The sequence below is a fragment of the Paenalicyclobacillus cellulosilyticus genome (assembly GCF_014647315.1).
Taxonomy (GTDB): domain Bacteria; phylum Bacillota; class Bacilli; order Alicyclobacillales; family Alicyclobacillaceae; genus Alicyclobacillus_J; species Alicyclobacillus_J cellulosilyticus.
On sequence record NZ_BMOY01000001.1, the window covers coordinates 67346 to 125016 of the forward strand.

General features: G+C 62.1%; 57 protein-coding genes, 1 rRNA gene and 1 other annotated feature (2 of these 59 running past the window's edge). Of the genes, 41 read left to right on the forward strand and 17 right to left on the reverse strand.

The window, feature by feature from the left end; all coding sequences use genetic code 11:
• A 16S ribosomal RNA gene (locus IEX97_RS00345) occupies positions 1-1142 on the reverse strand (it extends 417 nt beyond the left edge of the window).
• 843 nt (positions 1143-1985) lie between these two features.
• On the opposite strand from IEX97_RS00345, the gene IEX97_RS00350 reads away from it, so the two are divergent.
• Positions 1986-2567, forward strand: a complete 582-nt coding sequence (locus IEX97_RS00350; RefSeq protein WP_188880468.1) for a Gmad2 immunoglobulin-like domain-containing protein — start codon at positions 1986-1988, stop codon at positions 2565-2567.
• Between the two features lie 255 nt (positions 2568-2822).
• Here IEX97_RS00350 and gyrA read toward each other — a convergent pair whose 3' ends face one another.
• From gyrA to dnaA, 7 genes are all read right to left on the reverse strand, one after another.
• Positions 2823-5270 (reverse strand): DNA gyrase subunit A, encoded by a 2448-nt coding sequence (gene gyrA, locus IEX97_RS00355; protein WP_188880469.1) that lies wholly within the window; start codon positions 5268-5270, stop codon positions 2823-2825.
• A gap of 13 nt (positions 5271-5283) precedes the next feature.
• A complete protein-coding gene (gyrB, locus tag IEX97_RS00360; RefSeq protein ID WP_188880471.1) occupies positions 5284-7188 on the reverse strand; it encodes a DNA topoisomerase (ATP-hydrolyzing) subunit B in 1905 nt (634 codons plus the stop codon).
• Between the two features lie 69 nt (positions 7189-7257).
• Positions 7258-7521, reverse strand: a complete 264-nt coding sequence (gene remB, locus IEX97_RS00365; protein ID WP_188880472.1) for an extracellular matrix regulator RemB — start codon at positions 7519-7521, stop codon at positions 7258-7260.
• Between the two features lie 4 nt (positions 7522-7525).
• Positions 7526-8638: a DNA replication/repair protein RecF gene (gene recF, locus IEX97_RS00370; RefSeq protein ID WP_188880473.1), complete on the reverse strand. Its 1113-nt coding sequence runs from the start codon at positions 8636-8638 to the stop codon at positions 7526-7528.
• Positions 8639-8641: 3 nt separating this feature from the next.
• On the reverse strand, positions 8642-8854 hold the full coding sequence (gene yaaA, locus IEX97_RS00375) for a S4 domain-containing protein YaaA (protein ID WP_188880475.1): 213 nt from the start codon (positions 8852-8854) through the stop codon (positions 8642-8644).
• Between the two features lie 2 nt (positions 8855-8856).
• Positions 8857-9987, reverse strand: a complete 1131-nt coding sequence (dnaN, locus tag IEX97_RS00380) for a DNA polymerase III subunit beta (RefSeq protein WP_188880476.1) — start codon at positions 9985-9987, stop codon at positions 8857-8859.
• A gap of 260 nt (positions 9988-10247) precedes the next feature.
• A complete protein-coding gene (dnaA, locus tag IEX97_RS00385; protein ID WP_188880477.1) occupies positions 10248-11675 on the reverse strand; it encodes a chromosomal replication initiator protein DnaA in 1428 nt (475 codons plus the stop codon).
• Between the two features lie 486 nt (positions 11676-12161).
• On the opposite strand from dnaA, the gene rpmH reads away from it, so the two are divergent.
• The 12 genes from rpmH (at position 12162) to IEX97_RS00445 (ending at position 22310) form a co-directional block, all read left to right on the forward strand.
• Positions 12162-12296: a 50S ribosomal protein L34 gene (gene rpmH / locus IEX97_RS00390; RefSeq protein ID WP_188880478.1), complete on the forward strand. Its 135-nt coding sequence runs from the start codon at positions 12162-12164 to the stop codon at positions 12294-12296.
• A 94-nt stretch (positions 12297-12390) separates the two neighbouring features.
• On the forward strand, positions 12391-12729 hold the full coding sequence (gene rnpA, locus IEX97_RS00395; RefSeq protein WP_188880479.1) for a ribonuclease P protein component: 339 nt from the start codon (positions 12391-12393) through the stop codon (positions 12727-12729).
• Between the two features lie 23 nt (positions 12730-12752).
• The gene (gene yidD, locus IEX97_RS00400) at positions 12753-12974 is read left to right on the forward strand and encodes a membrane protein insertion efficiency factor YidD (RefSeq protein ID WP_188880480.1); all 222 of its coding nucleotides are present in this window, start codon (positions 12753-12755) and stop codon (positions 12972-12974) included.
• Between the two features lie 13 nt (positions 12975-12987).
• The gene (locus tag IEX97_RS00405) at positions 12988-13896 is read left to right on the forward strand and encodes a YidC/Oxa1 family membrane protein insertase (protein ID WP_188880481.1); all 909 of its coding nucleotides are present in this window, start codon (positions 12988-12990) and stop codon (positions 13894-13896) included.
• Positions 13893-14600: an RNA-binding cell elongation regulator Jag/EloR gene (gene jag, locus IEX97_RS00410; RefSeq protein ID WP_188880482.1), complete on the forward strand. Its 708-nt coding sequence runs from the start codon at positions 13893-13895 to the stop codon at positions 14598-14600. The genes IEX97_RS00405 and jag overlap by 4 nt, the downstream gene beginning before the upstream one ends.
• A gap of 145 nt (positions 14601-14745) precedes the next feature.
• On the forward strand, positions 14746-16131 hold the full coding sequence (gene mnmE / locus IEX97_RS00415; RefSeq protein ID WP_188880483.1) for a tRNA uridine-5-carboxymethylaminomethyl(34) synthesis GTPase MnmE: 1386 nt from the start codon (positions 14746-14748) through the stop codon (positions 16129-16131).
• A 32-nt stretch (positions 16132-16163) separates the two neighbouring features.
• Positions 16164-18047, forward strand: coding sequence for a tRNA uridine-5-carboxymethylaminomethyl(34) synthesis enzyme MnmG (mnmG, locus tag IEX97_RS00420; RefSeq protein ID WP_188880536.1), 1884 nt, complete (start codon positions 16164-16166; stop codon positions 18045-18047).
• Positions 18040-18789 (forward strand): 16S rRNA (guanine(527)-N(7))-methyltransferase RsmG, encoded by a 750-nt coding sequence (rsmG, locus tag IEX97_RS00425; RefSeq protein ID WP_188880484.1) that lies wholly within the window; start codon positions 18040-18042, stop codon positions 18787-18789. Before mnmG ends, rsmG begins: the two co-directional genes overlap by 8 nt.
• Before the next feature lie 189 nt (positions 18790-18978).
• Positions 18979-19815 carry a nucleoid occlusion protein gene (noc, locus tag IEX97_RS00430; RefSeq protein WP_188880537.1) on the forward strand — a complete coding sequence of 279 codons (837 nt, stop codon included), beginning with the start codon at positions 18979-18981 and terminating at the stop codon, positions 19813-19815.
• Positions 19816-20107: 292 nt separating this feature from the next.
• The gene (locus IEX97_RS00435) at positions 20108-20875 is read left to right on the forward strand and encodes a ParA family protein (protein WP_188880486.1); all 768 of its coding nucleotides are present in this window, start codon (positions 20108-20110) and stop codon (positions 20873-20875) included.
• Positions 20868-21749 (forward strand): ParB/RepB/Spo0J family partition protein, encoded by an 882-nt coding sequence (locus tag IEX97_RS00440; RefSeq protein WP_229776159.1) that lies wholly within the window; start codon positions 20868-20870, stop codon positions 21747-21749. Before IEX97_RS00435 ends, IEX97_RS00440 begins: the two co-directional genes overlap by 8 nt.
• Positions 21750-21809: 60 nt before the next feature.
• The gene (locus tag IEX97_RS00445) at positions 21810-22310 is read left to right on the forward strand and encodes a DUF4446 family protein (protein ID WP_188880538.1); all 501 of its coding nucleotides are present in this window, start codon (positions 21810-21812) and stop codon (positions 22308-22310) included.
• A 59-nt stretch (positions 22311-22369) separates the two neighbouring features.
• On the opposite strand, the gene yyaC is transcribed toward IEX97_RS00445, so the two are convergent.
• Positions 22370-23017 carry a spore protease YyaC gene (gene yyaC / locus IEX97_RS00450; protein ID WP_229776161.1) on the reverse strand — a complete coding sequence of 216 codons (648 nt, stop codon included), beginning with the start codon at positions 23015-23017 and terminating at the stop codon, positions 22370-22372.
• Between the two features lie 154 nt (positions 23018-23171).
• On the opposite strand from yyaC, the gene IEX97_RS00455 reads away from it, so the two are divergent.
• From IEX97_RS00455 to IEX97_RS00510, 12 genes are all read left to right on the forward strand, one after another.
• Positions 23172-23762 carry a hypothetical protein gene (locus IEX97_RS00455; protein WP_188880488.1) on the forward strand — a complete coding sequence of 197 codons (591 nt, stop codon included), beginning with the start codon at positions 23172-23174 and terminating at the stop codon, positions 23760-23762.
• A gap of 202 nt (positions 23763-23964) precedes the next feature.
• Positions 23965-24936, forward strand: a complete 972-nt coding sequence (locus IEX97_RS00460) for a mechanosensitive ion channel family protein (protein WP_188880489.1) — start codon at positions 23965-23967, stop codon at positions 24934-24936.
• Between the two features lie 13 nt (positions 24937-24949).
• Complete coding sequence (locus IEX97_RS00465) at positions 24950-25159, forward strand: DUF951 domain-containing protein (RefSeq protein WP_188880491.1); 210 nt, start codon at positions 24950-24952, stop codon at positions 25157-25159.
• Positions 25160-25671: 512 nt separating this feature from the next.
• Positions 25672-26772, forward strand: a complete 1101-nt coding sequence (gene ychF, locus IEX97_RS00470; protein WP_188880492.1) for a redox-regulated ATPase YchF — start codon at positions 25672-25674, stop codon at positions 26770-26772.
• A 178-nt stretch (positions 26773-26950) separates the two neighbouring features.
• Positions 26951-27238, forward strand: coding sequence for a 30S ribosomal protein S6 (rpsF, locus tag IEX97_RS00475; protein ID WP_188880493.1), 288 nt, complete (start codon positions 26951-26953; stop codon positions 27236-27238).
• Positions 27239-27260: 22 nt separating this feature from the next.
• Positions 27261-27734: a single-stranded DNA-binding protein gene (locus tag IEX97_RS00480; RefSeq protein WP_188880494.1), complete on the forward strand. Its 474-nt coding sequence runs from the start codon at positions 27261-27263 to the stop codon at positions 27732-27734.
• A gap of 77 nt (positions 27735-27811) precedes the next feature.
• Positions 27812-28042 (forward strand): 30S ribosomal protein S18, encoded by a 231-nt coding sequence (rpsR, locus tag IEX97_RS00485; protein WP_188880496.1) that lies wholly within the window; start codon positions 27812-27814, stop codon positions 28040-28042.
• Positions 28043-28328: 286 nt separating this feature from the next.
• The gene (locus tag IEX97_RS00490; RefSeq protein ID WP_188880497.1) at positions 28329-28634 is read left to right on the forward strand and encodes a MazG-like family protein; all 306 of its coding nucleotides are present in this window, start codon (positions 28329-28331) and stop codon (positions 28632-28634) included.
• A 4-nt stretch (positions 28635-28638) separates the two neighbouring features.
• Positions 28639-29547: a DUF2232 domain-containing protein gene (locus tag IEX97_RS00495; RefSeq protein WP_188880498.1), complete on the forward strand. Its 909-nt coding sequence runs from the start codon at positions 28639-28641 to the stop codon at positions 29545-29547.
• A 38-nt stretch (positions 29548-29585) separates the two neighbouring features.
• Entirely contained in the window at positions 29586-30038 is a 453-nt protein-coding gene (gene rplI / locus IEX97_RS00500; RefSeq protein WP_188880499.1) for a 50S ribosomal protein L9, read from the forward strand.
• 103 nt (positions 30039-30141) lie between these two features.
• Positions 30142-31530, forward strand: a complete 1389-nt coding sequence (gene dnaB / locus IEX97_RS00505) for a replicative DNA helicase (RefSeq protein ID WP_188880500.1) — start codon at positions 30142-30144, stop codon at positions 31528-31530.
• Positions 31527-31976 (forward strand): hypothetical protein, encoded by a 450-nt coding sequence (locus tag IEX97_RS00510; RefSeq protein WP_188880501.1) that lies wholly within the window; start codon positions 31527-31529, stop codon positions 31974-31976. Before dnaB ends, IEX97_RS00510 begins: the two co-directional genes overlap by 4 nt.
• Positions 31977-31982: 6 nt before the next feature.
• Here IEX97_RS00510 and IEX97_RS00515 read toward each other — a convergent pair whose 3' ends face one another.
• Positions 31983-32351 carry a hypothetical protein gene (locus tag IEX97_RS00515; RefSeq protein ID WP_188880502.1) on the reverse strand — a complete coding sequence of 123 codons (369 nt, stop codon included), beginning with the start codon at positions 32349-32351 and terminating at the stop codon, positions 31983-31985.
• Between the two features lie 167 nt (positions 32352-32518).
• Here IEX97_RS00515 and IEX97_RS00520 point away from each other — a divergent pair, with 167 nt between their 5' ends.
• The 8 genes from IEX97_RS00520 to IEX97_RS00555 are packed head-to-tail and all read left to right on the forward strand — an operon-like array spanning position 32519 to position 40425.
• The gene (locus tag IEX97_RS00520; RefSeq protein ID WP_188880503.1) at positions 32519-33214 is read left to right on the forward strand and encodes a response regulator; all 696 of its coding nucleotides are present in this window, start codon (positions 32519-32521) and stop codon (positions 33212-33214) included.
• A 4-nt stretch (positions 33215-33218) separates the two neighbouring features.
• Positions 33219-34973: a sensor histidine kinase gene (locus tag IEX97_RS00525; RefSeq protein ID WP_188880504.1), complete on the forward strand. Its 1755-nt coding sequence runs from the start codon at positions 33219-33221 to the stop codon at positions 34971-34973.
• Positions 34970-36256, forward strand: a complete 1287-nt coding sequence (locus tag IEX97_RS00530) for a hypothetical protein (protein WP_188880505.1) — start codon at positions 34970-34972, stop codon at positions 36254-36256. The genes IEX97_RS00525 and IEX97_RS00530 overlap by 4 nt, the downstream gene beginning before the upstream one ends.
• Positions 36253-37077: a two-component system regulatory protein YycI gene (gene yycI, locus IEX97_RS00535; protein WP_188880506.1), complete on the forward strand. Its 825-nt coding sequence runs from the start codon at positions 36253-36255 to the stop codon at positions 37075-37077. The genes IEX97_RS00530 and yycI overlap by 4 nt, the downstream gene beginning before the upstream one ends.
• Before the next feature lie 21 nt (positions 37078-37098).
• Positions 37099-37986: an MBL fold metallo-hydrolase gene (locus IEX97_RS00540; RefSeq protein ID WP_229776164.1), complete on the forward strand. Its 888-nt coding sequence runs from the start codon at positions 37099-37101 to the stop codon at positions 37984-37986.
• Positions 37987-38016: 30 nt separating this feature from the next.
• Positions 38017-39279: a S1C family serine protease gene (locus tag IEX97_RS00545; protein ID WP_188880507.1), complete on the forward strand. Its 1263-nt coding sequence runs from the start codon at positions 38017-38019 to the stop codon at positions 39277-39279.
• Between the two features lie 24 nt (positions 39280-39303).
• A complete protein-coding gene (locus IEX97_RS00550; protein ID WP_188880508.1) occupies positions 39304-39783 on the forward strand; it encodes a 23S rRNA (pseudouridine(1915)-N(3))-methyltransferase RlmH in 480 nt (159 codons plus the stop codon).
• 18 nt (positions 39784-39801) lie between these two features.
• The gene (locus IEX97_RS00555; RefSeq protein WP_188880509.1) at positions 39802-40425 is read left to right on the forward strand and encodes a polysaccharide deacetylase family protein; all 624 of its coding nucleotides are present in this window, start codon (positions 39802-39804) and stop codon (positions 40423-40425) included.
• A 57-nt stretch (positions 40426-40482) separates the two neighbouring features.
• On the opposite strand, the gene IEX97_RS00560 is transcribed toward IEX97_RS00555, so the two are convergent.
• Positions 40483-42003: a cellulose-binding protein gene (locus tag IEX97_RS00560; RefSeq protein ID WP_188880510.1), complete on the reverse strand. Its 1521-nt coding sequence runs from the start codon at positions 42001-42003 to the stop codon at positions 40483-40485.
• A gap of 150 nt (positions 42004-42153) precedes the next feature.
• Here IEX97_RS00560 and IEX97_RS00565 point away from each other — a divergent pair, with 150 nt between their 5' ends.
• Together IEX97_RS00565 and IEX97_RS13875 are read left to right on the forward strand one after the other, a co-directional pair.
• Complete coding sequence (locus IEX97_RS00565) at positions 42154-43875, forward strand: copper resistance protein CopC (protein ID WP_229776173.1); 1722 nt, start codon at positions 42154-42156, stop codon at positions 43873-43875.
• Positions 43876-43918: 43 nt separating this feature from the next.
• Positions 43919-44050 (forward strand): hypothetical protein, encoded by a 132-nt coding sequence (locus tag IEX97_RS13875; protein ID WP_268238294.1) that lies wholly within the window; start codon positions 43919-43921, stop codon positions 44048-44050.
• Between the two features lie 43 nt (positions 44051-44093).
• Here the strand turns inward: IEX97_RS13875 and IEX97_RS00570 are convergent, their stop codons facing one another.
• From IEX97_RS00570 to IEX97_RS00590, 5 genes are all read right to left on the reverse strand, one after another.
• On the reverse strand, positions 44094-44984 hold the full coding sequence (locus IEX97_RS00570; RefSeq protein ID WP_188880512.1) for a DNA adenine methylase: 891 nt from the start codon (positions 44982-44984) through the stop codon (positions 44094-44096).
• Between the two features lie 78 nt (positions 44985-45062).
• Positions 45063-45902 (reverse strand): carbohydrate ABC transporter permease, encoded by an 840-nt coding sequence (locus IEX97_RS00575; protein ID WP_188880513.1) that lies wholly within the window; start codon positions 45900-45902, stop codon positions 45063-45065.
• Positions 45903-45908: 6 nt separating this feature from the next.
• Entirely contained in the window at positions 45909-46853 is a 945-nt protein-coding gene (locus tag IEX97_RS00580) for a carbohydrate ABC transporter permease (RefSeq protein WP_188880514.1), read from the reverse strand.
• A 55-nt stretch (positions 46854-46908) separates the two neighbouring features.
• A complete protein-coding gene (locus tag IEX97_RS00585; RefSeq protein WP_188880515.1) occupies positions 46909-48201 on the reverse strand; it encodes an ABC transporter substrate-binding protein in 1293 nt (430 codons plus the stop codon).
• 121 nt (positions 48202-48322) lie between these two features.
• On the reverse strand, positions 48323-49297 hold the full coding sequence (locus tag IEX97_RS00590; protein WP_188880516.1) for a LacI family DNA-binding transcriptional regulator: 975 nt from the start codon (positions 49295-49297) through the stop codon (positions 48323-48325).
• A gap of 281 nt (positions 49298-49578) precedes the next feature.
• On the opposite strand from IEX97_RS00590, the gene IEX97_RS00595 reads away from it, so the two are divergent.
• Complete coding sequence (locus IEX97_RS00595) at positions 49579-50214, forward strand: MerR family transcriptional regulator (RefSeq protein ID WP_188880517.1); 636 nt, start codon at positions 49579-49581, stop codon at positions 50212-50214.
• Positions 50215-50315: 101 nt separating this feature from the next.
• Here the strand turns inward: IEX97_RS00595 and mgrA are convergent, their stop codons facing one another.
• Positions 50316-51308: an L-glyceraldehyde 3-phosphate reductase gene (mgrA, locus tag IEX97_RS00600; RefSeq protein ID WP_188880519.1), complete on the reverse strand. Its 993-nt coding sequence runs from the start codon at positions 51306-51308 to the stop codon at positions 50316-50318.
• 221 nt (positions 51309-51529) lie between these two features.
• On the opposite strand from mgrA, the gene gndA reads away from it, so the two are divergent.
• The 5 genes from gndA to IEX97_RS00625 all read left to right on the forward strand — a co-directional run.
• Complete coding sequence (gndA, locus tag IEX97_RS00605; RefSeq protein ID WP_188880520.1) at positions 51530-52957, forward strand: NADP-dependent phosphogluconate dehydrogenase; 1428 nt, start codon at positions 51530-51532, stop codon at positions 52955-52957.
• Between the two features lie 178 nt (positions 52958-53135).
• Positions 53136-53391 (forward strand) — a binding site (T-box leader).
• 411 nt (positions 53392-53802) lie between these two features.
• Positions 53803-54819: a 3-deoxy-7-phosphoheptulonate synthase gene (gene aroF, locus IEX97_RS00610; protein ID WP_188880521.1), complete on the forward strand. Its 1017-nt coding sequence runs from the start codon at positions 53803-53805 to the stop codon at positions 54817-54819.
• Between the two features lie 133 nt (positions 54820-54952).
• The gene (locus tag IEX97_RS00615; protein WP_188880522.1) at positions 54953-55312 is read left to right on the forward strand and encodes a chorismate mutase; all 360 of its coding nucleotides are present in this window, start codon (positions 54953-54955) and stop codon (positions 55310-55312) included.
• A gap of 235 nt (positions 55313-55547) precedes the next feature.
• Positions 55548-56060, forward strand: a complete 513-nt coding sequence (gene cbpB / locus IEX97_RS00620; RefSeq protein WP_188880523.1) for a cyclic-di-AMP-binding protein CbpB — start codon at positions 55548-55550, stop codon at positions 56058-56060.
• An 87-nt stretch (positions 56061-56147) separates the two neighbouring features.
• Positions 56148-57671 carry the 5' portion of an alpha-galactosidase gene (locus IEX97_RS00625; RefSeq protein ID WP_188880524.1) on the forward strand. The gene runs 711 nt beyond the window's last position, so the window shows 1524 of its 2235 coding nt (coding positions 1-1524); its start codon is at positions 56148-56150; its stop codon lies beyond the right edge, outside the window.

Sequence of the window (57671 nt, forward strand, 5' to 3'; positions counted from 1 at the left end):
CGCGCTGGTAACACGGGTCAAGGGTTGCGCTCGTTGCGGGACTTAACCCAACATCTCACGACACGAGCTGACGACAACCATGCACCACCTGTCTCCTCTGCCCATAAGGGAACACCTGTCTCCAGGTGCGTCAGAGGGATGTCAAGCCCTGGTAAGGTTCTTCGCGTTGCTTCGAATTAAACCACATGCTCCACTGCTTGTGCGGGCCCCCGTCAATTCCTTTGAGTTTCAGTCTTGCGACCGTACTCCCCAGGCGGAGTGCTTATTGGGTTTCCTTCGGCACTGAGGGTCGCCCCCCAACACCTAGCACTCATCGTTTACAGCGTGGACTACCAGGGTATCTAATCCTGTTCGCTCCCCACGCTTTCGTGCCTCAGCGTCAGTCGCTGTCCAGCAAGGCGCCTTCGCCACCGGTATTCCTCCACATATCTACGCATTTCACCGCTACACGTGGAATTCCCCTTGCCTCTCCAGCACTCAAGCCCCGCAGTTTCCAAGGCATTGCCCGGGTTGAGCCCGGGCCTTTCACCTCGGACTTACAAGGCCGCCTACGCACCCTTTACGCCCAGTGATTCCGGACAACGCTCGCCCCCTACGTATTACCGCGGCTGCTGGCACGTAGTTTGCCGGGGCTTCCTCACCCGGTACCGTCAGGCTACAGAGCGTTCCACTCCCCATAGCCCTTCGCCCCGGGTGACAGAGCTTTACAACCCGAAGGCCTTCCTCGCTCACGCGGCGTCGCTCCGTCAGGCTTGCGCCCATTGCGGAAGATTCCCTACTGCTGCCTCCCGTAGGAGTCTGGGCCGTGTCTCAGTCCCAGTGTGGCCGTCCACCCTCTCAGGCCGGCTACGCATCGTCGCCTTGGTGGGCCGTTACCCCGCCAACCAGCTAATGCGCCGCGGGCTCATCTGTCAGCGGCACATATCGCGCCCTTTCCCAACAGGGAGATGCCTCCCCATTGCCCTATCCGGCATTAGCACCCGTTTCCAGGCGTTATTCCGGTCTGACAGGCAGATTACCCACGTGTTACTCACCCGTCCGCCGCTGATGCGGCAAGGCAAGCCCCGCCGCACCCGCCCGACTTGCATGTATTAGGCACGCCGCCAGCGTTCGTCCTGAGCCAGGATCAAACTCTCACGTCCATCCCCTCGCGGCACACCACGCGCCGCCCCGCACGTCCCCGCGCAGGACCCACGCTCGCGCGCCACGGAGGATGCCCTTGCATCTCCTTGGTGATGCGTCGGTTCTCGGGGTGTTTAGTTTTCAAGGAACCGCGCCCGTGCACCACCGCTGCCCGCGGCTGCCCGCCTCGGTCCCGGTGATGCCCGGCTTCACTTCTTCTCTGACCTTCCGCCTTCGCGCTTCCCGCGCGCAGCAGCACCAACTACCCTATCACAGACAACCACAGGTTGTCTAGCGGGAGTTTTTGGCGCACCGCCGATGGCGGTATCGACGTCACACTGCCGCTTGTGGCGGCGGCATCGCACAATGTATCACACCGACGACGCGCATGTCAAGGGCAATGAGATTACAATCATTTCCTCCCGACCTTGCTTGCGCGATTCGTCCATTCCTGTTGCGGCTGACGACCTTCTCCGATACGGAATGGTGCACGAAGCTTCATGCTTGCAGTATCCGTGTCAGCATCGGCACACAGGTTGTACCAACATGCTTTTAAGCATACGAGATCTCAAAGTGTGGCGCTGGGGCGCAAGCTATGGTATCCTCCCATCACGAGATCTTCCGGGAACGGAACGAGGCATGGATGCGACTGTTCCGGAAACGGTGAGCCACCGATCCTGATAAGATTGAGAAAAATCGTGAAATGGTGCGCACCGGCGTCAACAGACCAGGCCCGCGTGATGCCGTGATGTCCGTCCCCATGCAGGTATCCTGGCGATGGGAATCAAGTTTCCTGACATATGGTAATATATGGTAAGATGGTATCCCGGTGGAATGGATAACGTTGCAAAGGGGCAGTGAATATGAACCGGTTCCAACGCGCAGTGGTGGCGCTGTCTGCCGCACTCGCAGCCGTAGCAGTACTCACCTTCACGTCAAATGTCTGGCCTGCACACGCGACGGGCACATCAACCGCACATCCTTCTCTACACACCGCGGCCAGATTCACCGTGATCCCGGTCGCCCGGGACTGGACCGATGGCTTGGACTTGACGAAAATCAACGGTACGCGGAATGCGGCATACCAGTTGACCTACCTTCAAGCCATCCCGGACGGACAAGGCCTGGTGATCCGTGGCAAACTGCACGCCTTCGAGGCCACAGGTGCAGTCCAAGGTACCACCGTGCAAGGAAAGCCTGTGCCCCTAAACTACCCTGGCGTTCGCAGCGTGCTCGCCATCCATGCCGCGCAGGGTGCGCCAGCCTGGGGAGATTTTCGTCTCCAAGTGCACTATCCACCGTCACTGCGCGGGCACGAGCTACAGCTCACCTTCTTTGTGAGCAGCGCCAAAGACGGATCCCGGCAAAACGTACTGAAGATCAGGATTCCGATTCCAGGCCGGCCTCCCGTAACGCATCGTGCATCAGTCACCATGGACAGATGAAATAGTGTATGCCAGAACAAACAACTCAAAGCAAATGCGTATTTCCCGCCGAACCGTCATGACCGGCGGCCAAGCAGAAAATGAAACACAATATACGCAATGAAGACGAGGGTGAAGAATCCGGCGAACATCGCGCCCTGTTCGATCACGAAATGCATGAGATCCACGACAGGTTCACCTCCCCTGCGCGACGGCATGGCCTCGCCGCCGTGCCGCCGCGACCTCCTTCATCATCGCTTAACCCTTCATCATCGCTTAATCATCGCTGGAACCCATGGCCCGCGCCACGGTGGCCACTTCTTCGCCTTCCGGCACATTGATCAACTTCACGCCTTGGGTCAGCCGGCCTTGCGTCGAGACGTCCTCCACCCGGATGCGGATGGCGACGCCGGCATTGGTGATGATCATGAGGTCATCCTCCGGATGCACCATGCGCAATCCAACGACATGCCCGGTTTTCGGCGTGCAATTGACCGTCTTGATGCCTTTGCCGCCCCTGGTCTGCGTGCGATACTCTGTCACCGGTGTCTTTTTCCCGTAACCGCGGGACGTGACGACTAAAACGTCGGCCCCTTCTTCCACCACGTCCATGCCAATCACTTCGTCCCCCGGCTCGAGCGCAATTCCCTTCACACCCGTTGCCGCCCGGCCCATGGGCCGCACATCCGACTCATGGAAGCGGATGGACATTCCGAGCTTGGTCGCCATGATAATCTCTTTCGATCCGTCGGTCAGCCGCACCCCGATGACATCGTCGTCATCCCGCAAATGAATGGCAATCAGACCCGTTTTGCGGATGTTCGCAAACTCCGCCAGCGGTGTCTTCTTCACCAATCCCTGCCGGGTGGCGAAGAAGAGGGCGTACTGGTCAACCCCCTCGAAATCGAGCGAGCGGACCGGTATGACAGCGGTCACCTTCTCCCCCGGTTCAATCTGCAACAGGTTGATGATGGGGATTCCTTTCGCTTGCCGCCCGAATTCTGGGATCTCATACGCCTTGAGGGCATACATCCGGCCGCGATCGGTGAAAAACAACAGGTAGTGATGGGACGACGTGATGTACATGTGTTCCACGAAGTCCTCTTCCCGCGTCCCGATCATGGTCATGCCGCGCCCGCCGCGCCGCTGGCTTTGGTAGGCCGAGAGCGGCAGCCGTTTCGCATAACCCGCATGGGTGATGGTGATGGCCACGTCCTGCACCGGGATGAGGTCTTCTTCGCTGATCTCGCCTTCGGCGGCCACAATCCGCGTGCGCCGCTCGTCTCCGTACTTGTCGCGGATCTCCAGCAACTCCTTGCGAATGACACCCATCAGCAAGCCTTCGTCCGCCAGGATGGCGCGCAGCTCCGCGATGAGCTTTTGCACTTCCTGGTACTCGCTCTCAATCTTTTCCCGCTCCAGACCGGTCAACCGCTGCAGGCGCATGTCGAGGATGGCCTGCGCCTGTTCTTGGGAGAGCGAAAACGTCTGCATCAACCCTTCGCGCGCCGCTTCCGGCGTCGCCGAAGCGCGGATGAGCGCAATCACCTCGTCCAGGTGATCCAGCGCGATAAGCAGGCCTTCGAGGATGTGGGCGCGCGCCTCCGCCTTCTTCAGGTCAAACTCGGTGCGCCGTCGCACCACGTCCCGCTGGTGTTCCAAGTACAGGCGGATGGTTTCGCGCAGGCTGAGCACTTTCGGCTCGCCGCCCACCAACGCCAGGTTGATGATGCCAAACGACGTCTGTAATCCCGTGTGTTTGAACAGGTTGTTCAACACCACCTGCGGCCGCACGTCGCGCCGCAGTTCAATGACGATGCGCATGCCGGATCGATCCGACTCGTCGCGCAGGTCGGTGATGCCGTCGATCTTCTTCTCCCGCACCAACTCGGCAATCTTCTCGATGATGCGCGCCTTGTTCTGCTGAAACGGGATCTCCGTGACCACGATGCGCGTCCGGCCGCCCTGCATCTCCTCAATCTGCGTGGTCGCGCGCACCGTGATGGAACCGCGGCCGGTCTCATACGCTTGACGGATGCCGTCCCGGCCGAGGATGATGCCCCCGGTTGGAAAGTCCGGACCCTTGATGACGGTCATCAGCTGCTCGACGGTCACATCCGGCCGGTCAATCATCATGACAACGCCATCAATCACCTCGCGCAGGTTGTGCGGCGGGATGTTGGTCGCCATGCCGACCGCGATGCCGGTTGAACCGTTGACGAGCAGGTTGGGGAAGCGCGACGGCAACACGAGCGGCTCTTGTTCACTCTCATCGTAGTTGGGGCCAAAATCCACCGTGTCCTTCTGGATATCGCGCAAAAGCTCCATCGCAATCGGCGACATGCGGGACTCGGTGTACCGCATCGCCGCCGCCGCATCTCCGTCGATGGAGCCGAAGTTGCCATGCCCGTCCACCAACACGTAGCGCGTGGAAAAGTCTTGCGCCATCCGCACCAGCGTCTCATAAACCGCCGCGTCACCGTGCGGGTGATACTTACCGAGCACATCGCCGACGATGCGCGCCGACTTCTTGTACGGCTTGTCGGGCGTCATCCCCGTCTCGTACATGGCGTAGAGGATCCGCCGCTGCACCGGCTTGAGACCGTCGCGCACATCCGGAATGGCGCGGCTGACGATGATGCTCATCGCATAGTCGAGAAACGAAGTCTTTAACTCCTGGCTCAGGTCGATGGGGATGACCTTGCTCTCCTGCGGTTCCGGCAAACGTGTTCACTCCTCACACATCGAGGTTGCGGACAAACTTCGCGTGCTCCTCGATGAACTCCCGGCGCGGCTCCACCTTTTCTCCCATGAGGATGCTGCAGATGTAGTCCGCTTCCTTGGCGTCCTCCATCGTCACCTTCAACAGCGTCCGCGTCGCCGGGTCCATGGTGGTATCCCACAACTGTTCCGCGTTCATTTCACCGAGGCCTTTGTACCGCTGGATGGTCACACCTTGGCGTCCGATTTCCTGCAGGATCTGTTCCAACTCCTTGTCGGAGTAGGCGTAGCGCACCGTCTTGCCTTTCTCGATCTTGTACAGCGGCGGCTGCGCAATGTAAATGTACCCTGCATCGATGAGCTGGCGCATGAAGCGGTAGAACAACGTCAACAGGAGGATGCGGATATGGCTGCCGTCGACATCCGCATCGGTCATGATCACAATCTTGTGGTACCGCGACTTGGTGATGTCAAAGTCGTCGCCAATGCCCGTTCCGATGGCGGTGATGATGGCGCGAATTTCTTCGTTGGACAGGACCTTGTCCAGACGCGCCTTCTCCACGTTGATGATCTTGCCGCGCAGCGGCAGGATGGCCTGGAAGTTGCGATCCCGCCCTTGCTTCGCCGAACCGCCGGCCGAGTCGCCTTCGACGATGAACAATTCGCTGACCGAGGCGTCCCGCGACGTGCAATCGGCCAGCTTACCTGGCAGGGACGACACTTCAAGCGCGTTTTTGCGCCGCGTCAGCTCGCGGGCTTTGCGCGCCGCTTCGCGGGCGCGCGCAGCCGTGATGGCTTTTTCGACAATCCGCCGCGCCACCGACGGGTTCTCTTCCAAGAAAGCCTGGAACCGATCGGCAAACAGGGTCTCGACGATACCGCGCACCTCGCTGTTGCCGAGCTTCGTTTTCGTCTGCCCCTCGAACTGCGGTTCCGGCACCTTGACGCTCACGATGGCGGTCAGCCCCTCGCGCACGTCGTCGCCGGTGAGGTTGGTTTCACTGTCTTTGAGCAGGTTCATCTTGCGCGCATAGTCGTTGATGACCCGCGTCAGCGCGCTCTTGAAGCCCGCTTCGTGCGTGCCGCCTTCGTGCGTATGAATGTTGTTTGCAAAGGAAAACAGCGTCGTGTTGTACCCGTCGTTGTATTGCAGCGCGATCTCGACCGTGACGTCGTCCTTGACACCGGATACGGACACCGGCGGCTCGTGGAGGACGTTCTTCGATTTGTTCAAGAACTCCACAAACGCCGCCACACCGCCCGAATAACAAAACGTCACCGCTTTGTCGTACCGTTCATCTTCGTAGACAATCTCCAGCCCCGCGTTGAGAAACGCCAGTTCGCGCAGACGGTTTTGCAATACGTCGGGATCGAACTCGGTCGTCTCTTTGAAAATCTCCGGGTCCGGCCGGAACGAGACACTGGTCCCCGTCCGGTCGGTGGTGCCGACGACCTTCAGGTCGTACAAGGGCTTACCGCGCTCATACTCCTGCACGTAGATATGACCGTCCCGGTGCACTTCGACCTTCAGCCAGATGGACAAGGCATTGACCACGGAAGCTCCGACACCGTGCAGACCTCCGGAGACCTTGTAGCCGCCGCCGCCGAACTTCCCGCCGGCATGCAAGACGGTCAGCGCCGTCTCGACCGCAGGACGGCCTGTCTGCGGGTGTATGCCGACGGGAAAACCGGCGCCGTTGTCGATGACCGTCACACTGTTGTCCTTATGGACCTGCACGATGATCTTCGTGCAACGGCCAGCCAAGGCTTCGTCGACCGCATTGTCGACAATCTCCCACACCAGGTGATGCAATCCCCGTGGCCCGGTCGATCCGATGTACATCCCCGGACGTTTGCGCACAGCTTCCAGGCCTTCGAGTACCTGGATCTGCGTTTCATCGTACACCTGTGGTTTCGCCAAGCCCAGTCCCCCTTTGCACAGATGGTGAGCCGATGCAAAAAGCGTGCCTGCACCGCGCCGCGGCCCTGCTCACGTTTCTTCAGCAAGGCGTCCCGTCTCGAATTGTTCCGCCCGTTTTTTCAACGTCAATGACGAAATCGGCGAGTAATACAATTTTCGGTCCGTGACGATGAACGACTTGATCTCACCGACCTCCACGACCTCCACGCCGAGTCGCTCTTCGCAACGCTTTAAAAACTCACTCGTCCCCGGACTATTAGCTGAATTTATGTCGAATATACCAATTACTTCCTTACAACTCACCATGGTATCCCCGCCGATGTGGATGAACATCGCGCTATCCCTCCATCTGTATTATACCAGAATCTACATGAAACAAACGCGCCGGTTGCGGCAGGCGGTCCGCGAGCCCAAACAGGCTCGTCGCCGTGATCACCGTTTGCACGCGCTCGCTCATCGACAACACCAGATTGCGCTGCCGTGCGTCGTCCAACTCCGAGAGCACGTCGTCGAGCAGGAGCACCGGATAATCCCCTGTTTCTTCGCGCAACAGGTCAATTTCGGCCAGCCGGAGCGCCAACGCGATGGTCCTTTGCTGCCCCTGGCTGGCGAACGCCTGCGCCGGTTCACCGTCAAGGTAAAGCAGCAGGTCGTCGCGGTGCGGCCCCACGGAGGTGTGTCCGAGTTGCCGATCCGCTCCCCACCGCGCGTCCAACGCCGCGGCGATGGCACTGTGGACCGCCGGTTTATCGTCCGGCGGCGGCGCTTCCCCTCCCGCAGACCATACGTAACCGATGTCGAACCGTTCGCGGCCCGCCGATATGATCTCGTACACCCGGGACGCAATCTCGCGCAGATGCCGGATAAAGCGAAGGCGCCGCACCACCACTTCCGCGCCGTGATCGATGATCTGCGTTTCAAACGCCAACACGTCTTCCCGCGTCACGTGGGGTTGTTTCAACAGGGCATTGCGTTGCTGCAGCGCTCGCTGGTACCGGCTCAAATGGAACAGATACGCCGGCTGCATCTGGCCAATCTCCATGTCCAAAAAACGGCGACGGACACCAGGTCCGCCGTGGACAAGTTGCATGTCTTCCGGCGAGAACAGGACTGCCTGCAGACAACCGATGAACTCCGACATCTTCTGTACCGGCACGGCATTGTGCAGCGCTCGCTTGCCGTGCGGCCCAATGGTGAGCGACAACTGGTGCAATCGGCCGCGGCGATCCACAACCCCTTCCACGCGCGCGGACGAAGTTCCGCGGCGGATGAGATCCGGATCGCGGACGGTGCGATGGGATTTGCCCATCGCGAGCACGTACATCGCCTCAATGGCGTTGGTCTTTCCTTGCCCGTTTTGACCGAGCAGGACATTGACCCCTTCCGCGAGTTCAATCCGCTGCGACGCGTAGTTGCGAAAGTCCACCATCTCGATTTCGCGCAACACCATGCGTCATTCCGCCTCAATGCGCACGCGTTGACCGAGGACCTCCACCACGTCCCCCGGGCGGAGCTTACGTCCGCGCCGGCGTTCGATCTCGCCGTTGACGCGCACGTCGTGCACGGTGAGAAAGTGTTTCGCTGCGCCGCCCGAATCCACGAAGCGAAGCTTTTTCAACAATTGTCCCAATGTGATGTGGTCGTCATAAATTTGGACGGTCGTCATATCTATCGAACCAACACCGGTGAGATCAATTGCAGGGCTGCCGATTCATCGCCGCGGGTGACGATGGTGAACGGTTGGTTGGCGCCGTTGAAGCGGAAAAGCACCTCAGCCGCCGAACTGGCTCGCAGAGCGTCCATGACATAGCGGGCGTTGAATGCGATGAACAGGTCCTCACCCGTTTTTTCGACGACGCCGACCGACTCCAAGACGTGGCCGAGCTCAGGTGAACTGGACGATACGTTGATCACGTCGTCGTGAACCTCCATGCGCACCATGTGGTTCTCACGTTCGCGGGCAATGAGCGAAGCTCGATCGATGGCGCCGAGCATGTCGTCGAGCACGACCGCCACCTCGGTCTGGTAGGTTTTGGGGATGATCCGCTTCGTATCCGGGTACGTGCCCTCGATGAGCCGTGTGTAAAAAAGCGTCGAACCGCTTTGAAACAAGCAATGCGTGTCGGTGAACTGTACCACGACAACTTGTTCGTCGTCCGGCAGGATCTTCGCCAGCTCATTCAATGATTTGCCCGGGATGACGACATTCCATGCAAATTCTTCCGGGATCTCCAGGCGCACGGTGCGTGTGGCGAGCCGCAGTCCGTCGGTGGCTGTGAACGTGAGCGCTTGGTTTTTGCACTCCACGTGGACGCCGGTCAGGATGGGACGCGCTTCCACGGTGGAGATGGCAAACCCGGTGGTATGGATGATGTCTTTGAGCAACGGCGCGCTGATCTGCAAGGTTTCCGGAGCGTGCAGAACAGGCAGGGTTGGGAACTCGGCCGCATCGATGCCGTGGATGTGAAATTGGGCACTGCCGGCCCGGATCTCCGTCACGTAGTTGGTGTGCACGGTGACTTGTATTTCGCTGGATGGGAGTTTGCGGACCAAATCCGTCAAGAGACGGGCCGGCAGAACGATTTGCCCCGGCTGCGCGATGCGCAATCCAGTCTCTTCGTTCGCCGGCACCGTGTCCTGGATGCCGAGATCGAGGTCGTATGCGGTCGCGGTGAGTTCCTTCTCCGTGGCCTGGAGAAGAATCCCGGTGAGGACCTGTTTGGTGGTGCGGACCGCGACCGCTTTGGAGACGGTCTGGATGGTGTTGAGCAAGGTGTTCTGGCGGATGGTGAACTGCATGACGCGTCGTGACTCCTTTCGGCTCGACCTGCCGCGTTTCTTTCTTTTCGGTTGGTTGAAGCAGAAGTCTTAGAGATCTTTCTCTATGAGAAATGGCAGCAGTAATAGTAATAGGGCTTGTGGATATGTGCAAAAGCAAGCTTTCTCCTTACGCGGCGCCGTGAGACGCTGGGGACAGCCTGTGGATAACGATCCGGTTCGCTGTGCAGAGACTGTGTCCTGCGTGGTGTTTGTCCACAACCATCTCTTTTTCCATGTTGTCAGGTCAGATGGCGCAAGGCCTCGGAAAGGCTTTCCACGGTACGCCGCAACTCCTCGTTGGTTTTCAGTTCTTCGCTGACCTTCTCGCACGCGTGCAGGATGGTGGTGTGGTCGCGGCCGCCGAACGCTTCGCCAATCTTGGGCAAGGACAGGTCGGTCAGTTCGCGCGTCAGGTACATCGCAATTTGGCGTGGTACGACCACGTGCTTCGCGCGTGATTTTGCAATCAGGTCTTCCGGTTTGATGCCAAAGTGATCGCTCACCACCTTCTGAATTTGGGAGACGGTGACAGGCCGGGGCCGGTTGGGCGCAATCAGGTCCTTGAGCGCTTCTTGGGCGAGATCGACCGTGATTTCCTGTTTGACCAACGAAGAATAGGCGATGACGCGCACGAGTGCGCCTTCGAGCTCCCGGATGTTGGAGTCGATCTGGGATGCGATGTACGCCATCACGTCATCGTGGATGAGAAATCCGTCGGCTTTCGCTTTGCGCTGCAGAATGGCGATGCGCGTCTCCAGATCGGGCGGTTGAATGTCGGTGATGAGACCCCATTCAAAACGGGAACGCAAGCGTTCTTCCAGTGTGGGAATGGCCCGCGGCGGGCAGTCGCTGGTGATGACAATCTGCTTGCCCGCTTCATGCAGCGCGTTGAACGTGTGAAAGAACTCCTCCTGCGTGCCGTCTTTCTTTGCGAGAAACTGGATGTCGTCGATGAGCAGCACGTCGACCGTACGGTACCTGTCCCGAAACGCTTCGGTGGTGTTGTCGCGAATGGCGGCGATGAATTCATTCATGAACCGTTCCGTCGACAGGTACACGACTTTGAGATGCGGTTTGCGCTGTTTCACGCGGTGTGCGATGGCATGCATCAAATGGGTTTTGCCAAGCCCGACGCCGCCATAAATGAAGAGCGGGTTATAAGACTGGGACGGTGATTCAGCGACGGCGAGGCACGCGGCGTGCGCGAAACGGTTGCTGTTCCCGATGACGAACGTTTCAAACGTGTAGCGCGGGTTGAGCGGAGCGCCGACAGGTTCCTGGAACGAGTCGGTGCGCGCCGCCGCGGCGATCCTGGTGTCCGTTTCGCCGGGAGAAACAGGTCCGGCTTCGGCTGGCGCGGCTTCCTCGGCGTGTCCTGTCGGATTCTGTTCGTTCACGGGTGTGTCGAACGTGACGGACCAGCCCTGCTCCCGCGTCACGGCCGCCAGCTGGGCTGTGATGAGGTTGACATAGCGGTTGGCAAGCCAATTTTTTTGAAATGACGTCGGTACGTGCAGGATGACGGCCCGCTTGACCGGGTCCAGGTGCGCAATGCGGGTTCCGCGAAACCAGGCGTCGAACGTCTGGGGTTCGAACTGGGGCCGGAGGGTCCGCAGGACGTCATTCCACAATTCATCGAACAGCAGGGTCTCCGATTGGGCCGTCATCGCAGTACTCGGACCTCCTGAAGTGGTGATTTCGACCAGAGGAAGGGTGAGTGCGTTTTCTGCGGTGTGCGCATCACGCGCTCTCTCTATCTCTCAAGGTGGGATGGGCAGGTGGTTGTGACGGACCGGTTGTGGACTCTGTGCACAACTTTATCCACAGGTTGTGGATAACCCTGTGGATATCAGGGTGTTATCCACAGGGGCTTCGTCCGTGGCATGAACCATCATAGCAAAAGAATCGCGCGATCAGCAACGGATCGACAGGGTTATCCACAGGTTCGACAGAATTCGGTTGAATCGTTATCCACATGGGGATGATGATGGGATGAGGTTGTGGATAACCCGTGCCGCCCAACGTCGGGCGTGGACAAGATGCACAAATCAGAGGATGCGAGCGGCGGGGAGGCAGAAGCTTTCATTGACAATCGTTTGTCCGTTTGCCTAGAATCGAGGTTGGCTGTTTTTCAGCACAAGGGGGTGGCGGAGATGAAACCGACCTTTCGTCCCAACCGGCGCAAGCGCAAAATGGTGCACGGATTCCGGAAGCGGATGAGCACCAAGAGCGGTCGGAAGGTGTTGGCCGCTCGGCGCAGAAAGGGCAGAAAGGTGTTGTCTGCGTAAGGCCACGTCGGTGGCCTTTTTCATATGGGGCGTCTTGCCTGGGGCATCCCGGCGCAGGCAGTCCCGGTTGACGGCGGCAAAGGGGGTAGGCAGGGTGAAAGCCCGGCACCGTTTGAAGGACAACCGGGATTTCCGGCGGGTGTTCCAGCGGGGAAAATCGGTGGCAACCGGCAGGCTCGTCCTCTACTGGCACGAGAATCGGCTGACCACTTTTCGTGCAGGGTTTTCCATCAGCAAGAAGATTGGCAAGGCGGTCGTGCGCAACCGCTTAAAACGATTGTTGCGTGCTTGTTTTCTCGAACTTGGACCCAAGTTGGAGAACACGCCGGTGGACTTTGTGGTGGTCTGCCGCCAGGGCAGTGCGGATGCCAGTTACCATGAGCTGCTCTCGGATTTGAGGAAATTACTCCGCAGGGCAAAATTCATGGTATGATACAGGGTGGGAGTTAACCGGATATGCTGGCCAAAATGCTCATTGTGTTGATCCGCGGGTATCAGGTGTGGATTTCACCGCTGTTTCCGGCACGTTGCAGGTTTCTTCCCACCTGTTCTGAATACTCGGTCGAGGCGATCCGCCGTTTCGGCGTCTGGTACGGCGGGTGGCTCACCTTGCGCCGCCTTGTGAAGTGCGGCCCTTGGCATCCGGGCGGATTCGATCCGGTACCGCAACGGAAATAGGAGGAGTGCTTGCTTGAATCGGGAGTCCGTGAAGCGTTCAGCTTGGCCATGGGCCGCCGCGTTGGTCCTTGTGTCGATGCTCTCCGGCTGCGGGATGTACCCGACGCATCCGGGCAAGTGGCCGCAGGGCCCGTGGGGCGATGTGTTGCGTTTCGTCTCCGGCGTGATTGACTTCGTTGCGAATCACCTCTGGGGGAATTACGGGATCGCCCTGTTGGTGGTCACGGTGATGGTGCGCTTGCTTGTGCTGCCGTTGATGGTGAAGCAGATCCGGTATTCGAAGATGATGCAGCAGATGCAACCCCAACTGGCGGAGATTCGTGCGAAGTACAAGGGCGATCCGCAAAAAATGCAGGAAGAGACGATGAAGCTGTGGCAGGAGGCAGGCGTTAATCCGATGGCGGGTTGCCTGCCCATGCTCATCCAGCTTCCAGTCCTGTATGCATTGTTCGGTGCCATCGAGGGCAATACCCGTTTGAATTCCAGCACGTTTTTGTGGATTTTCCATCTGGGGCAGCCGGACCACTACTACATTATGCCGCTTTTGGCTGCGGTGACGACGTATATATCTTCACGCGTGATGATGACAACCTCCGATCCGCAATCGCGGATGATGTTGTTCATCATGCCGGTGTTCGTGTTTCTGTTCGGAAGCCGGTTCCCGTCCGGGTTGGCGTTGTACTGGATTTACAGCAACCTCTTCACCGCCGTGCAGACGTATTTCATCCGCGTGCGTCCGGAGGCGAAAGCCGCGCGTGACCACGTGGCGCGGGATTCCGCTCCGCCACGGAGCAGAGACGACGACAGCGGCAAGAACCAGGCCGGTGGTGCGGACAAGCCGGCGGGCGAGCCGTCGAATGTGGTGGATTTGAAAGCAAGCGGGAACCGGGCGAAAAAACCAAAGAAGGGATCTTCGAAATGAAGCGTGTCGTAGCGACGGGCCGGACGGTCGACGAAGCGGTGACCTCCGCCCTCGTGCGGCTTGGGGTGACGCGTTCCCAGGCCATCGTGCGGGTGATCCAAGAACCAGTGCGCGGTTTTCTCGGTTTGTTCGGCGGCCGCAAGGCCTTGGTCGAAGTGACCGTTCGTCTGACGCCGGAGGAGGCGGCAAAGTCGTTTTTGCGCGAAGTCTTGCGCAGGATGGGATGGGAGGTGCAGATTGCCGCGGTGCCGGAAGAGGAGGACATGGCGCGGGTGGTCTGGCTCGACGTGCGTTGTCCGGAAGCGGCGCTGCCCAGCATCATTGGACGTCATGGTGCCACGCTCGACGCGCTTCAGTATTTGGTGAACGTGGTCGTCCACCGGGAGGCTGGGCTGCGGGCTTCAGAAACGGACGACGCTCCGTCCGGACGCGCGGTGCGATTTGTGGTCGATGCCGGAGGTTACCGCCGGCGCCGCCGGGACGCTTTGCAACGCATGGCGGAGCAGGCGGCGGCGCGGGCGGTGGCCTCCGGCAGGCCCGTAGGGTTGGCGGCCATGCCGGCGGCGGATCGCAAGGTGATCCATGCGCACCTGCAACGCCGGAGCGATGTAACCACGGTGAGTGAAGGCGAGGAGCCGCACCGCAGGGTGATTGTGATTCCTGTGGTCGATGCGCACGCGGAGGACGCGTTGCAAATTGAGTGATCGAGCGGCGCGGCAACGGCAAGGATGTGTCCCGCGCCCCGTTCTTCGACCGGTTCATGGCATCCGTCGTAAGCAACTTCGCGATGTGGACGGACACCCCCCTCGAGGAGGGCGGGTGTCCGTCTGTCGAAAGGAGGGAACGCGAATGGGTGTGGCGACAGACACCATTGCGGCCATCGCCACCGCGCTTGGCGAAGCGTCCATCGGGGTGGTTCGGGTCAGCGGACCGGAAGCCGGCGGCGTGGTGCAACGGGTGTTCCGGACGCCGCGCGGAAAGGCGCCGAAGCTGGGTCCGCGGCGCAGCATCCACTACGGCCTGGTGGTGGCGCACGACGGGACACCGGTCGACGAATGCATTCTGCTGTGGATGCCCGGCCCGCACAGCTACACGGCGGAAGATGTGGCAGAATTGCAGGTCCACGGCGGCGTGCGGCTCGTCGAATCGGTGTTGGATTGCGTGTTGGCGGCGGGTGCGAGGTTGGCGGAACCCGGGGAGTTCACAAAACGGGCTTTTCTCCATGGGCGTCTGGATCTGTCTCAGGCGGAGGCGGTCATCGACCTCATCCGGGCGAAGACGGAGCTCGCCAGCCGGTCTGCTCTCAGCCAAGTCCGGGGTCAGTTCGGCGAAAAGATCCGCGACCTGCGCCGCCGCTTGCTGCGCCTGCAGGCGCACGTCGAGGTGACCATCGACTATCCCGAGCACGACGTGGAGGATGTGGCGAGCGCGGAAGTGGTGCGCGTGGGCGAAGCGCTCATGGCGGAAGTGGAGCGTTTGCTCGCTGGGGCGAAGATGGGTCGCATTCTGCGCGAAGGTGTCGCCACCGTGCTGGCCGGTCGTCCCAATGTCGGAAAATCCTCGTTGCTCAACGCCTTGTTGCGGCGGGAACGGGCGATTGTGACCGACATTCCGGGCACGACCCGCGATGTACTGGAGGAGTATGTGAACCTGCGCGGCGTGCCGTTTCGTTTGCTCGACACGGCCGGCATCCGGGAGACGGACGACGTCGTGGAACGGATTGGCGTGGAACGCACGCGCGCGGCCCTGTCCGAAGCGGAGCTGGTGTTGGTGTTGTTGAACGGAGCCGAACCGTTGACAGCCGAAGATGAGGCCATCCTGGCAGAGACGTCCGCGGTGACGCGGGTTGTGGTGGTGAACAAGGCGGATTTGCCGCAAGCCGTCGATCTCGCTCAAGTCCGGGCTTGGGCTGGCGCATCGCCCGTGGTGCAGGTGTCTGCAAAGCGGTGGGACGGTCTGGCACAGTTGGAAGAGACGATGGTGACGCTGGTGATCGGCGGAGAGGTGCAGACGGCAGAGGCGTCCTATATGACCAACGCGCGCCAAGCTCAGTGGCTGCGCGAGGCGCTCGCCGATTTGCGAGCTGCGGTGCAAGCGGCAAAGGAAGGGGCGACGCTTGATATCGTCGCGGTGTCTCTCCAAGCGGCGTATGCGTCGTTGGGTATGGTCATTGGTGAAGAAGTGGGAGAAGACCTGTTGGACGAGATCTTCTCGCAGTTTTGCCTCGGCAAGTGAGGCCACAGTTGCTGGAAAGGGGCGTGGTGCAGGTGCGGTATTTCGGCGGAGCGTATCAGGTCATCGTCATCGGTGCCGGGCATGCCGGCTGTGAAGCGGCGTTGGCCGCGGCGCGCATGGGTTGCAAGACGCTGCTCCTCACCATCAATTTGGATACCATCGCACTCATGCCGTGCAACCCATCCATCGGCGGTCCGGCGAAAGGGATTGTGGTGCGTGAAATCGACGCGTTGGGAGGCGAGATGGCGCGCAACATCGACCGGACGTACATCCAGATGCGGATGCTCAACACAGGGAAAGGTCCGGCGGTGCAGGCGCTGCGGGCGCAGGCGGACAAGGCGCTCTACGGCCGCACGATGAAGCACACCTTGGAGCATACGCCGAATCTCGACCTTCGGCAGGGCATGGTCGAAGAGATCCTCGCCCGCGGCGGCCGGGTGTACGGCGTGGTCACCAAGACGGGCGCCGAGTACCATGCGCAGGCGGTGGTGTTGACCACCGGTACGTATCTGCGCGGGCGGATCTTCATCGGCGACGTGTCGTACGAGAGCGGGCCGAACGGCCAGATGCCGGCCATTAAATTGACGGACAGCCTGCTTGACCTAGGGTTCCGGTTGGTGCGATTCAAAACGGGTACGCCGCCGCGGGTGAACCGGAACAGCATCGATTTCGACAAGCTGATCATCCAGCCTGGCGATCCGTGGCCGCAGCATTTTTCATTCGATCCGGATGTCGAGCCGCGTGAACAGGTGCCGTGCTGGCTGACGTACACGAATGAGACGACGCACAACATCATTTTGGAGAACCTGCACCGGGCGCCGATGTACACCGGCGATATCCAGGGCACGGGGCCACGGTATTGTCCCTCGATTGAAGACAAGGTGGTGCGTTTTCGCGACCGGCCGCATCACCAGATCTTCCTCGAACCTGAGGGGAAAGACACGGCGGAATGGTATGTGCAGGGACTGTCGACCAGCCTGCCGGAGGATGTGCAGATTCAGATCCTGCGCACCATTCCCGGATTGGAAAAGGTGGAGATGCTCCGGCCGGGTTACGCGATTGAGTACGACGCCATTGTGCCGACGCAACTCTGGCCGACGTTGGAGACGAAACTCGTGGAAGGGCTGTTCACGGCCGGGCAGATCAACGGCACCTCGGGCTATGAAGAAGCAGCCGGCCAGGGCATCATCGCCGGCATCAACGCGGCCCGCAAGGCGCTTGGTGAGCCGCCGGTGGTCTTGTCACGTTCGGACGCGTATATCGGGGTGATGATCGACGACTTGGTGACGAAAGGGACGAACGAACCTTACCGCTTGTTGACTTCACGTGCGGAGTTCCGGCTGCACCTGCGCCACGACAACGCGGATCTGCGGTTGATGGAAATCGGTCACCGCATCGGTTTGCTCGACGACCGTAAGTACCGCGCGATGATCCGCAAGCGGGAAGGGATGGAGACGGAGCTTGCGCGCCTGCGGCGCACCCGGGTGCGGCCTGAGGTGGCCAACCCCGTGCTGGCACAAGCGGGATCGCCCGAGATCCAAGAATCCGTGACATTGGAACACTTGCTCCGGCGGCCGGAGGTGTCGTACCAACACATCCGCGACATGGATGACGAGGCGAAGCACGTCCCGGACGAGGTGGCGGAGCAGGTCGAGATCGAGACCAAGTATGCGGGCTATATCCAGAAGCAGATGCAGGAGATAGAACGGCAGCGTCGGCTGGAGGAGAAGGAAATCCCGGAGGATCTCGATTTTGCGGCAGTCCATGGGTTGGCGTCCGAAGCCAAAGAAAAGTTGACGAAGGTGCGGCCGCGGACCATCGGACAGGCGGCGCGCGTGCCGGGCGTCACGCCGGCAGACATTTCCATCTTGTTGGTACACCTGGAACACCTGCGGGGACGGGTGGCTCATGCGTGAAGCGGCGTCGGCAGGGGAGCGCGCGTGGTTGGCAGAGTTTGCGGTGGACGACGAACGCTGGCGGAAGTTCGAGGTGTATTACGAACGGCTGGTGGCGTGGAATCAACAGCTCAACCTGACGTCCATCACGGAACGGCGGGAGGTGTTCATCAAACACTTTGCGGACAGCCTCGCTGTGGTACGGCTTCCGGAGTGGCGGTTTGTGGTCCATGCTCCGGGGGCCGGTGTGATGGACGTGGGTACAGGCGCGGGTTTTCCAGGACTGCCGCTCGCGATCTGCCATCCTGACATCCCGTTTGTGCTTGCGGACGCGCAGGCGAAACGGCTTCGGTTTTTGGCGGACGTGGTGGCGGCGCTCGGTCTGCACAACGTCCGCCTTGTGCACGGCAGGGCGGAAGATCTGGCCCGGGACCCGGCCATGCGCGGAAGATTTGCGGCTGTAACCGCGCGAGCGGTGGCCCGGCTCAACGTGTTGTTGGAGTTGACCGTGCCTTTCTGCCGTGTGGGAGGTTTTGTCTTTGCATACAAGGGACCTGGTGTAGAGGAGGAATTGGCGGAGGGAGAACGGGCTGCCGGCGTGCTGGGCGCGAAATTGGCAAGGATTGTGCCCTGGGAGCTGCCCGAAGGCATGGGTTCACGGCGGATGGTGGTGACGGTGCAGGAACGGCCGGTTCCGGCAAAGTATCCGCGTAAGGCTGGCACGCCGCAGCGCGCCCCTCTTGGCACCGGGATGCATGCCTGAACTGGACACCGCGCGGCTCATCCTTTTCTGTGCCGGTGTGGGGAAGGTTGTCAATTTTTAAGGAATTGTTGGAAGTTTTGTCGTTCGTGCAGGAATCCCTGCCGGGCGTGTGGAAAGGGAGTACAGACGCTGCGTCTGGTCGCAGGCAGGTTTGGAATTCAGGCGGAAAAAGGGGATCGAGGAATCGTGATGAAGGAAGCTTTGACGAGATTTCTCAACCCAAAGGACACCGCCGAGTCGGCGGCGGTCGTCGAGATCCGCGTCGACGAGATTGTATCGAATCCGTTCCAACCGCGCACGGTGTTCGATGAAGAGAGCATCGCGGAATTGGCGCGCACCATTCAGACGCACGGGGTGATTCAGCCCATCATCGTCCGCCGCCGCAACGGGAAGTACGAACTCATTGCCGGTGAACGGCGGTGGCGGGCGGTCAAGTCGCTTGGTTGGCCCACCATACCGGCCATTGTCAAGGAGATGAACGACGCGCAGACGGCTTCGGCCGCTCTGATTGAGAACCTGCAACGCGAAGGACTGACCCCGATTGAAGAGGCGGTCGCCTACCAACAGTTGATTGAGTTGCACGGTTTGACCCAAGAAAGTTTGGCGCAGCGGCTTGGGAAGGGACAATCGACCATCGCCAACAAGCTGCGCTTGTTGCATTTGCCGAAAGAGGTTCACCAGGCTCTGTTGACGCGCAAAATCACGGAGCGGCACGCCCGTGCCCTGCTTGCGCTGCCATCGGAGGAACTGCAAATCCGGCTTCTCCACGAGTGCATGGAGCAGGGATGGAACGTTCGCCAGATGGAAGAGCGCGTGCAGGCCACATTGATGGGTTTGGAACGGAAACCACCGGCGCGCAGGTCTCGCCGCAAGGGGTTGTCGCGCGATGTGCGTCTGGCTGTGAACACCATCAAACAGTCGGTGACCATGATTGAACGCAGCGGTCTGCAGGTGAGTTGCGAAGAACGGGATGACGAAGCGTATTACGAATTTATCATACGCATCCCGAAGCCGTCCGGCTCGTGAGGTGATTCTCCGCTACGAGCCGCATACCATCCAGAGGCACAGAGAGAAGCGAGGCGTCTGACGGGCCCTGGCTTCTTTTTTTGCGGTTTGTGTTCCGTGGGCTGATGCGGTAGATTCTTACCCGGCGAGGCACGCCTTGGTCAACGAGGAAAGATGCTCCCACCGGATACGGTGTGCTGTACAATGGTGGAAGGCAAGATGATAGGGTGGGTGGCAGCGGTCTCGGTGTGCCGGGGATGCCCATATCAGAATCCAATCGAAATTGCAGTATCGGCCGTGAGGGGGCACAAGCGTGGCCAGTGGTCGAATCATCGCGATCGCAAACCAAAAAGGCGGCGTAGGCAAGACGACGACAGCGGTCAACCTGGGGGCGTGTTTGGCAAGCCTCGGGAAAAAGGCGCTGCTCATCGATATCGATCCGCAGGGCAACACGACGTCCGGTATGGGGATCAGCAAGGCAGACGTGAAGTACTGCATTTACGATGTGCTCATCAATGACGTACCTGTGCAGGACGCCATCCTGCCGTGTGGTGTCCCGAACCTCTGGTTGCTCCCGGCCACCATCCAACTGGCTGGAGCCGAGATTGAGCTCGTTCCGACCATTTCCCGCGAGGTGAGATTGCGGCGGGCGGTCCAGCCTTTGCGCAACGTCTATGATTACATCCTCATCGACTGTCCGCCGTCACTTGGCTTGCTGACCTTGAACGCCCTGACGGCTGCGGATTCCGTGCTCATTCCCATTCAGTGCGAGTACTATGCGCTCGAAGGGTTGAGTCAATTGTTGAACACCATCCGGCTGGTGCAACGACACCTGAATACCTCGCTTGAAATCGAGGGGGTGTTGTTGACGATGCTCGATGCGCGGACCAACCTCGGGTTGCAGGTGATTGATGATGTGAAGAAGTTTTTCCGGGAGAAGGTGTACCACACCATCATCCCGCGCAACGTCCGGTTGAGTGAAGCGCCGAGCCATGGCCGGCCCATCATTCACTACGATCCCAAATCGAAAGGCGCGGAGACGTATATGGATCTCGCCAAGGAAGTGGTGGGGCTTGAGTAGCCGGCAACGTGGATTGGGACGGGGATTGGAAGCGTTGATTCCGCAGTTGTCGGTATCGGAAGACGACGTCATCACGTCCATCGCCATCGAGGAACTGCGGGCCAACCCATATCAGCCGCGGCGTACGTTCGATGAGGATAAACTGGAAGAGTTGGCCCAGTCGATCCGGGAGCACGGCATTCTGCAACCGCTGATTGTGCGTCGCAGCTCCGTGCGCGGATACGACATCGTGGCGGGGGAGCGTCGCTTCCGGGCGGCACAGCGGGTGGGGCTGCGAACGGTGCCTGCGGTGGTGCGCGAGTTCACCGATGCACAGATCATGGAGATTGCATTGATTGAGAACCTGCAACGGGAAGACTTGAATGCCATTGAGATTGCCGAGGCGTACACCCACCTGATGGAAAAGTGCAATTTGACGCAGGAGGAGTTGGCACGGCGCGTTGGGCAAAGCCGCAGCCATGTCGCGAACATGCTGCGGTTGTTGCAATTGCCAGCTTCCGTCCGCGAGCTTGTTTCACGTGGAACATTGAGCATGGGGCATGCCCGTGCCTTGTTGGCTGTAAAAGACGAACGATTGCAAGCGGAACTCGCGCGCCGGGTCCAGGAAGAAGATTTAAGTGTACGGACGTTGGAACAGATGATTTACCAAAAGACGCAACCTGTTTCACGTGAAACAAAAAGAAAAAAGACCAAGGCGGCGGAGCCCAACCCCATCGTACGGCGCTATGAGGAACAACTCCGCTCCGCGCTCGGTACCGCGGTCAGGATTCAACCCGGCAAGCGGCGGGGGAAGATTGAAATTGAATACTTCTCCGACGATGATCTCGACCGCATCTTTCACATCATCGCCGCGGCGGCGGGTGCCGAGCTGTGATGCCGGGCAGACTAAACGTCGCTGGCCCGGCCAATTCGCGACAAGGGGGCGTCCGCTGTGATGCAATGGCTTGAATTCGCCGTCATCATCTTGTCCGTGATCTCCGTGTTCAGCCTCGTTCTGGCCATCTGGGGGTTGGCCGCCCTCGCCGGGTTGCGCCGTCGCTTCCGTCGCTGGAAAGACATCCATCAAACGGCGGATCTCGAAGCGGTCTACGAACGGACGGTGGAGAAGGCCGAACGTTTGGAAAAAGAATTGGCCGCGTTGCGCCAGACATTGACCGATCTGCAAGAAGCGGTGGCCCGGAAAATATCCACCGCCCGGATCGTTCGGTACAACGCGTTTGAAGGACAAGGCAGCGACCTGAGCTTTTCGATCGCACTCCTCGACGACCATCTCGACGGGGTCGTGATCTCGTCCATCTACGGACGGGAGGAGTCCCGCATGTATGCGAAACCTGTGGTCGGCGGGGAATCCCGTTACGCGTTGACGGAAGAAGAACGTGACGTCATCGAACAATCCGCCCATCCTGGCGACATCCACCGTCGTGTGCCGGTATAGGGAACATGATGAAGAGCACCCGCGGCCCGTCATGGTGCCGCGGTGTGTTCAAATCATGTTTACAGGTTTCTGTGTGCGTGGGATGACCGCGCAGGCTGCGATGACTCGACGATGGAGCGACGCAACTCCACCCGCTGCAAACTCTCCAACAATGCACGCACCACCACATCGGTCATGCGCATGACAACGCCCAAGCGTGTGTTCTGCAGCACGAAGTATTCCATGAAGCCGCACACGTTGACGACACCGGTGAGCGTATAGTCCCCGAACTCAGGGAGCGATTTTTTCACGCCCGCGCCTGGCCGCAACGGTCCCTTTTCGACGATGAGATGCCCTACGTGATCGAAGCGTCCCAAACAAGCATCAATGGCCAGAATGAAAGGGTGGCGCAGAGGATTGCGCCGAAGGTCATCCAGCGTGCTGGCCAGGTTGACGGCGTGCACCGGTTCATCCAGTGTACCGAACACGCGGACTCGGGCAGGCAGCACAGCAGACTGCAGGCGTGTACCGATGATGGGCCCAAACGCATCGCCGGTCGAACGGTCTGTCCCGACGCACACGATGGCGACGTCGCGCCGGCCTGCCTCCAGAAATACATGTTCGAGACAACGAGCCAATTGCGTCACGGCGGCTTCGTGGTCGAACGGGATGCGGAAGGGAGCACCCTCCGCCACAGACGGCTCGGCTGACCTGAATGCGTCGTTCACCGGGAATCCTCCTAAGCCGGAATATTCCCAGTATACGTAGGCGTACTTTCAACTATACCTGTCTGCAGTCGCCGTCATGTCTTTTGTTGGACACCATGACGGACCGGGTGCGGATGGAACGGAACCTGTTGCCTTGGCGGAGGGGGAAACGGGCATGGCCGACACGTTGCTCATCGGCGTCTGGGCTTGGACCGCGATCGCGTTGCGCCGGGCGCACCCCCGGCTGATTCTGCTGCTGCTCGCGGCGGCAGGGACAGGATTCTCCGTCGTGCTACATATTTCGGATTGGTTTATCGTGCATGTTGTCCCTCCGGCAAGTCCGGTTTGGCGCTGGTGGCTGGGTAAATTGCAAGCCGCATGGACCGCACGCAAACTGGCACCATTGCCTGTCAGTGCAGGACTGCCCGATTCGTGGCAGCTGCAGCTGTGGGCGTATCATACGGCGGAGCTTCTGTTCACAGCGGGTGCCGTGCTCGCGGTCGTGTGCAGTTTCTGCGCGGTGCATTGGCTGCTTCTCGGCCTCTACGATGAACCGGCTGTCCACCACCCCGTCGGATGGAAAGCGCGCTGGGTGCAACGGATGCTGGCCCATTTCGCGGCAGCGGTCGTCACGGTGGTGACCTCGCTGCTGCTCGCTTCCGTGGTGCCCCTGTTGCCAGCATGGATGGCCCCTTGGCTGGATCAGGGATGGGGAGTCCAAGGCGCAGCTTGGCTCGCTCGTTGGTTGACGCAAACCGTATGGTGAGAAGAACAAGCACGCGGTGGTTCCGGGAAAGCCGGCGTGATGGAACCAACACGGCTGCGGCGAAGGGAATCCATGCGCAGCGCCGGCTGCGTGTGGTATAGTTTTATGTACGTTTCTTGAAGGACGTTGCAGTTTGGGGATGAACGATGCCGATGTATCCGAAACCGCGGCGCCTCCGTCGGTCTGCGCAGCGTGACGGATCGTGGCGGGTACGCGCCGCGGAATCGAGGTGGGCATGGTGAACACGGACGCAGGCCATACATATGTCGCTTCGACTGCCAAACCATCACCGGTGGCGGGGAATACTGCCACCTCCGCGCACGCGGCCGGGCTCACCAGTGGATCCAGTGCAAAAGCGGGCTTTTGGCAAACATTGCTGCAGGGCGGCGTCCCTGCGGTAGATTGGGATCGCGCAGCGATCACGGCCGGGGTCAAGGCGGCGGAGATCCTTCTCCTCTATCTGGCGGCGCGCGTCGCCATTCGCTTTGGGTCGCGTGCGGTGGGCCGGCTGCTGCGTTCGCCGGCGGTACGTATGCAACCCCGCCGGCGCGACACGATGGAGTCGTTGCTCGACAACGTGCTCCGTTATCTGGTGTATTTCATCTTTATTCTGATGGCATTGCAGACGATGGGAGTCCGGATTGAAACGCTCTTGGCGGGCGCAGGCATCGCGGGGTTGGCGCTTGGATTCGGGGCACAGAGTCTCATCCGTGACGTCCTGACCGGCTTTTTTATCCTGTTTGAAGACCAGTATGCGGTCGGAGATTTGGTGAAGATCAACAACGTCACCGGTACCGTGAAGACCATCGGGTTGCGCCTCACCCGCCTGCAAGTCTGGACCGGCGAGATCGAGATCATACCCAATGGCCAGATCCAACAGATCACGAACTACTCCAGGGAAAATGCGGTCGCGGTCATCGACGTCCCGGTCAGCTATCGGGAAGACACCCGGCGGGCGATGGACGTGATGGGCCAGGTGTTGGAGGAGATGCGGATGGAGTCAGACGACATCGTCGGCGATGTGAAGGTCCTCGGCATTCACATGCTGCGCGACAACGACATCCTGCTCCGCGCCACCGCCGTCTGCAGGCCAACGCGGGGGGCGGACGTGCAACGTGAGGCGGTGCATCGGATCATCCAGGCGTTTGCGCGCGAACAGATTGCGCTGCGTTGAGGGGGTGCCGCGGATGACGTCTTACCAATTGGACGACATTGTTCAATTGAAAAAACCCCACGCGTGCGGCGCCAATGCATGGCGCATCATCCGCATGGGTATGGACATCCGGATCAAGTGCCAATCATGTGGGCACAGCGTCCTCATCCCGCGATCCCGGTTTGAACGTCTTTTGCGCAAGGTGTTGGTTCCATCCGGTTCCCAGGACGGCGCGGGAGAATGACATCCGTCCAAAATGGGGGACGCGCAAGGGAATGGAACATGAGGAAGGGATGGCGGCAAAGGGATGATGAGAGGGGCTGGCGGGAGTATGACCGGGGTCTCGTCAGCCCCTCATGACGACACGTGGATGACGCCAGGATTTATGCACACATGGCATGACGGCGGGGACGGAAGGATGGTACTCGTTGCATCTCTGCAGCCAACGCCCGCGTCGCGAGGCGGCGGACACGCAGTTTCCGCATCAGTCGCTTTAACACATCCTCCACCTCCTTGCATGGATAGCTTGCCATACACCATCCAAAATATCCAACCCATCGCGCGGACAGAACCCACGAACGCCCGCTCGAACAACGTGTACAGGCAGGCTGAGTCCGTTCGCCGGACCATGCCTGCGACCCATCCCTGATTTTACTCCGTCATGCTCAACATGTGAAGAAATCCTCCTCGGCGTGATTGCCGCCTTGTCGCCGATTCCATATAATGAAGCCCGAAGCTGACGAAAGAGGTGTGGACATGCCACTGCAGGCGGGAATTGTCGGGTTGCCGAATGTCGGCAAGTCGACGCTGTTCAACGCCATCACCAGAGCGGGTGCAGAGGCCGCCAACTATCCGTTCTGCACCATTGATCCGAACGTCGGCGTCGTCGAGGTGCCGGACGAACGCCTGCATCGGATTGCGGACATCGTCCATCCTCGTCGGATTGTACCTACGGCGTTTGAGTTTGTCGACATCGCCGGGTTGGTCGCCGGCGCGAGCAAGGGGGAGGGCCTCGGCAACAAGTTCCTCGGACACATTCGGGAAGTCGACGCCATTGTCCATGTGGTGCGGTGTTTTGAGAACCCGGATGTCACGCATGTGGCTGGCCATGTCGATCCCATCCGCGACATGGAGACCATCAACCTCGAACTGGTGCTGGCGGATCTGGAAACGGTGGAACGCCGCCTTGAGCGGGCACGGAAGAACATGAAATCCGGTGAAAAGCGGTTTGCCGTCGAGGCTGAGGCGTTGGAACAGCTCGCGGCCGCTCTCTCCGACGGCAAGCCGGCACGCACGGTGGCCATCGCGGAGGAAGCCCGCGGGCTTTTGCGCGACCTGCATCTACTCACCGCGAAACCGGTGCTCTACGCGGCCAACGTCGACGAACACAGCATGCAGCATCCGGAAGAGAACCCGCACGTACAGGCTGTCATGGCGCGCGCGCAACAGGAGGGAGCGGAGGTCGTCCCGATTTGCGCACAGATTGAGGCTGAAATCGCCGAGTTGGATGCAGAAGAGCGAGCCGCATTCCTGGCGGATCTCGGCGTTGCGGAACCCGGGCTGAACCGGCTCATCCGCTCCTCGTACCGCTTGCTCGGTCTCATCACGTATTTCACGGCAGGAGAGCCGGAAGTGCGGGCGTGGACCGTCCGGCGCGGGACGAAGGCGCCGCAAGCGGCAGGGGTCATCCATTCGGACTTCGAGCGGGGTTTTATCCGGGCCGAGGTCATCGCGTATGAAGACTTGATTGCCGCCGGATCCATGGCGGCCGCACGCGAAAGCGGGAAGGTCCGCTTGGAAGGCAAGGATTACGTGGTTCAAGACGGTGACATTATGCACTTCCGCTTCAATGTGTGAGTCCAACCATGCGAGGTTCCATGTTCGCGGCGCGGCGGACAGCCGTCATGCGAGTTTCTCCGCTTGCTTGTGCAAACCATGACCTTGTGTTAGTATGATGGAATGGCACGTTTCATCACGCGCCGATCCTTGCTCTGCACGCGATGCAGGGCCGTAGACCAAAAGGAGGTGACTGCCGGTGCGTCAATATGAAGTGATGTACGTGCTGCGCCCGGACCTGGAGCCGGAGCAGATCCAGGAACTGGTGAACCGATACCAGTCCCTCGTCACAGAGCACGGCGGCAAGGTGGATCAGGTCCAGGAGATGGGCAAGCGCCGCTTGGCTTACGAGATTGATCATCAACGCGAAGGGTACTACGTGTTGATGCAGTTTACGGCGAACGCGAACTTTACCCAAGAGCTCGAACGCCTGTTGAGGATTGATGATGCAGTGATGCGTTACCTCACGGTGCGGCTCGGGGAATAGATACCGTCTGGAGGGGACGCCCATGCTGAACCGGGTGATTCTCATCGGCAGGTTGACGGCAGACCCGGAGTTACGGTACACCAACTCCGGCACTCCGGTCGCGTCGTTCTCTCTCGCGGTGGACCGCATGCGGCCCAATGCGTCGGGAGAGCGGGAGACGGATTTTATCAACATCGTGGTCTGGCAGAAACAAGCGGAACTCTGTGCACAATACCTCCACAAGGGCCGCCTCGCCGCGGTGGACGGCCGGCTCCAAATCCGGACGTACGAAAACCGGGACGGCCAGCGGGTACGCGTCGCGGAAGTGGTGGCGGAGACGGTCCGGTTCTTGGACCGCGCGGACACTGGCCAGGCACAGACTGCTGCGACCGCACCTGCCGCACCGGTGACGAATCGCAACCGGCCTGAGCCGGCGCGTGCCCCTCGTTATGAAGACGATCCGTTCGCGGATGACAGTCAGCTCATCGACATCTCGGATGACGACTTGCCGTTTTAACATGTGAACCGTTCGGTTCCCCCGAGCGGCTCACCCGGGAGGAACCGCAAGCTCTGTGCAGCGAGGAGGGAACGTGAATGCCGCGTAAGGGCCGTGGCGGCAAGCGCCGTAAGGTTTGCCAGTTTTGCGTGGACAAAATCGAGTACGCCGATTACAAGGACGTCAACCGGCTGTCCCGTTACTTGACGGAACGGGGAAAAATCCTGCCCCGGCGGATCTCCGGGAATTGCGCACGCCATCAACGGCAGGTCACCGTGGCCATCAAGCGGGCGCGCCAAGTCGCGCTGTTGCCGTATACCACGGAGTGAGTTTCTCTCAATGAGCAACGGCGGCTCCGGCCGCCTGGAGACGGTGAAGCGAGAGGCCGACGACGGTCTCTCGCTTCCTCGTTTTTTGAGATGTTCGCGCTTCCGATTTTTGAGATATTCGTGCTTCCGATGTTCGCACCTCCATGGCGAATCTGTGTCGGATCGCTGTTGTGCCGACCCACCCGAGCGGGACGCCCTGGCAGGAGAAGCGAGCGTCCTGTGGAATGATCCATCCCTGATGACGGGATCGGCGCCGGACCTGTTGTCCGGCGGAGGAGGAGACGCCGTGCCTGGTTCGGACCCCCATGCGCGCATCGCGCGCAAACTCCGTTCTATTGAAGCGACCAAGGTGGACCTTCTCGAACACGTCGCTGCCGTCCATCGCGCCGTGCAATCGGGGAGCGAACGGGACATCGCGCGCAGCCTCGCACAAGTCGCGGGCACGGTGTACCTGCTCGGGGCGCAGATCGGCATCATGCCACAAGACATCGACCGCATGATGCACGAGTGGCTGGCGCGCGTCCTGCCGAAACTCGAACTGGAACCGGACACCGCTGACTTCTTTGCGCGGTACATTCAGAGCAAGAGGTGACGGCATGGGCTGGCGCGATGGGATGAGCGCGGAAGCCCTTCTGGCTCTGGCGCTGTTCGTCCTCCTCTGCAGTTGCACCCTGTTGCCGGGTGTCAACCTGTTGGCGGTTTGGTTCTTGCCTCTGCCGCTCATCGTGATGGCGGTGTGCGAAGGTCAAGCGGCGGTCACCGCGTTGGCCGGGTGTGCGGCGGTGTTTCTGCTGTTGGGCGGATTTGGGTGGTCGGGGCTGGTGTTCGCCGTCGGGATGTACGCAATGGCGCGCGTGACCGGGGAGCACGTGCGAGAAGGCGAGTCGCCGTATCCTGCCTTGGTCTTCACTACGTTGTTGTTCGTGATGCTGGAGTTGGTTCAGCTGGCTCAGTACCGCGCCGCAGGCCATGACATCCGGGCGGCCGTCCAAGCGATGTTCCACACCTGGTTGGCGGCCGATCAACGCATTCTCAACCTCACGCCGGCGGAGATTCGGCGGCTCGCGGACGAGCGCGCGCAGTGGGTGCTGATGATGCTTCCGGGGATGATTGGGGTCACAGCGGTTGCGCTGGCGTGGATGAATGTCGGCGGCGCGCGCCTGCTGCTGCAAAGGCGCATTCCCCGTTTCGCATTGCTGATTGACGGGTGGAATTTACCGTATGCCACGGTGGTTCTCTATGTCCTTCTGCAATGTATCATATTGTTCGGTTGGGTCGACAACCCGTCCTTTTGGGGACAGTCGGTCCACAACGCCTCGTTCGTAGCCGGGTTTCTCCTCGGCATCCAAGGGTTGGCATGGCTTTGGCGGCGGGTGTCGGCGTTGGGGCAGGTGAAATACGCGTGGTTGTTCCCGCTTATCGCCCTGCCGTTGACTTTGCAGTTTGTCGGGGCGCTTTACATCATCATCGGCATGCTTGACCTGATGCGGCAGCACCGGCGGTAACGCGGAAGGCAAGCGTTTGGAACAAAGGGGCGAGGACGATGAAGGTCATTCTGCTCGCAGATGTGAAGGGCCAAGGGAAAGCCGGCGAGATCAAAGAAGTTTCGGAAGGGTACGCCCGTAACTATTTGTTTCCCCGGAAATTGGCGGTCGAAGCGACACCGGGTCAGCTGCAGCAACTCAAAGCGCAACAGGAAGCCAAGGCGCGGCGAGAGGCGCAAGAACTGGCCCATGCCAAAGCGTTGGCGGAAAAGCTGTCTCAGATCAAGGTCTCCATCCCGGCGCACGCGGGGGAAGGCGGCCGCCTGTTCGGAGCCGTGACATCGAAGCATATCAGCGAAGCCCTCGCGCGCATGGGGATTCAGGTAGACAAACGAAAGATTCACCTCGAAGAACCGATCAAGGCCCTGGGTGGTTACCATGTTCAGGTGCGGTTGCATCCGGAGGTCACGGCGGATCTGACGGTGTTCGTGGAAGCCGATCCGTCGGCTTGACGGATGCTGCGGTGCCGGCAGAACGGATCTTGCCGGAGAAGGCCCCTCGGGGGTCCTTGCGTTCGATTGAACCGAGGTCATGCGGAAGGAAGAAGGTGCGGGGATGGACGCGCACGACTCGGCCGGGCCCCTGAGCTTGGCGTGGGAGGACCAGGACGGGTTGCGGATGCCTCCGCAGAGCCTGGACGCAGAGCAGGCGGTGCTCGGAGCCATGCTGATCTCGGCGGACGCGGTGGCGGTGGCCGTGGAGTGGCTTGAGCCGGAGGACTTCTATGTCCAGGCGCACCAGGTCATCTTCGCCGCGATGCGCGAGTTGTACGAAGCCGGGCAACCGATTGACGTGGTCACCACCACGGCGCAGCTCCAAGCGAAGGAAGGTTTGCTCGAACAGGCCGGCGGTCTCGAGTACATCGCGAACCTGGCTGAGGCCATTCCGACTGCGCTGCATATCGAACAGTACGTCCAAATTGTCCGTGACAAATCGTTGCTGCGCAACATCATCCGTGTGGCGACCGAGATTGCCCAGGAAGGATACCGCGGCGAGCTGTCCGGCGAAGAACTCCTGGCTGAGGCGGAACAGCGGATTTTGCACCTGTCCGAGACGCGGCGCACGCGGGACTTCTCCCACATTGCCGATGTGCTCGGGGTGACGTTCGACCGGATTGCGCAGTTGTATGAGAGCGATGGTCACATCACCGGGTTGCCTACAGGATATGCTGAGCTCGACCGCATGACGAGTGGTCTGCAGAAGAGCGACCTCATCATCGTCGCGGCACGGCCGTCGGTCGGCAAGACGGCGTTCGCCCTCAATCTTGCGCAGAACGTGGCGGTGCGGGCAGGGGTCCCCGTGGCGATCTTCAGCCTGGAGATGTCGAAAGACCAGCTGGCGCAGCGGATGCTGAGCGCCGAGGCATACATCGACGGACACAAGCTGCGTACCGGTGCCTTGGATGAAGAAGATTGGCCAAAGCTGTCGATGGGGGTGAGCACCCTCAGCAACGCGCCCATCTACATCGACGACACGCCTGGCATCTCCGTGCCGGAGATGCGCAGCAAGCTGCGCCGTCTGAAGGCGCAGGTGGGGCTTGGGTTTGTCGTGATCGACTATCTGCAGCTGATTCATGGCCGGCGCAGCCGCCACGAGAACCGCCAACAGGAGATTTCGGAGATCTCGCGCATGCTGAAGCAACTCGCCCGTGAACTCGATGTGCCCGTTCTGGCGCTCGCCCAGCTCAGCCGCTCCGTGGAACAACGGCAAGACAAACGGCCGATGCTGTCGGACATCCGTGAATCGGGCAGCATCGAGCAAGACGCGGATGTGGTCGCGTTCTTGTACCGTGACGACTACTACGATCCAGACAGCGAGCGCAAGAATGTGGTCGAGGTCATCATCGCCAAGCAGCGCAACGGCCCGACCGGCAAGGTGGAGCTGGTGTTTCTCAAGAACTACAACAAGTTCGTCAATCTGGAAAGGATCCATACGCCGTCATGACGGATACGGGGATGACGGGGTCCGGGAAGCGGTTGTCGCGGCGCGAGTATCAGCGGGCCCTGGCCCGCAAGCGCCGGCTGCGGCAGAAGCGGCGGCGTGCCCGGTTGCGGCGCATCAAGGCAGCGCGGGCGCTGCGGTCCGTTCAGTTCTGGACCCGCGCCGCGCTGTTTCTGGCCGGGTTGGCCGCCGTGGCCTTCTGGGCCAAGTTCGCGCTGGTGTACGACATTCCTCTCTACGCGCGTCAGGGCTTGTTGGCAGGGGTTCGCGCGTACGTGACGTCCAAGCCGTGGTGGTTTGGCCCGCCGGTCTTCGATCTCGCTGCGTACCAACCGCAGGACAACTTGCCTGCGGTGGTCTCCAATCCGTATACGTTGTTGCTTTCACGCCTTGGGCGTTACCAAGCGGTCGTCACCGCGCCGCACATGGTCTGGGTGCTGCGCGGGTGAGCCGGCTCATGTGCTGCCGCCACAGGCGCGGATGACGCGGACCACCTGTTCGGTCAACGCCTCCGGACAGACGACGGTGAGCAACACGTTGCGCCCGGTGATGATATCCGCCCCATCCGCCATGCCGCTTGCGGCAGGGTGGGCGGCGAGCAGTGCGGCGGCGTCCGGACCTTGACCGGTACGGCCGAGCGTGATGGATGCCAGACCCGGAAAGTCACCGCTGATCAGGAATGAATCGCGATCCGGCGGTCTGCCGGGGACACCGGCCAAGTCGTCCACCTGGGTCACGTGCACGCCGAGCGCGCGAATTTCGGCTTCGGCCCGCCGGGCGTCTTCTTCGCAGAGAAACGATGCCAACACAGTCCGTTCATTCACGGTGGCGTCACCTCCTGGCGATAGTTTCGGTCAGGGTGGGGCAACGCATGTACGCGGCATGCACCGGATGCAATTCCGTCTCACCCATCCGCGGCCATCCACCCGCGGCGGCCACGCTCGCTGCGGGTACGCCGGGACCAGGGGCGAAACGGAGAGGAGGGAAGGTCATGGCCGACATCTTGGTGGTGGAAGATGAAGAGTCGATTGCCGAAATTCTCAAATTCACGCTGGAGCGCGAAGGCTACACGGTGCAAGTCGCGTACGACGGCATGGAGGCGGTGGAGGCGGTCCGCCGGTCAGAGCCGCAGCTCATCCTGCTCGACGTAATGCTGCCGGAGAAAGACGGATTTGAGGTGTGCAAAGAGGTGCGCGCGTTCAGCAAGGTTCCCATCATCATGCTCACGGCGCGGGACTCCGAGGTGGACAAGGTATTGGGCTTGGAGCTGGGTGCAGACGACTACGTGACCAAACCGTTCAGCATGCGGGAGCTGCTCGCGCGCGTCAAGGCCCATCTGCGGCGCATGGCATTGGACGAAGGGGCGTCTGTCCAGGACGGCAAGCGGGAACGGATTGTCGCGGGGGATGTCGTGATTGACCTCCGCCACTACGAAGTCACGCGCGCCGGAGAACCCGTTTTGCTCACCCACCGGGAGTTCGAACTGTTGGCGTTCCTGGCGGCGCGGCCCGGTGTGGTGTACACCCGGGAGGAGCTGTTGGAACAGGTATGGGGCACAAGTTATCTCGGGGACGGGCGCACGGTCGATGTCACGGTGCGCAGGTTGAGGGAGAAATTGGAGCCCGACCCGAGCAACCCGCGCTACGTGATGACCAAGCGCGGCGTGGGCTACTTCTTCCGGAGGTAGCCGTATGTGGCGCAGCGTCCGCTCCAAACTGGTCACCGTCTACCTGTTGCTCATCGTCTTCACGTTGGAACTCATCGGGGCGTTCTTCGTCCACACCTTGACCACCTCGCTCATCCAGAGCCAGACGGCTTCGGTCAGCCGCCAGGCGCAGCTTTTGGCCACCATCGCGGCTCCTGAGGCGGCGCGGGTGGCTGCAGGCGGCCAGGCCGACTTCACGCCGATTCTCCATGCCCTGCCGCAACTCATCAACGGGACGGTGTATGTGCTCAACAAGGAGGGCGTGGTGGAGGATACGTCAGCCGGACAGGCGCTGATTGGTCAGAAACGGATTGACTCGGTGGCGACGCAGGCGTTGGTGCAACGGCAGAAGGTGGCCGCCATCCGGTACGATCCGCTGGCGCAGCAACACCTGCTGGCGGTCGCGGTGCCGATGTTTTGGCAGGATGCGTTCGTCGGCTTGGTGGAATACGTCGTCCCTGTGCAGGAGACGTACAACACGGTGCGCCAGGTGACGGCCATTTTCTACACCGCCAGCCTCATTGCCTTGGCGATGGCGGCACTGTTCGGGTTCGCCCTCTCGGAGACCATCACGAAACCGGTGCGCGAAGTGACGGCCTTGGCGCGCAAGCTGGCGGGCGGAGATTTCACACGCCGCGTCGAGGTCCACAGCGACGACGAATTCGGCCAGCTGGCGGTCGCCATCAACGACCTGACCGAGAAATTGCAGGCCGCACTCGCCGCGAGCGCCCGGGAGCGGGAACGGCTGCAGGCGGTCATCAAGCACATGCGTGACGGCGTGATCGCGTTTGATGACCGGCTGGAGCCGGTGTTGTGGAACGACGCCGCGCTGGCGATGTTGCCGGGCGGAGCGGCCGGCCTGCCGGAAGCGGCGCGCCACCTCGGGCTGGCGGGACGGGCGGATGCTGCCGCGGAGGCGGAAGGGGAATCCCGCCAGTTGGTGCGCGACGGCCCGGTGGTGCACGTGTTGGTCAGCCGCATCGAGAAGGGGTCGGCGCTCGCAGGATACGTCGCCGTCTTGCGCGATGTGACCGATATGGAGCGCCTGAACCGTGCGCGCCGCGACTTTGTCGCCAATGTGTCCCATGAGTTGAAGACGCCGTTGACGAGCATTCGTTCTCATGTCGAAGCGCTGTTGGACGGACCGGATTTGCCGGTGGACATGCAGGCGAAGTTCTTGCACGTCATCCGCGCCGAGGCGGACCGTATGACGCGCCTGACCCAGGACTTGCTGCAGTTGTCGGCCATTGACGCCGGCGGCCTCACGCCGAACCTGCAAGACATCGAGGTAGAGCGGTGGCTGCGGCAGACGGTGCAGCGGTTTTCGTTGCAAGCGGAACGCGGCGAAGTGTCCATCCACCTCACCTGCCCGCCGGACCTGTATCTGCAGGGCGACCGGGACATGCTCGACCGGGTGATGGACAATCTGCTCAGCAACGCCCTGAAGTTCACACCGCCGGGAGGCCGCATCACCGTAGCGGCGCACGCTCAGGACGGCGGCGTCGCCGTCGTGGTTTCCGACACAGGACAAGGCATCCCGCCGGAGGATTTGCCGCACGTGTTCGACCGCTTTTACCGGGTCGAGAAATCGCGCAACCGCCGCAAGGGGGGATCCGGATTGGGGCTGGCGCTGGTCCGGGAAATGGTCAAGTTGCACGGGGGTCGCGTCTGGATGGAGAGCGTGCCGAATGAAGGCACCACCGTCACCGTCTGGCTGCCGGAGAGGGGCAGTCGGGCATGACGCGCGCCGGTTGGAAGACGCTGCTGCTCGCGCTGTTGGTGGGGGTGAGCCTGGTGGAGAGTTTTTGGCTGTGGCGCGGACTTTGGCAGAACTCGACGGAAGTGGGCATAGGCCAGGCACCGCTTTTGCCTGCGGCCGCCCAGCCGGATGCCCGGACTGTGACGCGGCCCGTGGAGATCCGCGTCAAGTATGCGGGGACCGGCAGGCCGTCGGTCCTGCTGCCGGGCGATCCGGCTTACCAGGATTGGCTGACGCGTTTGGCCCGCTTGTCGCTGCGCAACCTGCACCCGGTGGCCAACGCCCCGGACGACGGGACGACCGTGGTGTTCCAATTCGGGACGACGCTGGATCATCCCACCCTGTCCCGCTGGGTTCCGGCCCTGCGCAACACTCCGCTGGCGGTGGCGGCCGAGACCGTCACTTTGTACCTGCCGATTGGCAGCGACACGGTGTACCTGGCATTGGCGTCCAGGTCAGGGGACTATGTGGCGGAGACCGACCTGCCGCCCAACCTGTTCGCCAACGCCATCCGCTCCACCGTTTGGTCAGCCCGGTTCGTCAGCTGGAACGGTTCGGACGGATGGGTGCCGCTCAAGCCGATGGAGGTGGCCGCGTCGACCTGGCGGACGGACCGTGCGGGCCTGATGCCGTTGGTGCGGTCTTTTTTCGTCAATCCGGCTGCGTTGACGCGGATCCCGGAAAACACGGCCACGTGGGTCTGGACCGACGGCAGCCGCGTCGTGCGTTGGGACGAAGCCCAAGATGCGTTGACGTACGAAGACCCGAACCAGACGGCGCCCCTGCGCCGTCGCTTGCCTGCGTTGCAGCTGGCACTTGGCTTCGTCCGCACCCACGGCGGCGTACCGGCCGACACCGTCGTGGAAGAGGAAGATGATTCCATCTTCGCCGACGCTCTGCAAGCGTTCACATTTGTGCCGTATGACCAAGGATTGCCCATTCTGTCGGACGGTACGGCGTACGAAGCGGACGTGAGCCACGGCACGGTGGTGAGGTTCACCCGCCCGCTGCGCGAACGGGTGCGCAGAACGCGTGTCTGGCAGGTGGCGGTCCTCTCGGGCAGTCAGATGTGGAAGGCGTTGCAACGGATTGAACCCGCGATCTCGCCGGGCGACGTGACGGTGGTGTTCGGCTATGCCGTGCGCCCGCACGGCGCGGATGCGGTCGACCTGTTGCCCGCCTACTTCATCAGCGAAAGCGGCATCGTGATGTGGGTGTTGGACGCGCGCACCGGATCCGTGATGGAAGGAATGACCGCACCGTGAATTGGGAACAGGCCAAGACGTGGTTCATCTTCGCGTTTTTGCTGTTGGACCTCGTGCTCGCCTGGCCGCTGTACACGGACCGGATCCAGACGGCAGGCTACGCCGAGTCCTACCAAGATCAGCTGGCGAATACGAAAACCTTGCTCGCCGAGCACGGGCTGACCCTCGCGGCAAACGTCCCGACGGATCACCCTAGCCTCAGTACCCTGCATGCCGACTTCGCCAATCCGCCGCTGCGCGAACTGGCCAGGGCGGCGTTCCACTCGCCGCGGATTGAGGAATTTGTCGGAGGCGCGCAGGGCAGCGACGGCAGGGTCATGCTCATCGGCAGCGGATCGTGGCAGGTCGAATACGACCGGCCAATCGCTGCCAAGGGAGCGGCTGCGTGGTTAAACCGGGTATGGCACGGAAGTGAGTACATGGCCGATACGGCCCTCGCCCAGCGTTTTGCACCGACGTATGAGCAGGCGTACGACGACTATCCGATGTTCGATGTGACCCTGACGTTCGACGTCCGCGGCGGAATCCTGCACGGCTACATGCAGACGTGCGTCGTCAACATCACGCCTGCCGGATCGGCCAAACCGACCGTGTCGGCGCTGGACGCCCTGGACAGCCTGGCCACCATGGTGGACAATGGCAGTGGGCACAGCGCGGCGCGCATCGTCGACATCCAACTGGGGTACGTGCGCAAGGTGGCGGTGAACCCCGACGGTGCCAGCCAGCCTGCCAACTATTGGTTTCCGGTTTGGCGGGTGGTGACCACACGGCAAGTTTACTACATCAACGCATTGACCGGGGAAGTGGACAGTCCGTACTGAAGCGGGAGAGGAGCTAGGAGTGTGGAGCCTTGTCTGGAATTCACCGTGCTGGCCAGCGGCAGCAGCGGAAACGCCCTGTACGTTCAGTCCGGTGCGACGCGCATCCTCATCGACGCAGGACTGAGCGGCCGCGAGCTGCAGCGCCGTTTGCGCGAAGTGACCGGGAGGGGGCTGGATGAACTCGACGCCGTCGTGTTGACGCACGAGCATGTCGATCACGTCCGCGGCTTGAACCAGATCCTCAAATGGACGAGCGTGCCGGTGTACGCGACGGCCGGCACCTGGCACCAGATGGCGGCTGTGGCAGCGGAATGGGCGGCATCCGGGCGCATCCGCTGCGTGCGGGCTGGCGAGGCATGGACCCTCGGCGCGATGACCCTGACGCCGTTTGGGGTGTCCCACGACGCGGAGGAACCGGTGATGTACCGAATTGACGCCGGAGGCGCCAGCCTCGCGCTCGTCACCGACCTCGGCTACGTGAGCGACCGGGTGAAAGACGCGGTGCGCGGGTGCGGTGTGTACATATTCGAGACCAATCACGATCCGGAGATGTTGCGCAGCGGCCGCTATCCGTGGCGTGTCAAGCGGCGGATCCTCGGCGACAAAGGCCATCTGTCCAATGAAGACGCCGCCGTGGCCCTGGCGGAGTTGGTTCCGTCCGCCCAAGGCCGCGTCCAGGTCTTTTTGGCTCACTTGAGTGAGGAGAACAACCTGCCTGAGCTCGCGGAACTGACCGTCCGCACCGTGCTGGCGGACATCCTCGGCAGCGAGGCGGAGCGCGTGGACATGCACCTCACCAGCCGGCACGCGCCTTCGCCGCTGTACCCAGTCCTTGCGCCTGCCCAGTCTCGTGAACGGCAAACCTCCCCCGCCACGGCATACCTCCCGCCGCCAGGGATCACACTATGAGGCAACGTCACGAGCGAGGCGGGGGGTGCCATGCGGATACGGATGCGAAACGCCGGCTGGCGCGTGCAGGCTGGTGCGGCTGCGGCGGTATGGGCGGCAGCGGCCGCGTGCGCGACGGGTTGGAACAGTCCTTGGCTCAGGAACGATGCGTGGGTGACGGCGGAGGCGCGGGACTTGCCGTGGCTCAGCAAACCAGCGGCGCACAACGAGATTGTCGCGGCGGTACGGCGGGTCGAACCTGCCGTGTTCGCCGTCGTGAATTACGCGAGCGTCCGCGACGAGTACACCCAGGAGGCAAAATGGGAACCGAGCGGCGTCGGTTCCGGTGTGCTGTTTGCGAAGGACCGGGCGGCGGCGTATGTGGTGACCAACGCCCATGTCGTCGCCGGTGCGGAACGGGTGCAGGTGGTCTTGCCGTCTGGCCGGCACATTCCCGCCCAGTTGCGCGGCAGCGACCCGTACACCGATCTGGCGGTGTTGGCCATCCCGGCAGCGGCAGTGGCACACGTGACGCCGCCTGTGTTTGCGGATTCAAACACCATCCAGGTGGGCGAGCCGGCGGTGGCCATCGGCACGCCGATGGGGCTCGACTTTGCCGACACGGTGACCGCAGGCATCGTGAGCGCCAAGCAGCGGATGATGCCGGTGGAACAGGAACAGACCGATCAGGTGCTCGACTACCAGCCGGTGATTCAGACGGATGCGGCCATCAACCCGGGCAACAGCGGCGGGCCGCTCATCAACGTGCGCGGCGAAGTGATAGGTATCAACAGCAGCAAGATTGTGGCGCCGCACTTTGAAGGCATGGGATTCGCCATCCCGGCCAACGCGGTCAAGGGGATCGCGGACCAGATTATCCGCACGGGCCATGCCACGCATCCGGCCCTGGGCATCGCGGGGGTGTCGCTCGCGTCGCTGCCGGAGGAAGTATGGCCCGAGGTGCCGGTGGATTATGGCGTGCTCGTCCGCAAAGTCACCGCGACCGAGGCCAGGCGGGCCGGGTTGCAAGCAGGGGACGTGATCGTCGGCATCGGAGAGAAGACGGTGAAAACGATGGCCGACTTGCGCACCGCGCTGTTTGAACACCGCCCGGGGGAACAGGTGGTGCTTCGGGTGTACCGGGACGGGCGGCCCGTGCAGGTTGCGGTGCGCTTGACCGAGATGACAGCCGAGGCGATGGCGGGGCACGAACGCGATGGTACATGGGATGCGGACGATGGTGATGGTGCGGGCGGAGGCCGCGAGGATCACGGACATGCTTTGCCGTTTATCACACCCGGTTTTCCGCGTTGACGACGGCGAAGGGAGCAGCGGCAGGTGCAGTTGGTCGTGTTGGCGGTGGGCAAGGTGAAAGAGCGTTACTGGCGGCAGGCGCTCGACGAATATATCAAGCGCCTGTCGCGCTATGCGCAGGTGGTTGAGGTGGAGGTGCCGGACATGCCGGCGCCGGACGGCGCCCCGGAAGGCGTGCGCGCACAAGCGCTGCGGGCGGAGGCGGACGCCATCCGCAAGCATCTGCGGGAGCGGGACGGCATCGTCGTGCTGGATCGCGCCGGGATGATGTGGTCTTCGGAGGCCTGGGCCGGGCAATTGGCCCAGCTGGAACAGGCGGGGTTCGGCCGGCTCGTGTTTGTGGTCGGCGGGTCGTACGGCGTCGCGCCCGACCTGTTGGCGCAGGCTCACCTGCGTTGGAGCTTTGGCCCCATCACCCTGCCGCACAACCTGGCGCGGGTGGTGCTCTTGGAACAACTCTACCGCGCCTATCGGATTTTGCGCGGGGAACCGTATCACAAGTGAACAGGAGGACATCATCCCATGGCGGACAAGACCCTCTTCTTCACGTTTGACGATGGTCCGGACGACCGCTTGACGCCGAAGGTGCTCGACATCCTCGCGCGGTATGGTGTGCGCGCGACGTTCTTCTGCTTGGGGGCGCACGTGGCACAGCATCCCGCGGTGTTCCGCCGGATGCTCGCGGAAGGGCATTGCGTCGGCAACCACAGCTGGGATCACCCGTATCTGACGAAAGAGCCACAGGAACGTGTGCGCCAGCAACTGGCGCAGACCGCCCGGGTGATGACCGAGACAGCAGGCGTCCAGCCGCGCTGGTTCCGGCCGCCCTACGGAGACGTGAATGATCTCGTGGCGGAGGAAGCCCGCCGCCAAGGGTACGAGCTGGTGCTGTGGGACGTGGACTCGCGGGATTGGTCGGGCATACCGGGTCCGGCGGTGGCGGCGAACGTTCTGCCGCGGCTGCGGCCGGGGGCGGTTTTGCTGCACCACTGCGCCTGGAACGCAGAGGGCACAGTGGACGCGCTGCCGTACGTGATTGAGGTGGCCGCCGCGCTGGGATACCGGTTTGCAGGCTTGGACGAGTGGTCCCCCGGGACGCCCGCGCAAGCGGCCTGCGGCGGTGAAGCAGGAGGGAGCGCAGGATGAACCATCCATCACCCGTACGTGATCACGCTGGAAGACTTGCCGGACCTGCGGCAGGCGTCACGGCTTGGGTGACATCACCACCGTCACCAGTGCGTACGGAGGCAGGCTGATGCGGAAGCGCCCGCCGGCGCCCGTCCAATTGCGCGTCGCGATCTTCGTGCTGCCCTTGCCGTACAAGTACAGCGTGCCTTGTGCGCACGGGGTAAAGCCGCGCAGCGACACGTCGGTTTGGATGGTCCGGGCAGGGTCTTTGTTGATGAACAGGACGGCGAGACGGCCGTTGCTCTGCTTCACGCTGTGTACGGCAAGCAGGGGGTTGTTCGACGACGAGGCGACCATGGTGTCGCCCGAGGTACCTAAGTATGACAACATTTGCAATCCATAGTACGTCGGGAACGGGGTGTTGACCGGCGGCTCGGCCACACCGTTTTGGAAATCGCCGCTGCTGAGGATGCCCTCGTCCCCGTACTGGGCGTCACCGTACAAGGAAGCGCTGTTGTTGTAGCCCACCGTCATGGGGACGTGCAACGTCCACCAGTCGACGTTCGCGATGCCGTTTTCCAACCAGGTCATGACGTCGTCCGCGAGGAAGAGCGCGGAGACGAGGCTGACCGTTTGCTTGCCCGGGTTGTAGCTGACCGAGTTGGTTTCCGTCAGCATGATCTGCACACGGGCTGCGTGGTTCCCGCAGTATTGGCGGATGAGGGAGCGCAACTGGGCGACGATGTGCGGCACGTCGCGAGTGGTCGCCAGGAGCCCGGCATCCGACTCTTGGCCTGGTGTCTCCGGGTACCAGTGAATATCCACAAAATCAATCTGCTTGCCGACGATGGACAGAACCTTCCGGTTCCAATCGTCCACCCAAGCGGCGGGCCAGGTATCGGGGGTTGCGAGCACCACGCCCACCTTGATGGTCGGGTCAACCGCTTTCATCGCCCGGATAAACGCCAGGGAGTTCTTGCCGTACGCGGTAGGGCTGTGGTCCGGGTGCAGGTCGGTCTCCCACGGTGTGGCGTAGTACCCGTTGCCGTACACCTCGTTGCCGATGGCCCAGTATTTGACGCCGTACTTCCGGGTAATGTTGGCGTATTTCACCCACGCCGCGGCTTCTGCCGGACTGCCGCCGCCGTCACCGGTCAGATTCGAGCCGTAATTGACGTCAATCATGACTTGCGCGCCCAACGGTTGGGCGACGTTGTGCATGAAGTTGTCGAACGTGTTGACGGGGTTGGCATAGCTGTTCTGCCCAGGTGTGATGCTGTTCGTCTGCCAGTGGTATTGGTCGGATGTGATGCCGCCGGGAAAGCGCAGGATCTTGATCTTCAGGGCGCGTAACAGGCCAGGGATCTCCGGGTCCTGCAAATGGGCGTCCCAGACCGCGGTGTTCATGCCGATGGCGACAGGGGAGATGGTACCCAATTTTTTGCCGGCGTCGACTTGGACGACCGCCGTGGTGGTGGATTGCGCAGCGGATTTCGCATACGTCAGCGGCCCGCCCGCGGTGGCCGTCACGGCCAGCGTGCAGAGCAGGGCTGCACGCCACGATTTGGGAAACTTTCGTTGGCCTCGTGGGATCATCGAACAGCCTCCTGGTCCTTTTATGAATGCTTGCAAGATATGTGTTGATTGAAGACAATTTTACTACAAACCGTCCGGACGCGATCCCGGGCGTGCGGTGACAATGTGTGTCAAATCACGCCTTGTTGGCAACGAGGGCAGGCGTTGCTTGTGAAACGAGCGGACAGGTCCATGCGTGCACCGGGGGCCGCGGTGCGGCGGTTTGGCCAACTGCGGGCCCTCCTGGCGGCCATCGTGCTCGTTGCGGTGTGCTTCTGCACCGCCCCGGGTGCGCTTGCACACGCGTACGTGGTCAAGTCGTCGCCGGCGGCGAACCAGGTGCTCACCGCGGCGCCGCACGAGGTGAAGGTGTGGTTCGACGAGCCTGTGCAGCCGGTGTTCGACGCGCTGGTGGTGCTGGACCAACGCGGGCGGCGGGTGGACCGGCATGACGCCCGCCTCGACCCGCACAACCATGCCCTGCTGGTCTGTACGCTGGCGGACGGCTTAGGGCCCGGCACGTACACGGTGGATTGGCGTGTCATCTCCGACGATGGGCACCCGGTGCAGGGGGTGATCCCGTTTGCCGTGGGCGCAGGCCGCCCGGCGGCGAGGTCAGTGATCACCCAGTCGTATCTGCCTGCGTGGCCGGCGGTAGCCGACCGCTGGGCGGAACTCATCGCCATGGCCGTTTGGTTCGGGCTGTGTCCGTTCTGGCGTTTCGTCCTGCCGCCGGATGTGCGCAAGCAAGCATGGACCGTGCGGCGGGTCCAAGGGTGGTTGCGCGGCGCCTGGTTGGTCTTGGCTGCGGCCGTGCTGTTCAGCCTGCCTCTCGAGGTGACCATCAGCGCAGGTGTCGGGTGGGGGGACGCGCTGGAACCCGGGCTCTTGCACACCGTGTTGGCCCAGACGCGTTTCGGGCAGGTCTGGCTGATGCAGGCCCTCTTGGTGCTTGTCCTGTTGCCCATCACCGCGCTGTGGGGCTTTGCGGCGGAAGCCGCGTGTTGGAGCGGTTGGTTGCTGAGCGCCGGTCTGCTCGCCACGCGGACGGCGGTCAGCCATGCGGCGGCGAGCTTCCATCCCGTCCTGTCGATGGCGCTGGACTTGGTGCACCTGGCTGCTGCGTCGGTCTGGGTGGGCGGCCTCGCGGGCATGATGGGCGTGGCCGGTGCCAGTTGGCGGGCGTCGATGCGAAGGTTTACGCCGTGGGCGGCCGCCGCGGTGGCGGCGTTGGTGGCCACCGGGCTGTACGCGGCGCGGGCGAACGTCCCCACCGCGTATGCGTTCACCCACACGGCGTACGGCTGGACGCTTGCGGTGAAGATCACGCTGGTGGCGGCCATGGTCGGACTGGGCTTCTGGCACTGGCTGCACGCGCGGACGGCGGTGGCAGAACGTCCAGGCGTGGCCACGGAGCGAAGCGGCGTGACAACAGACCAGGCTCCAAACCGCCGGCGCGGACGGGCCAAGACGCTGCTGGCGGAACTTCTGCTTGGTGTCGTGGTCCTCGGTGTCACATCGGTGTTGACCAACCTGCCCCCGGCCGCCAGCGATCCCGGACCGGTGTATACGACGCAGGTGCTGCCCGGCGGTATCCGGGCCACGCTGACGATCACGCCCAACCGTGTCGGTGTCAACCGGTTTACGGTCGCGTTGACGGCCCCGTCCGGACGTCCGGCGTCCGGCATTGCGGAAGTGACGCTGTCGTTCCGCTGTTTGACGATGGATATGGGGGTCGATACGGTACGCTTGCGCAGGGTGGCCCCCGGCCAGTATCAGACCACCGGCATGTACTTGACGATGGCCGGACCGTGGCTGGTTCATTTGCACGTGCTGACGGCAGCCTTGGCCGATCTGAATGCTGATGTGAGGATGGACGTCGGCAGCCCGTAACGGGAAGAGGACGTGTCGGTGTTCGGTCACAATCGAACCGGGGTTGTGGGCGCAAGCACCCGCCACAGCGGCCGGGGGGTCGCCGGCGGTCGCTTGGTCGCTGGGATTGTCCATCGCTTCGCTGGCGGTGTCGCTGGTGGCCCTCGGCGTGGCGGGTGTGCGCCGCCGGCGGTGACCGGCCATGCGGCATACATACCCGGCTTTATGGCCCCGGGGGGTCATCCCGGGGGGTCATAGTTGAGGTACAGCGATTCATGTACCGGTTCCACAGCACCGTGCAGCACCCTGCGCACGGCGGAGGCGCCGCCGTACAACAGGATACGGTGCTTGTAGAGACCGGCGGGGAGCGGCTGGGTGAAGTCGGCTGCCCCCCGCCGGCCGTCGTAAGAGAGGGCCCAGCGGACTCCGCGCCGGTTGAGGTCCGCGAGGGCGGCGATGAGATCACGCTGCCGGACGCCGTCCGCGTACCGCTGCCGGGTGCGGGCATAGGGCGGATCGAGGTAGACGAAGTCGCCGGGACGGGCGGCGGCCAACGTGTCGCGGTAGTCTTGGCAGACCAGGTGTACGCCCTGGAGTCGGCTCGCCCAGCGGCGAGCCATGCGGGCGAACCGCTCCGGGCGCATCCCCGGCCGGGACAGGTGGAACGAGTTGTTGAACTCGCCGCGCGCGTTGAAGCGGATGATGCCGTTGACGCAGGTGCGGGTGAGGAAGCACAGGTCGAGGGGATTGGGCGCCTGGTTGAAGCGCTCCCGTACGGCGTAGAAATAGGCTGGCCCTTCCGTCTGCAGGCGCACCCATTGCCGGCTGTAGTCACGGATGACCGCTTCCACGTCGGTCTGCACCAGACGCCAGAACGCGACAAGCGGCGCGAACGCGTCGCCGGCGAGCGAATCGCCGCGATGGCCGAAGTACAACAGCGCGCCGCTGCCAAGAAACGGATCGACGAAACGGCGGTAGCGGTCCGGGAAGTGGCGGGCAATCTGCGCCGCCAGGTACCGCTTGCTGCCAGTCCACTTGATGAGGGACGGGGGACAACCCCGGATCTCGCCGCCGGAAGGCTTGGAGAGCCCCGGAGAGCCCGCTTGCCAGTGGCTGCGCGGATGCGACATACGGCACCTCCTCGCGTCGCCCGCTCTTGGAATTGGGGAAAACGGGGGGAAGCGCCGTGCCCGCCAGTTCGTTCGCCATCACGCCTTCAAGCTGCCCATGGTGACGCCTTCGACGATGTAGCGCTGGAAAAAGAGGAACACGATGAGCACCGGCAACAGCGATAACACGGACATGGCGAACATGGGCCCCCAGTTGGTGCCGACGTCGGCGCTCGAGAACAACGACAATCCGATGGATACCGTGTACAAGTGCGTGTTGTTCAAATAGATGAGCGGTCCGAAGAAGTCGTCCCACGTCCAGTAAAACGCAAAAATCGCCACCGTGACAAGCACGGGCGCGCACAGCGGGAAGATGACCTGCGTATAGATGCGGTACGGGCCGCACCCGTCGATTTTCGCCGCCTCGTCCAACTCGCGCGGGATGGTGCGGATGAACTGCATGATGAGAAACACAAAGAACGCCGATCCGCCGAGGTACGCGGGGACAATGAGCGGATAGTACGTGTTCACCCAGCCCAGATGCCGGAACAGGATGTATTGCGGGATGACGGTCACTTGGGCGGGCAACATCATGGAGACCATCAGGCAGACGAACAGGGTGTTGCGCAACGGAAAGCGCAGCCGCGAGAAACCGTACGCGACCCACGGGCTCGACAACAAGGTGCCGATGAGGACCATGAAGGTGATGAAGAACGAGTTCGCAAAGAAACGAGCAAATCCCACGTCGCCAAAGCCTATCCAACCCTTGGTATAGTTCGACCAGTCGATGTGGCTCGGAATGAGCGACGCCGCGTGCGTGAAGATCTCGGACTCCGGCTTGAGCGAGCTGGCGAGTGTCCAAAGGATGGGATACAGCATGAAGGCGGAAATCACCCACATCACGGCGTGAAACGCGGCTCTGCTTGCATGTCTCCACATGACTGATTACGCTCCTCGCTCCGACTCGTAATACACCCAGGCGGATGAAGACTTGAAGACGAGCGCGGTTGCCGTACCCACAATCGCCAACAGGATCCACGCCAGCGCGCACGCGTAACCCATGTCGAAGAACTGGAACGCGTGTTGATACAGATAGAGCGCGTAGAACAACGTCCGGTTGAGCGGACCGCCCGAGGTGATGAGGTAACTCTGGGTGAATGTGGTGAATCCATGGATCAACTGCATCACCAGGTTGAAGAAGATGATGGGTGTCAGCATCGGCACCGTGATGCGAAAGAACCGGACCACACCGTTGGCGCCGTCCACCGCGGCCGCCTCGTACAGCTCCTTCGGAATCTGCCGCAGCCCGGCGAGGAAGATCAGCATCGGGCTGCCGAACTGCCAGATGACGAGGAGAATCAGCGTCCACAAGGCGGTGTTCGGGTTCGCGATCCAGTTGTCGCCCGGCACCCCGAACAGGAACTGGAGGATGTTGTTCACCGCGCCGTTGAGGCCGAACAACTGACGCCACATCTCCGCGACGGCCACACTGCCGCCGATCAGGGAAGGCACGTAGAAGATGGTGCGGTACACGCCCACACCGCGGTAATTGCCGTGCAGAAGCATCGCCACCGCGAGGGAGAAGGCCAGCTTGAGCGGGACCGAGATGATGACGAACTTCAACGTCACCCCGAGCGCGATCCAGAATTGCGGATCGACGGTGAAGATGTCCACATAGTTCCGCAAGCCAATCCACTTGGGTGCGGACGTCACGCTGTATTGCGTGAAGGACAGGAGAAATGACACAATCATCGGCCCGATGGTGAAACACAAAAACCCAAGCAACCAAGGTGCGATGAACGAGTAGGCGATGGCGTAATCCTTCACCCGCCGCGCGGTCCGCAGGCGGGGTTCGGCGGTCGCCGTGACGGGCACTGCGTTGGTCGTCATGCGGATTCCTCCTTGCGGAGGGCGGTCGGCCGCCCTCCGCATCGCTGCAACACCATCACGAACCTTGGCGGAACGCAACCTCCGCTTGTTGCCGGAACTGTTGGGCCGCCGCCTCCGGCGTCGTTTGCAGATAGTTGACCGCCTGCTGAATGGTGGAGAAGATCTGCCGGATCTTGCTGGCGACCGGCGGGTCCGGCGGATCGATGGGCCGGGAGTGCTTTTTCACGTACTGGATGTAGTCGTATTCCGTCCGGTAGAGCGGTCCCAAACGCGTGTACAGGTGTTGCTGCACCTTCTGCGAGATGGGGATGCCGAACTCCGCGCCGAAGGTCAGCTGCGCCTGCAGGTCGTTGGTGAAAAAGTCGATCCATTTCAAGTCCGCATCGAGGTGTTTCGATTGTGTGGTCGCGCTCCAGAGGGCGCTTGCCTTGATCCAGAGGCCGTCCTTGCCGCCCGGCAGCGTGGGCAACGGCAGCAATTTAAGGTTCTTGCCCGCAGCTTCGCTGATGTAGACGGCTTGATTGCTCCAGACGTTGAGGAACGGGCACTTGCCGTGCACAATCAACTCATCCGTCGGATCCGAGATGGACTGCGTGACCGACGGGGGCGCTGCAACACCTTTCTTGATGAGGTTTTGCCAATAGGCGAAGAAGTTGGCCAGCAGGCTGTCATCCTTGTATCCGAGGCCGGTCCCCTGGGCATTGTAGAGTGTCAAGCCGCGTTGGCGAAGGTAATACGGGAAGAACATGTTCACGTTGTCGTACGGTTCGATCCCGTAGACACCCTGTTTGCCGAGCTTGTTGCGGATCTGGGTGGCCACCTTGGCGAGGTCATCCCAAGTGTAACCGGGTTTCGGTACAGGTACCCCTGCTTTTTTGAACAGTTGCGGGTCATACAGCATCGCCGGTGCGTTGTCGCCAATGTTGATGGCGTACAACTTGCCGTTGACCTTTCCGCCTTGGAGATCGGCGGGGTTGACGTCGTTGACATGGATGCTGCCGTTCTTGGTATACGGCGTCAGATCCACGAGGAAGTTGTTTTTCACGTAGTTCCGGATGTATGCATAGTCCATCATCATGACGTCGGGCAGATTGCCGCCCGCCGCTTCGGTGTTCATCTTGGTCCAATAATCCTTGTTGGCCATATATTCGGGTTGCACGTTGATGTTCGGATACTTGGCCTCAAACAGTTTGATGACCTTGAGCATGCGGTTATCGATTTCCTGGTTGCCCCACCAGGCAATCCGGATGGTCGTGCTCTCGTCGCGCTTCATATGCGCCCAGGCGGTACCCGGGAGCAGGGTGGCGACCAGCACGGCTGCGGAAGATACGCGCGCCCAGCGCTTCATTCCATTTGACCTCCTTACGTTCTTCGTCATGGACGGACCACAGCAGAACCGCGAACTCAACCCCGGCATCATGGCACAGGAGAGATACAACGGCCGGGAAGGGCAGGACGCATGGTTCCTGTCACATGGGACATCGCTCCTTTCGCGGCGCGACCGAATTACGGATGTGCAGCTTCGGCATGAGCCGCACCGTTTGCACGGTGGCCTCGTGCCGGATGGCGGCCATGAGCAGCGTCACCGCATTCGTGACCACATCGTCCAATGCAGGGCCGACGGTGGTCAGCGGGACTTCTTCCAATTCCATTTCCGGCAGGTCGTCGTACCCGACCAACGACACATCTTCCGGGACGCGCAGCCCCCTGTGCAGCAAGGCACGCAGGGCTCCTCGCGCCACCTGGTTGTTGGAACCAATCCATGCGGTGGGTGCGTCTGCACCCATGTCGCACTGCAGCATGGCGGTGTATGCCTCTCGCCACGTGTGATGGCAGTGCAACACCCACGCAGGCTGATGGGGGAGACCGAGGTTGTTCAGGCCGTCGATGTACGCTTGAAACTTCACCCCCTCCGCGCGACCGACGAAACCGATGCGGCGATGGCCTTGTTCCACCAGGTGATGGATGGCCATCCGAATACCCTCTGCCCGGTCAACCGTGACCGACGGCAGGTGGTGGTGGTCATCTGCTCCGAACACGACGACAGGGACGGCAGTGTCCTGCAGTTCCGATACAGCGCTCGGGTTCATGGCCCCGCCCCAGTAAAGGATGCCGTCGACACACAGGTGCCGGTAGAGCTTCCCGGCCTGCGCCGCCATCGAGAGAATGGCTTGGTAACCGTTTTCATCAAAGCGGTCGATGAGCCGGGCGGCCATGTGCGCAAAGAGCGGATTGGCGATGTCTTCGAAGACAATCCCCACCACCATGCTCTTCCCGGTGGCCAGTTGGGCTGCAGGGATGTTCTTTTGATAGTTGACCGCTCGCGCAATCTCCAGGATCCTCTGTTTGGTCGCAGGCTTCACCAGGGGGCTGTCGTTCAGGGCTTTCGAAACCGTGCTGTAGCTGACGCCGGCCAATCGGGCGATGTCGCGAATGGTCGCCATCGTCTCACCTGGTATGCTGAAAAGTTTGAATAACACCGGTGTTATTGTGATCAAATCACCCGAACGCAGGAGAGTCAACGCGTGAAGAGATGCGGAAGCAGCGTGAAATCAAATCGAAACAATGGTCTGTTTAAAATAATCCGCTTAGATTCATGCATGCGAATGTTTTGTGCACAATGATCAAGTTCATCTTGCAAGTTTCGTGATCATCCCATTCCGCAGCAAACGACAGCATCTGCCAGCGCGGATGGCGTATGCTTGCAGACAGGGAGGGGGTACGGATGAGGTTGGAGTTGTTGACCATCACCGAGATTGCGAAGGAGCTCGGGTTGCCGGAGAGCACGGTACGCTATTACCGCGATCACTTTGCGGATGTGTTGCCCAGTATCGGCCACGGCCGCAACCGGCGTTACCTGCCGGCGGCGTTGGCGATGTTGCGGCATGTGGCGGCGGAGGTGAAGCGCGGGGTGCCGCTCGACGCGGTGGACCTGCATGCGCTGGAACTGGGGCATGCAGGGGACGCTGCGGGGCTGGATGGGGTACACGCGGCCGAGCGGGAGGCGGCGGCTGCGGCCGCGGCCGTGGTGCCGGTGCGGCAGACGAACAGCGGCGCCGGCCGGCATGATGGGGGGCACTTGCTGAAGGAGGTGCACGCGCTGGCGGACCTGATGCGCAGCGTCGCCGCACAGGTGGACGGCTTGTACCGCACGGTGGGGCAACTCGAGGCAGAGGTCGGTGCGCTGCACGCCGAGGTGCGCGGACTCGGAGAAAGGATGGAACAAATGTCCAGGGAGGCCAGCACGGGGCGGATTGCGGCCAGGGACCTGGTGGTGCTCAAGGAGCTTTCCGACTTGCGGAAAAAGCGCAACCGCCGCCGCTGGTGGTGGTTCGGCGGCGGACGGCTGGCGCACAAGTGACGCCATCTCGCCAGGCAGCCAACCCGCACCGTGCACGCTGCAGGGTGGCGGCCCGGCGCACCGCGGTCTCGCGGCGCCGGGCGCACGGTGCATTTCGCGTATCACCCCTTGAGGATGGCTTCAATTTGCGCGAGCTCTTCCTCGGTGAAATCCAGATGGTCGATGGCCCGCACGTTCTCCTCGATTTGACTGACGCGGCTCGCCCCGATGAGGGCCGAGGTGACGCGTCCGCCCCGCAGCACCCAGGCCAACGCCATCTGGGCGAGGGACTGGCCGCGCTTGGCGGCGAGGTCGTTGAGCTTGCGGACCTTGGTCAGCGTCTCCTCCGTGATGTGTTCCGGGCGCAGGAACCCGGTCGGACGCCCGGCACGCGAATCCTCCGGAATGCCACCCAGGTAGCGGTTGGTGAGCAGACCTTGCGCCAAGGGGCTGAACGCGATGGTACCCACGCCCGCCTCCTCCAACACCTGCTGCAGCCCGTCTTCAATCCACCGGTTGAACATCGAGTACGAGGGCTGATGGATGAGCAACGGGGTACCCAGCTCTTTCAGGATGCGGATGGCCTCCCTCGTCTGCTCCGCACTGTAGTTGGAGATGCCCACGTACAGCGCCTTGCCTTGGCGCACCGCGGCGTCGAGTGCCATCATGGTCTCTTCGAGCGGTGTCTCCGGGTCCGGCCGATGGGAATAGAAGATGTCCACGTAGTCCAGGCCCATTCGCTTCAGGCTCTGGTCGAGGCTGGCGAGCAGGTACTTGCGGGAACCCCACTCACCGTACGGCCCGGGCCACATGTAGTACCCCGCTTTGGTGGAGATGATCATCTCGTCCCGGTACGGCTTCATGTCCAGCTTGAGGATGCGGCCGAAGTTTTCTTCCGCCGATCCCGGCGGCGGGCCGTAGTTGTTGGCGAGATCGAAGTGGGTGATGCCGAGGTCGAACGCGCGGCGCACCATGGCGCGAGCGTTTTCAAACGTGTCGACGCCGCCGAAGTTGTGCCACAGCCCCAGGGAGATGACCGGGAGTTTGAGGCCGGAGCGGCCGCAGCGGCGGTACACCATGGTGTCGTAACGTTTGCTGTCGGCGAGATACGTCAAATCGGGTGCCTCCTTTGCGAACGGGCGCGTGCAGGCCGCGCCGTGGGCGGACCCCGCGCATGCGTGCGTCAGGTCATGCCGTTCGCATCAGTGATTCGCTTTCATCATGCCCCATCCCTGCTTCCGGTACCAAAAGTAGGACAAGCGCGGCCCATGGTTGCCGATGCGTACACCAAAACCTTAGAATGGAAACCGAACGAATCTTCCGGGGGTGCAAACGCGTGGCCAAACAGCAGATTGGGGTCATCGGATTGGCGGTCATGGGCAAGAACCTGGCCCTCAACATCGAGAGCAAAGGGTTTTCCGTCGCGGTGTACAACCGCTCGCGGGAGAAGACGGACGAGCTGTTGCGCGAGGCGCAGGGCAAACGGATTGTCGGGACGTATTCACTGCAGGAGTTTGTCGACAGCCTGGAGACGCCGCGCAAGATCCTCATCATGGTCAAGGCCGGGCAGCCGACGGATGCGATGATTGAGCAGGTCAAGCCGCTGCTCGCGCCGGGAGATATCATCATCGACGGCGGCAACTCGTATTTCATGGACACCATCCGGCGCAGCCGCGAGCTGGAAGCGGCAGGCATCCGCTTCATTGGGGCGGGCGTCTCCGGCGGCGAAGAAGGGGCGCTCAAAGGACCGGCCATCATGCCGGGCGGCCAGAAGGACGCGTACGACCTGGTCGCGCCCATTTTGACGGCCATCGCGGCCAAGGTGAACGGCGACCCATGCTGCACCTACATCGGTCCGGACGGCGCGGGACACTACGTGAAGATGGTACATAACGGGATCGAGTACGGCGACATGCAGCTCATCGCCGAGGCGTACCACCTGTTGCGAACGCTGGCGGGGCTGGAGCCGGCGCAGCTGCATGAAGTGTTCGCGGAGTGGAACCGGGGCGAGCTCGACAGCTACTTGATAGAGATCACGGCCGACATCCTGAGCAAGGTGGATCCGGAGACCGGGAAGCCGATGGTGGACGTCATCAAGGATGCCGCCGGTCAAAAGGGCACCGGCAAGTGGACGAGCCAGAGCGCGCTCGATCTCGGCGTGCCGCTGACGATGATCACCGAGGCGGTGTACGCCCGCTTCCTCTCGGCGATGAAAGACCAGCGCGTGCGCGCCAGTCAAATCCTGCGTGGTCCGTCGCCCAAACCCGTCAGCGGCGAGGCGCGCCAAGCGTTCATCGAGGACGTGCGCAGGGCGCTGTACGCCAGCAAAATCTGTTCCTACGCGCAAGGGTTCGCGCAGTTGCGCGCTGCCTCGCAGGAGTACGGATGGAACCTGCAATACGGCAACATCGCGATGATCTTCCGCGGCGGCTGCATCATCCGGGCCCGCTTCCTGCAGAACATCAAGGATGCGTACGATCGCGATCCGAACCTGGAAAACCTTTTGCTCGACCCGTACTTCCGCGGCGTGATTGAGGAGTATCAGGACAGCTGGCGGCGGGTGGTGGCGCAGGCGGTGCAAAACGGCATCCCGGTGCCGGGGCTCGCCAGCGCGCTTTCCTACTTCGACAGCTACCGCTCGGCGACGCTGCCGGCGAACCTCATCCAGGCGCAGCGCGACTACTTCGGGGCGCACACGTACGAGCGGATCGACAAGGAGGGCGTGTTCCACACGGATTGGCTGTCCCTGGGCAGCGGGAAGTAAGGTACCCGTCGGGGCCGGCGCGGGCGCGGGTTCATCCAGGGACGCCCGCGCGGGCGGGCGTGCTGCGGCGGACCTGGCGTCAGACCTGGTGTGGAAAACCGGGCGCGCTCGCATCGACGGGTCCCGTTGACAGCCGGCGCTTGGCCTGTTACAGTAATGATCAACAAAGTTGGATACGGCGAACGCGATGAAGGAGAGAGTACGCCATGTCGGGCGGTGCAGAGAGCCAGTGGCAGGTGCGAACTGGTCCGGCTGCGTGGCGGAAGTTCACTCCGGAGCTGCCCGGTGAACGCAACCGTAGTCGTGCTTGCCGCACGGGCGGTTGACCAGTAGTCGGTGCCGGAAGCGTCAACCCGCTTCCGTTATCGCAATGAAGGGAAAGGCGCCATGCGCCTTTAAGCAGGGTGGTACCGCGAGTTCATCTCGTCCCGCATCGGGGCGGGATTTTTTATTTGGGCGCCGGTGCGAAGGATGGTTGCGGCCGGGATGGACATCACCTTGCTGCAGGTGGGCTCCACGTGCACGGCTGCCCGCGATGGGTGGCTGGACCATGGAAGGCCAAGGTGCATGGCAAAGGCCGGTATGGTGCCGTGATGCGGCTGTGCCGGTGCCTTTCAATAGGGTGGTACCGCGAGTCAACCGCTCGCCCCTATGCGGGGCGGGCTTTTTTTCTGGGCCGCGGGGCGGCCTCCTTCATGGCCGCCTGCAGGCGGGATCAGCCCAAGGTTGGTCCAAACGCCGAGCAGGCAGACCCTCAGCGGGGCCGGACACGAGCAGGACAGAAACCACGCTTCCCGGCCGGTGGACCCGGCTGCGGGACGATGGTGCAGGAGGAGAGAGGTTCGATGGTCATCACCATGAAGAAACAAGCGACCAAGGATCAGATTGATCACGTGGTGAAGGAGGCGCAGGCGTGCGGACTATCCGCCCATCTGGCGCGCGACGGCGAGCGCACGGTGATTGGGCTCATCGGGGAGAAGGCGCAGTTGGCGGCGCGTGACTGGCGCAGCCTGCCCGGCGTCGAAGACGCGCAGCCCGCGCAACATCCGTTCAAACTGGCCAGCCGCCAATACCATCCGGAATCGACGGTCATCCGGGTGGGGGACATCGAAATTGGCGGCGGCGAACCGGTCATCATTGCCGGGCCGTGCGCCGTCGAGAGCCGGGAGCAGATTTTGGAGGCGGCTCACCAGGTGAAGGCGGCCGGGGCCCATATGTTGCGAGGCGGGGCGTTCAAGCCGCGCAGTTCTCCGTACTCGTTCCAGGGGTTGGCCGAGGAAGGGCTGAAGCTGTTGGCGGAAGCGCGCCGCCAGACGGGTTTGAAGATCGTCTCCGAGGTCATGGACCCCATCAACCTGCCCATGGTCTGCGAATATGTCGATGTGTTGCAGGTGGGGGCGCGCAATATGCAGAACTTCCACCTGCTGAAGGAGATTGGCAAGACGAACAAGCCGGTGCTGCTCAAACGCGGCATGTCGGCGACCATTGAAGAGTGGCTGATGTCGGCCGAATACATCCTCTCGGCGGGCAATCCGAACGTCATCCTGTGCGAGCGGGGCATCCGGACGTTCGAGCCGTACACCCGGAACACGTTGGACTTGAACGCGGTGCCGGTGGTGAAGGACCTCAGCCACCTGCCGGTGATTGTCGATCCGAGCCACGGCATCGGGATCGCGAAGTACGTGCCGGCTATGAGTCTGGCGGCGCTGGCGGCGGGGGCGGACGGCCTCATCATCGAAGTGCACCCGCGCCCGGAAGAGGCGGTGTCGGACGGCAAACAGTCGCTCAATCCCGCGATGTTCCGCGAGTTGATGAGCCAGATCCGGCCCCGGTCGCGGATGTTGTACGCCGCCCGCGGCTGAGGCGCGGGCATGGCGGCGGCACCGGGGCGGCCCGGGAGGCTGTGGATCGTGCGCACCACCGCGGCGCAGACGGGGCATGGGACAGAAACGAGGGCGGAGACGGATGGCGGCGCCCATCGCAGGAGGTGGAAGCATGGAAACGGACTGGCAGGCGAACCTTGCGGCGTTGCGGCGGCGGATCGACGCGCTCGATGAACAGCTCATCGAGTGCCTGGCGCAGCGGTTCTTGGTGGCGCAGGAGATTGCGCGCCTGAAGTGGCAGTACAACATGTCGGTGGTGCAGGCGGACCGGGCCCAAGACGTGGAGCGGCGCTATATCGAAGCGGGCAAGGCGCATCAGATAGACCCTGTGTTCATGGCGCGCCTCTATCAACTCATCCACGAGGAGACCTGCCGCATGCAGGCGGCCTGGATGGCCCAGGCGAGCCAGGCTGAACGACGGCAAAGCGGGGTCCGCCGCGATGACCATCGGCACGCGGCGGGGCAGGTCTGACCCAATTTGAGTCGGAAAAGCGGCGTGGTATATCATCGGGGTGGCGGAGGTCGGCCAGGTGCCGCGCGAGACGGGGTCGGCCGCCGCACAACGCTGGCTATGGGCCAAGCTGGTCGTGGCTTGTTGCATGGCGCAGGGGATTCCATCTGACAAGAGTTGTCCTGCGGTGCAATCTGGTTGCGCGCCAGCCAACGAGCGGTCCCATTCAGGCCAGGTATGGAGATGATTGCACCCCATGAAGGATGCGAAGCGACGGTCTTCCACGCCGGCACGACCGGACCTGTTGTCCATAAAGGTAGAGGACCTGATGATCCCGGCGGTGAACGTGGCGTACGTCGAGCCGCACCATGCGCTCGATCACGCCCTGCTCATCCTCATCAAATCCGGTTACTCGGCCATTCCGGTGCTGGAACGCGGCGAGCGGGTCCGCGGCACCATCAGCAAGACGCTCATCCTCGACTCCATCCTCGGTCTCGAGCAGATTGAAGTCGATAAGCTGCGTGATCGCCAAGTGGCCGAGGTGATGAACGCAGACGTCCCCCGGCTGCACGCGCAAGACACGATGATGAAGGCGCTTGAGTTGTCCATCTCGCGGCCGTTTCTCTGCGTCGAGGCGGAGGACGGCACCTTCCTCGGCCTGGTCACCCGCAGCGCCATCCTTGAGCGGGTACACGCGTACTGCCGCTGGCTCAAGGCGCAATCGGTGCGCACATCTCATCCACAACCGGACGCGGATGCGGTACAATAATCCCCGAACGTTCGTAAAACGGCCTGCCACGCATCTTTTTCGGTTTCATGGTCCTCGACTGGCAAACTGCACGTTGGAGGAAGGTCCATGCCCATTTTCGTCTCTGCCGAGGAAGGCGTCCTGCACCTGCAGACGCATTCGACCAGTTATATCATGAAGGTCCTGCCTTCGGGCCATCTGGCGCACATCTACTGGGGCCGGCGCCTGCGCGGGGCGGAGGTGGCGCGCCGGCTGCGCCTGGTCGATCGCGCCTTTTCCCCCAACCCGGTGCCGGTGACGCCGGGGCTCAGCCTGGACACACTGCCGCAGGAGTACCCTGCCTACGGCAACAGCGATTTCCGTGAACCGGCCATCCAGGTGCAGGCGGCGGACGGATCGACCATCACCGATCTGCGCTATGCGGGACACCGCATCGTCCCGGGCAAGCCCAAGCTGGAAGGGCTGCCGGCCACGTACGTGGAGGATAAGGCGGAGGCGGAGACGCTGGAGGTCGATCTGTTCGACGACCTCATCGGCTTGCGCGTGACGTTGCTGTACACGGTGTTTCCGCAGTACGACGTCGTCACGCGGTCGGCACGGCTTACGAACGAGGGCACATCGCCCTGCACCATCCTGCGCGCGCTCTCGATGAGCGTGGATTTCCCGGCAGCCGATTTCGACTTTTTGCAGTTGTCGGGCGCTTGGGCGCGCGAGCGGACGCCCTTGCGCCGTCCGCTCACGCTGGGGACGGTGTCGGTGGAGAGCCGGCGCGGGGCGAGCAGCCACCAGCACAACCCGTTTGTCGCCTTGATGGCCAAAGACGCGGGCGAGGAGCACGGTGACGTGTACGCCGTGAATCTCGTGTACAGCGGCAACTTCCGCGCGTTTTGCGAGGTGGATCAGTTCGCCACGGCCAGGCTCGCCATCGGCATCAACCCGTTTGATTTCGCGTGGCGGCTGGAGCCGGGCGAGTGCTTCCAGACGCCGGAGGCGGTGATGGTGTACTCCGCGCAGGGTCTCGGGCACCTCTCGCGCACCTACCACCGCTTGTACCGGGAGCGCTTGGCGCGCGGCAAGCACCGGGACGCGGAGCGGCCGATTCTCATCAACAACTGGGAGGCCACGTATTTCGACTTCAACGAGGAGAAGATTTTGGCGCTCGCGCAGACGGCAAGCCGGCTGGGCATCGAGCTGTTCGTGCTCGACGACGGGTGGTTCGGCAAGCGCAACGACGACAGGAGTTCCCTCGGCGATTGGTTCGTCAACCGCGACAAGCTGCCCGGGGGTTTGGCGCGGCTGGCGGACGCCATCCACGGCATGGGGATGAAGTTCGGGCTGTGGGTCGAGCCGGAGATGGTCTCCCCGGACAGCGAGCTGTACCGGCAGCATCCCGACTGGTGCCTGCACGTCCCCGGCCGCGGGCGGTCGGAGGGGCGGAACCAGCTGGTGCTCGACTTCTCCCGCCCGGACGTGTGCGACGCGGTGCTCGAGATGATCTCGAATGTGCTGCGCAGCGCCCGCATCGACTACGTGAAATGGGACATGAACCGCCACATGACGGAGGTCGGTTCGGCCCTGCTGCCGCCCGAGCGGCAACGGGAGACGGCGCACCGCTACATGCTCGGCTTGTAC

Excerpts from the sequence above, each read along its gene's own strand:
- IEX97_RS00350 (WP_188880468.1), top strand. The coding sequence starts at position 1,986 with ATGAACCGGTTCCAACGCGCAGTGGTGGCGCTGTCTGCCGCACTCGCA.
- remB (WP_188880472.1), bottom strand. The coding sequence starts at position 7,521 with ATGTTCATCCACATCGGCGGGGATACCATGGTGAGTTGTAAGGAAGTA.
- recF (WP_188880473.1), bottom strand. The coding sequence starts at position 8,638 with ATGGTGTTGCGCGAAATCGAGATGGTGGACTTTCGCAACTACGCGTCG.
- yaaA (WP_188880475.1), bottom strand. The coding sequence starts at position 8,854 with ATGACGACCGTCCAAATTTATGACGACCACATCACATTGGGACAATTG.
- dnaN (WP_188880476.1), bottom strand. The coding sequence starts at position 9,987 with ATGCAGTTCACCATCCGCCAGAACACCTTGCTCAACACCATCCAGACC.
- dnaA (WP_188880477.1), bottom strand. The coding sequence starts at position 11,675 with ATGACGGCCCAATCGGAGACCCTGCTGTTCGATGAATTGTGGAATGAC.
- rpmH (WP_188880478.1), top strand. The coding sequence starts at position 12,162 with ATGAAACCGACCTTTCGTCCCAACCGGCGCAAGCGCAAAATGGTGCAC.
- yidD (WP_188880480.1), top strand. The coding sequence starts at position 12,753 with ATGCTGGCCAAAATGCTCATTGTGTTGATCCGCGGGTATCAGGTGTGG.
- jag (WP_188880482.1), top strand. The coding sequence starts at position 13,893 with ATGAAGCGTGTCGTAGCGACGGGCCGGACGGTCGACGAAGCGGTGACC.
- mnmE (WP_188880483.1), top strand. The coding sequence starts at position 14,746 with ATGGGTGTGGCGACAGACACCATTGCGGCCATCGCCACCGCGCTTGGC.
- rsmG (WP_188880484.1), top strand. The coding sequence starts at position 18,040 with ATGCGTGAAGCGGCGTCGGCAGGGGAGCGCGCGTGGTTGGCAGAGTTT.
- noc (WP_188880537.1), top strand. The coding sequence starts at position 18,979 with ATGAAGGAAGCTTTGACGAGATTTCTCAACCCAAAGGACACCGCCGAG.
- IEX97_RS00445 (WP_188880538.1), top strand. The coding sequence starts at position 21,810 with ATGCAATGGCTTGAATTCGCCGTCATCATCTTGTCCGTGATCTCCGTG.
- IEX97_RS00455 (WP_188880488.1), top strand. The coding sequence starts at position 23,172 with ATGGCCGACACGTTGCTCATCGGCGTCTGGGCTTGGACCGCGATCGCG.
- IEX97_RS00465 (WP_188880491.1), top strand. The coding sequence starts at position 24,950 with ATGACGTCTTACCAATTGGACGACATTGTTCAATTGAAAAAACCCCAC.
- ychF (WP_188880492.1), top strand. The coding sequence starts at position 25,672 with ATGCCACTGCAGGCGGGAATTGTCGGGTTGCCGAATGTCGGCAAGTCG.
- IEX97_RS00480 (WP_188880494.1), top strand. The coding sequence starts at position 27,261 with ATGCTGAACCGGGTGATTCTCATCGGCAGGTTGACGGCAGACCCGGAG.
- rpsR (WP_188880496.1), top strand. The coding sequence starts at position 27,812 with ATGCCGCGTAAGGGCCGTGGCGGCAAGCGCCGTAAGGTTTGCCAGTTT.
- IEX97_RS00495 (WP_188880498.1), top strand. The coding sequence starts at position 28,639 with ATGGGCTGGCGCGATGGGATGAGCGCGGAAGCCCTTCTGGCTCTGGCG.
- rplI (WP_188880499.1), top strand. The coding sequence starts at position 29,586 with ATGAAGGTCATTCTGCTCGCAGATGTGAAGGGCCAAGGGAAAGCCGGC.
- dnaB (WP_188880500.1), top strand. The coding sequence starts at position 30,142 with ATGGACGCGCACGACTCGGCCGGGCCCCTGAGCTTGGCGTGGGAGGAC.
- IEX97_RS00510 (WP_188880501.1), top strand. The coding sequence starts at position 31,527 with ATGACGGATACGGGGATGACGGGGTCCGGGAAGCGGTTGTCGCGGCGC.
- IEX97_RS00520 (WP_188880503.1), top strand. The coding sequence starts at position 32,519 with ATGGCCGACATCTTGGTGGTGGAAGATGAAGAGTCGATTGCCGAAATT.
- IEX97_RS00525 (WP_188880504.1), top strand. The coding sequence starts at position 33,219 with ATGTGGCGCAGCGTCCGCTCCAAACTGGTCACCGTCTACCTGTTGCTC.
- IEX97_RS00530 (WP_188880505.1), top strand. The coding sequence starts at position 34,970 with ATGACGCGCGCCGGTTGGAAGACGCTGCTGCTCGCGCTGTTGGTGGGG.
- IEX97_RS00545 (WP_188880507.1), top strand. The coding sequence starts at position 38,017 with ATGCGGATACGGATGCGAAACGCCGGCTGGCGCGTGCAGGCTGGTGCG.
- IEX97_RS00555 (WP_188880509.1), top strand. The coding sequence starts at position 39,802 with ATGGCGGACAAGACCCTCTTCTTCACGTTTGACGATGGTCCGGACGAC.
- IEX97_RS00560 (WP_188880510.1), bottom strand. The coding sequence starts at position 42,003 with ATGATCCCACGAGGCCAACGAAAGTTTCCCAAATCGTGGCGTGCAGCC.
- IEX97_RS00570 (WP_188880512.1), bottom strand. The coding sequence starts at position 44,984 with ATGTCGCATCCGCGCAGCCACTGGCAAGCGGGCTCTCCGGGGCTCTCC.
- IEX97_RS00575 (WP_188880513.1), bottom strand. The coding sequence starts at position 45,902 with ATGTGGAGACATGCAAGCAGAGCCGCGTTTCACGCCGTGATGTGGGTG.
- IEX97_RS00580 (WP_188880514.1), bottom strand. The coding sequence starts at position 46,853 with ATGACGACCAACGCAGTGCCCGTCACGGCGACCGCCGAACCCCGCCTG.
- IEX97_RS00585 (WP_188880515.1), bottom strand. The coding sequence starts at position 48,201 with ATGAAGCGCTGGGCGCGCGTATCTTCCGCAGCCGTGCTGGTCGCCACC.
- IEX97_RS00590 (WP_188880516.1), bottom strand. The coding sequence starts at position 49,297 with ATGGCGACCATTCGCGACATCGCCCGATTGGCCGGCGTCAGCTACAGC.
- IEX97_RS00595 (WP_188880517.1), top strand. The coding sequence starts at position 49,579 with ATGAGGTTGGAGTTGTTGACCATCACCGAGATTGCGAAGGAGCTCGGG.
- aroF (WP_188880521.1), top strand. The coding sequence starts at position 53,803 with ATGGTCATCACCATGAAGAAACAAGCGACCAAGGATCAGATTGATCAC.
- IEX97_RS00615 (WP_188880522.1), top strand. The coding sequence starts at position 54,953 with ATGGAAACGGACTGGCAGGCGAACCTTGCGGCGTTGCGGCGGCGGATC.
- cbpB (WP_188880523.1), top strand. The coding sequence starts at position 55,548 with ATGAAGGATGCGAAGCGACGGTCTTCCACGCCGGCACGACCGGACCTG.